At 50.3% G+C, this 43,531-nt stretch carries 42 protein-coding genes and 4 tRNA genes (1 of these 46 running past the window's edge); 12 read left to right on the top strand and 34 right to left on the bottom strand.

The window, feature by feature from the left end; all coding sequences use genetic code 11:
- The 4 genes from ACR0QV_RS05605 to ACR0QV_RS05590 all read right to left on the bottom strand — a co-directional run.
- The coding region (locus ACR0QV_RS05605; RefSeq protein ID WP_432635275.1) for an elongation factor Tu at nucleotides 1–909 on the bottom strand (909 nt) is incomplete at its 3' end.
- A gap of 55 nt (nucleotides 910–964) precedes the next feature.
- Nucleotides 965–1,037, bottom strand: a tRNA-Thr gene (locus ACR0QV_RS05600).
- Nucleotides 1,038–1,080: 43 nt separating this feature from the next.
- A tRNA-Thr gene (locus tag ACR0QV_RS05595) sits at nucleotides 1,081–1,153 on the bottom strand.
- Nucleotides 1,154–1,191: 38 nt separating this feature from the next.
- Nucleotides 1,192–1,262: transfer RNA gene (locus ACR0QV_RS05590), tRNA-Gly, on the bottom strand.
- Between the two features lie 342 nt (nucleotides 1,263–1,604).
- Here ACR0QV_RS05590 and ACR0QV_RS05585 point away from each other — a divergent pair.
- Nucleotides 1,605–1,676, top strand: a tRNA-Cys gene (locus tag ACR0QV_RS05585).
- Nucleotides 1,677–2,221: 545 nt separating this feature from the next.
- Here the strand turns inward: ACR0QV_RS05585 and ACR0QV_RS05580 are convergent.
- The 6 genes from ACR0QV_RS05580 to sppA form a co-directional block, all read right to left on the bottom strand.
- Complete coding sequence (locus tag ACR0QV_RS05580) at nucleotides 2,222–5,425, bottom strand: efflux RND transporter permease subunit (protein WP_432635273.1); 3,204 nt, start codon at nucleotides 5,423–5,425, stop codon at nucleotides 2,222–2,224.
- A 6-nt stretch (nucleotides 5,426–5,431) separates the two neighbouring features.
- Complete coding sequence (locus tag ACR0QV_RS05575; RefSeq protein ID WP_428053278.1) at nucleotides 5,432–6,340, bottom strand: efflux RND transporter periplasmic adaptor subunit; 909 nt, start codon at nucleotides 6,338–6,340, stop codon at nucleotides 5,432–5,434.
- On the bottom strand, nucleotides 6,324–7,700 hold the full coding sequence (locus ACR0QV_RS05570; RefSeq protein WP_432635271.1) for a TolC family protein: 1,377 nt from the start codon (nucleotides 7,698–7,700) through the stop codon (nucleotides 6,324–6,326). The genes ACR0QV_RS05575 and ACR0QV_RS05570 overlap by 17 nt, the downstream gene beginning before the upstream one ends.
- Nucleotides 7,701–7,705: 5 nt before the next feature.
- Nucleotides 7,706–8,362, bottom strand: coding sequence for a TetR/AcrR family transcriptional regulator (locus tag ACR0QV_RS05565; RefSeq protein ID WP_432635269.1), 657 nt, complete (start codon nucleotides 8,360–8,362; stop codon nucleotides 7,706–7,708).
- A gap of 151 nt (nucleotides 8,363–8,513) precedes the next feature.
- Nucleotides 8,514–9,077, bottom strand: coding sequence for a hypothetical protein (locus tag ACR0QV_RS05560; protein ID WP_432635267.1), 564 nt, complete (start codon nucleotides 9,075–9,077; stop codon nucleotides 8,514–8,516).
- A 1-nt stretch (nucleotide 9,078) separates the two neighbouring features.
- Entirely contained in the window at nucleotides 9,079–10,209 is a 1,131-nt protein-coding gene (gene sppA, locus ACR0QV_RS05555; protein ID WP_432635265.1) for a signal peptide peptidase SppA, read from the bottom strand.
- A 98-nt stretch (nucleotides 10,210–10,307) separates the two neighbouring features.
- On the opposite strand from sppA, the gene dapA reads away from it, so the two are divergent.
- The 4 genes from dapA to ACR0QV_RS05535 are packed head-to-tail and all read left to right on the top strand — an operon-like array spanning nucleotide 10,308 to nucleotide 14,165.
- On the top strand, nucleotides 10,308–11,195 hold the full coding sequence (gene dapA, locus ACR0QV_RS05550; RefSeq protein ID WP_432635263.1) for a 4-hydroxy-tetrahydrodipicolinate synthase: 888 nt from the start codon (nucleotides 10,308–10,310) through the stop codon (nucleotides 11,193–11,195).
- Nucleotides 11,196–11,203: 8 nt separating this feature from the next.
- Nucleotides 11,204–12,082, top strand: coding sequence for an aspartate-semialdehyde dehydrogenase (locus ACR0QV_RS05545; RefSeq protein ID WP_432635261.1), 879 nt, complete (start codon nucleotides 11,204–11,206; stop codon nucleotides 12,080–12,082).
- Nucleotides 12,079–12,753, top strand: coding sequence for a 4-hydroxy-tetrahydrodipicolinate reductase (locus ACR0QV_RS05540; protein ID WP_432635259.1), 675 nt, complete (start codon nucleotides 12,079–12,081; stop codon nucleotides 12,751–12,753). The genes ACR0QV_RS05545 and ACR0QV_RS05540 overlap by 4 nt, the downstream gene beginning before the upstream one ends.
- Nucleotides 12,750–14,165, top strand: a complete 1,416-nt coding sequence (locus ACR0QV_RS05535) for a UDP-N-acetylmuramate--L-alanine ligase (protein ID WP_432635257.1) — start codon at nucleotides 12,750–12,752, stop codon at nucleotides 14,163–14,165. Before ACR0QV_RS05540 ends, ACR0QV_RS05535 begins: the two co-directional genes overlap by 4 nt.
- Nucleotides 14,166–14,237: 72 nt before the next feature.
- On the opposite strand, the gene pth is transcribed toward ACR0QV_RS05535, so the two are convergent.
- The 9 genes from pth to hrcA form a co-directional block, all read right to left on the bottom strand.
- On the bottom strand, nucleotides 14,238–14,798 hold the full coding sequence (pth, locus tag ACR0QV_RS05530; RefSeq protein WP_432635255.1) for an aminoacyl-tRNA hydrolase: 561 nt from the start codon (nucleotides 14,796–14,798) through the stop codon (nucleotides 14,238–14,240).
- Between the two features lie 3 nt (nucleotides 14,799–14,801).
- Entirely contained in the window at nucleotides 14,802–15,497 is a 696-nt protein-coding gene (locus tag ACR0QV_RS05525; protein ID WP_432635253.1) for a 50S ribosomal protein L25, read from the bottom strand.
- Nucleotides 15,498–15,524: 27 nt separating this feature from the next.
- A complete protein-coding gene (locus ACR0QV_RS05520; protein ID WP_428053267.1) occupies nucleotides 15,525–16,469 on the bottom strand; it encodes a ribose-phosphate diphosphokinase in 945 nt (314 codons plus the stop codon).
- On the bottom strand, nucleotides 16,462–17,865 hold the full coding sequence (glmU, locus tag ACR0QV_RS05515; protein ID WP_432635251.1) for a bifunctional UDP-N-acetylglucosamine diphosphorylase/glucosamine-1-phosphate N-acetyltransferase GlmU: 1,404 nt from the start codon (nucleotides 17,863–17,865) through the stop codon (nucleotides 16,462–16,464). Before glmU ends, ACR0QV_RS05520 begins: the two co-directional genes overlap by 8 nt.
- Nucleotides 17,866–18,018: 153 nt before the next feature.
- Complete coding sequence (mtaB, locus tag ACR0QV_RS05510) at nucleotides 18,019–19,248, bottom strand: tRNA (N(6)-L-threonylcarbamoyladenosine(37)-C(2))-methylthiotransferase MtaB (RefSeq protein WP_432635249.1); 1,230 nt, start codon at nucleotides 19,246–19,248, stop codon at nucleotides 18,019–18,021.
- On the bottom strand, nucleotides 19,245–19,940 hold the full coding sequence (locus ACR0QV_RS05505) for an RsmE family RNA methyltransferase (RefSeq protein WP_432635247.1): 696 nt from the start codon (nucleotides 19,938–19,940) through the stop codon (nucleotides 19,245–19,247). Before ACR0QV_RS05505 ends, mtaB begins: the two co-directional genes overlap by 4 nt.
- A gap of 64 nt (nucleotides 19,941–20,004) precedes the next feature.
- Entirely contained in the window at nucleotides 20,005–21,882 is a 1,878-nt protein-coding gene (gene dnaK, locus ACR0QV_RS05500; protein WP_432635245.1) for a molecular chaperone DnaK, read from the bottom strand.
- A 58-nt stretch (nucleotides 21,883–21,940) separates the two neighbouring features.
- Nucleotides 21,941–22,504: a nucleotide exchange factor GrpE gene (locus tag ACR0QV_RS05495; RefSeq protein WP_432635243.1), complete on the bottom strand. Its 564-nt coding sequence runs from the start codon at nucleotides 22,502–22,504 to the stop codon at nucleotides 21,941–21,943.
- Nucleotides 22,497–23,594, bottom strand: a complete 1,098-nt coding sequence (gene hrcA, locus ACR0QV_RS05490; RefSeq protein WP_432635241.1) for a heat-inducible transcriptional repressor HrcA — start codon at nucleotides 23,592–23,594, stop codon at nucleotides 22,497–22,499. The genes ACR0QV_RS05495 and hrcA overlap by 8 nt, the downstream gene beginning before the upstream one ends.
- Before the next feature lie 259 nt (nucleotides 23,595–23,853).
- Here hrcA and ACR0QV_RS05485 point away from each other — a divergent pair, with 259 nt between their 5' ends.
- The 3 genes from ACR0QV_RS05485 (at nucleotide 23,854) to ACR0QV_RS05475 (ending at nucleotide 26,484) form a co-directional block, all read left to right on the top strand.
- A complete protein-coding gene (locus tag ACR0QV_RS05485) occupies nucleotides 23,854–24,660 on the top strand; it encodes a TatD family hydrolase (RefSeq protein ID WP_432635239.1) in 807 nt (268 codons plus the stop codon).
- A 28-nt stretch (nucleotides 24,661–24,688) separates the two neighbouring features.
- Complete coding sequence (locus ACR0QV_RS05480; RefSeq protein WP_432635237.1) at nucleotides 24,689–25,333, top strand: hypothetical protein; 645 nt, start codon at nucleotides 24,689–24,691, stop codon at nucleotides 25,331–25,333.
- Nucleotides 25,334–25,758: 425 nt separating this feature from the next.
- Nucleotides 25,759–26,484, top strand: coding sequence for a type IV pilin protein (locus ACR0QV_RS05475; RefSeq protein ID WP_432635235.1), 726 nt, complete (start codon nucleotides 25,759–25,761; stop codon nucleotides 26,482–26,484).
- On the opposite strand, the gene ligA is transcribed toward ACR0QV_RS05475, so the two are convergent.
- Together ligA and nusB are read right to left on the bottom strand one after the other, a co-directional pair.
- A complete protein-coding gene (ligA, locus tag ACR0QV_RS05470; protein WP_432635233.1) occupies nucleotides 26,485–28,464 on the bottom strand; it encodes an NAD-dependent DNA ligase LigA in 1,980 nt (659 codons plus the stop codon). It lies immediately after the preceding gene.
- 5 nt (nucleotides 28,465–28,469) lie between these two features.
- Complete coding sequence (nusB, locus tag ACR0QV_RS05465; protein WP_428053255.1) at nucleotides 28,470–28,880, bottom strand: transcription antitermination factor NusB; 411 nt, start codon at nucleotides 28,878–28,880, stop codon at nucleotides 28,470–28,472.
- A gap of 113 nt (nucleotides 28,881–28,993) precedes the next feature.
- On the opposite strand from nusB, the gene ACR0QV_RS05460 reads away from it, so the two are divergent.
- The 4 genes from ACR0QV_RS05460 (at nucleotide 28,994) to rplT (ending at nucleotide 30,692) form a co-directional block, all read left to right on the top strand.
- Entirely contained in the window at nucleotides 28,994–29,401 is a 408-nt protein-coding gene (locus tag ACR0QV_RS05460; protein ID WP_432635231.1) for a hypothetical protein, read from the top strand.
- 83 nt (nucleotides 29,402–29,484) lie between these two features.
- Nucleotides 29,485–30,024, top strand: a complete 540-nt coding sequence (gene infC, locus ACR0QV_RS05455) for a translation initiation factor IF-3 (RefSeq protein ID WP_177746687.1) — start codon at nucleotides 29,485–29,487, stop codon at nucleotides 30,022–30,024.
- 103 nt (nucleotides 30,025–30,127) lie between these two features.
- On the top strand, nucleotides 30,128–30,334 hold the full coding sequence (locus ACR0QV_RS05450) for a 50S ribosomal protein L35 (protein WP_177746685.1): 207 nt from the start codon (nucleotides 30,128–30,130) through the stop codon (nucleotides 30,332–30,334).
- Between the two features lie 10 nt (nucleotides 30,335–30,344).
- Nucleotides 30,345–30,692, top strand: coding sequence for a 50S ribosomal protein L20 (gene rplT / locus ACR0QV_RS05445; RefSeq protein WP_177746683.1), 348 nt, complete (start codon nucleotides 30,345–30,347; stop codon nucleotides 30,690–30,692).
- A gap of 146 nt (nucleotides 30,693–30,838) precedes the next feature.
- Here rplT and atpC read toward each other — a convergent pair whose 3' ends face one another.
- The 13 genes from atpC to gyrB form a co-directional block, all read right to left on the bottom strand.
- On the bottom strand, nucleotides 30,839–31,249 hold the full coding sequence (gene atpC, locus ACR0QV_RS05440) for an ATP synthase F1 subunit epsilon (RefSeq protein ID WP_428053253.1): 411 nt from the start codon (nucleotides 31,247–31,249) through the stop codon (nucleotides 30,839–30,841).
- Between the two features lie 3 nt (nucleotides 31,250–31,252).
- Nucleotides 31,253–32,671, bottom strand: a complete 1,419-nt coding sequence (gene atpD / locus ACR0QV_RS05435) for a F0F1 ATP synthase subunit beta (protein WP_428037854.1) — start codon at nucleotides 32,669–32,671, stop codon at nucleotides 31,253–31,255.
- Between the two features lie 21 nt (nucleotides 32,672–32,692).
- The gene (atpG, locus tag ACR0QV_RS05430; RefSeq protein WP_432635227.1) at nucleotides 32,693–33,598 is read right to left on the bottom strand and encodes an ATP synthase F1 subunit gamma; all 906 of its coding nucleotides are present in this window, start codon (nucleotides 33,596–33,598) and stop codon (nucleotides 32,693–32,695) included.
- A 9-nt stretch (nucleotides 33,599–33,607) separates the two neighbouring features.
- On the bottom strand, nucleotides 33,608–34,543 hold the full coding sequence (rfaD, locus tag ACR0QV_RS05425) for an ADP-glyceromanno-heptose 6-epimerase (RefSeq protein WP_432635225.1): 936 nt from the start codon (nucleotides 34,541–34,543) through the stop codon (nucleotides 33,608–33,610).
- Complete coding sequence (gene atpA / locus ACR0QV_RS05420) at nucleotides 34,544–36,079, bottom strand: F0F1 ATP synthase subunit alpha (protein ID WP_428060059.1); 1,536 nt, start codon at nucleotides 36,077–36,079, stop codon at nucleotides 34,544–34,546.
- Between the two features lie 13 nt (nucleotides 36,080–36,092).
- Nucleotides 36,093–36,620: an ATP synthase F1 subunit delta gene (atpH, locus tag ACR0QV_RS05415; protein ID WP_432635223.1), complete on the bottom strand. Its 528-nt coding sequence runs from the start codon at nucleotides 36,618–36,620 to the stop codon at nucleotides 36,093–36,095.
- A 1-nt stretch (nucleotide 36,621) separates the two neighbouring features.
- Complete coding sequence (gene atpF, locus ACR0QV_RS05410; RefSeq protein ID WP_432635221.1) at nucleotides 36,622–37,116, bottom strand: F0F1 ATP synthase subunit B; 495 nt, start codon at nucleotides 37,114–37,116, stop codon at nucleotides 36,622–36,624.
- A gap of 18 nt (nucleotides 37,117–37,134) precedes the next feature.
- A complete protein-coding gene (gene atpE / locus ACR0QV_RS05405; protein ID WP_432635219.1) occupies nucleotides 37,135–37,365 on the bottom strand; it encodes an ATP synthase F0 subunit C in 231 nt (76 codons plus the stop codon).
- 44 nt (nucleotides 37,366–37,409) lie between these two features.
- On the bottom strand, nucleotides 37,410–38,171 hold the full coding sequence (atpB, locus tag ACR0QV_RS05400; protein WP_428060055.1) for a F0F1 ATP synthase subunit A: 762 nt from the start codon (nucleotides 38,169–38,171) through the stop codon (nucleotides 37,410–37,412).
- Entirely contained in the window at nucleotides 38,158–38,415 is a 258-nt protein-coding gene (locus ACR0QV_RS05395; protein WP_432635217.1) for an AtpZ/AtpI family protein, read from the bottom strand. Before ACR0QV_RS05395 ends, atpB begins: the two co-directional genes overlap by 14 nt.
- Nucleotides 38,416–38,625: 210 nt before the next feature.
- Nucleotides 38,626–40,089 carry an alpha-amylase family glycosyl hydrolase gene (locus ACR0QV_RS05390; RefSeq protein ID WP_432635215.1) on the bottom strand — a complete coding sequence of 488 codons (1,464 nt, stop codon included), beginning with the start codon at nucleotides 40,087–40,089 and terminating at the stop codon, nucleotides 38,626–38,628.
- Between the two features lie 529 nt (nucleotides 40,090–40,618).
- Nucleotides 40,619–43,132, bottom strand: coding sequence for a DNA gyrase subunit A (gene gyrA / locus ACR0QV_RS05385; RefSeq protein ID WP_432635213.1), 2,514 nt, complete (start codon nucleotides 43,130–43,132; stop codon nucleotides 40,619–40,621).
- A 55-nt stretch (nucleotides 43,133–43,187) separates the two neighbouring features.
- Nucleotides 43,188–43,531 carry the final stretch of a DNA topoisomerase (ATP-hydrolyzing) subunit B gene (gene gyrB / locus ACR0QV_RS05380; RefSeq protein ID WP_428060049.1) on the bottom strand. 2,131 nt of this gene lie beyond the right edge of the window, so the window shows 344 of its 2,475 coding nt (coding positions 2,132–2,475); the start codon falls outside the window, past its right edge — the gene reads right to left on this strand; the stop codon is at nucleotides 43,188–43,190.

Genomic DNA, 43,531 nt, shown 5'->3' with positions numbered 1-43,531 from the left:
TACCGTCTTAGGAGCAGCCAATACTTGACCTCTTTCCACTTGGTTCTTGTCAATACCGCGCAACAAAATACCTACGTTGTCGCCAGCGATACCTTCGTCCAAGAGTTTGCGGAACATTTCAATACCGGTCGCTACCGTGTTCAAAGTGTCGCGGAAACCGATGATTTCCAACGGATCACCCACGTGTACCTTACCGCGTTCAATTCTACCGGTCGCTACCGTACCGCGGCCAGTAATAGAGAATACGTCTTCCACAGCCATCAAGAACGGTTTATCCGTATCGCGTTTCGGTTCAGGAATCCAACTATCCAAAGCGTCCATCAAGCGGTGGATAGAGGGTTCACCCAATTCGCTCTGGTCGCCTTCAATGGCTTTCAAAGCGGAACCGCGCACGATCGGCGTATTATCGCGGTCAAATTCATATTTGCCCAGCAAGTCGCGGATTTCTTCTTCTACCAAATCCAACATTTCCGGGTCATCTACCAAATCTACTTTGTTCAAGAACACGACCAATTTCGGTACGTTTACCTGTTTGGCCAACAATACGTGTTCGCGGGTCTGCGGCATCGGGCCGTCAACAGCGGATACCACCAAGATAGCGCCGTCCATCTGCGCCGCACCCGTGATCATATTCTTAATATAGTCAGCGTGGCCGGGGCAGTCAATGTGAGCGTAGTGTCTCTTGTCCGTTTCGTATTCTACGTGAGATACCGCTACCGTTACGATTTTGGAAGCGTCGCGCACTACACCGCCCTTCGCAATATCGCTGTAAGCCATCGCTTTGGCTTTGCCTTCTTTGGACAATACTTTCGTAATTGCCGTCGTGAGCGTCGTCTTACCGTGGTCCACGTGTCCAATCGTACCCACGTTCACGTGCGGTTTGCTGCGGGAAAATTTTTCCTTTGCCATTGTGTTTAGTTCTCCTGTTGTTAATTTTTACTGCTTTGTTTAGTTTGTCAAAACAAGCTGGGAGTGGGAATCGAACCCACGACCTTCTCCTTACCATGGAGATGCTCTACCGACTGAGCTACCCCAGCATTACGTCCTCGCCCGAATTTGGGCGGTACTGCCAAATCTATAAGCTGGGAGTGGGAATCGAACCCACGACCTTCTCCTTACCATGGAGATGCTCTACCGACTGAGCTACCCCAGCATTTTATGCTGGCCTTTGCAGGCTTTTTATCCTTGCCAAGCGGGCGATGGGAATCGAACCCACGTATCAAGCTTGGAAGGCTAGTGTTCTACCATTGCACTACGCCCGCGCAAGGCATTACTTTATTATATCAAAAAATATACAATTACAAAAGGGTTTTAGTCAAAAACCCCGCGAAAAACGGCCCCCAATCGGGAGCCTTTGTTTTATTATACAAAAAAGAAATATATTTAGCAATAGAAAAACCCGGCCGCTCGGGCCGGGCTAAAAAACGGTGGGAGGCCTTGTCCCCTACAAGAGGCGTACCCAAAAACGGGCGATAGTGGCACTCCCATATGGCTAGTATAGCGGGGAAGCGTAAAAAATCAAGGCCCAATTTTATACTTTTTTATTTTTACTTCCTAAATTTAAAATTTTTTGCTATAATAATTAGGTCTTACCGATTTGTTACGGTGCGGTGGCCAAGTGGTAAGGCGTGAGTCTGCAAAACTCATATTCGCGGGTTCGATTCCCGCCCGCACCTTATGATTTGAACCCTGCGTTTAAAGATAACGCAGGGTTATTTTTTGCCAAAAAATAGTTTTCTTTTTTATTCTTACTTTTTTCATCGGAAAAAAGTAACAAAAAACTCGCCGCCCAACACGTTATAAAAAGCAGAGCGGAACGGATATTTTGATAACTCGCCCTACCGGGCTCAAACAAATCAAAATATTATCCTGTTCCACTCGCTTTTTATCAGCAATGTAAGGGCGGCCTAAACAGCAAAAATATCAAGGGCTTTTCACTTTCTCCACACTAAACAAATAGAACTTCTTCCAAAATGTTTGCCAAATAAAACTTCAATTTTTGGTCGTTTTTTGCGGGTCTTAGCCCGACTATAAAAGGCGTATAAGGCGGAGAAGTATTTTTACTTGTTTGAGCGTAGCGAGTTGTAAAAATACCCGCCGTTACTGCCTTTTATGGGCACTGACCCGCTGGTCTTTTTGGTTCTTTTTCTCCCACGAGAAAAAGAATAAAAAGCCCCCGCTTAGGGTTAGTAAGCGGGGGTTGGCTGTTTTCCTGTAAGGATTAATCTTCTTCCGGCACTTCGGGCAAAATTTCTGCTTTGCTCTTATCTTCCGGATAAGGAATCCCCTTAAAAGTATAGTTGAACCAATCGCCCAGTTCGTCCATTAAAATATAGGTAACCGGGGTCATCAACAGCGTAACGAGCAGCGAGAGCGCCTGCCCACCCACGATAACAATCGCCAAACTGCGGCGCTGGTCGGCGCCTTCGCCGTTGGAGAAAATCATCGGGGCCACACCCATAATCAAGGTGAGCGTCGTCATCAAGATCGGGCGCAAGCGCACGCGGTTGGCCTGCAAGATAGCGTCCGTACGGCCATAGCCGCGGGCGCGCAGTTGGTTGGTGTAATCGGTCTGCAAAATAGCGTTCTTACTGACTACGCCGATTAACATAAAGATACCCAACAAACTGTATAAGTTAAGCGACTGCCCCGTTAAGAACAGGGACAGCACCGCAAACGGCAGCGTAAGCGGCAAGGAAACAATAATCGCCACCGGGTGCGTATAACTTTCAAACTGCGCGGCCAAAATCATATATTTAAAGAAGAACGCCAAGACGAACGCTAGTAAGAACGAAGAGAACATCTTAGTCATTTCTTCGGACATACCCGTTACACCGCCCGAATATTCCGCGCCTGCGTTCAAGCGGTGGAAGATATCGTTCATAATCGCCAAGGCGGAACGCGTATCAATACCGTTCAGGTTGGCCTGCACGGTTACTTGGCGCTGGCGGTTCTGGCGGTCAATTTGGCTGGGGCCCGTGCCTTCTTCAATATAGGCAACGCTATCCAAACGCTGAATCGTATCTTTGCCATTAATTTTGCCGGGAACCATCAAAGCGGAAATGGCTTCTTTGGTGTCGCGGTATTCTTCGGCCACGCGGATACGCACGTCATACAGATCGTCGCCTTCCTTGTATTTGGTAATATCGTCTTCGCCGCCTACCATTGTGCGCAACGCGGAAGCGATGGACGAAATCTTAACGCCCAAGTTCTGCGCTTTTTCGCGGTTAATGACTACGCGGTATTCCGGCTTGGACAAGTCCAGCGAAGTATCCACGTCAATAAAGCGCGGGTCCTTGGACAACTGCTGTACCATTGCCTGGCTGTATTCGCTCAACTTATTGATATCCGGGCCGGAGATAACGAATTCCAATTCGTACGAGCCGGAGGACGGCGTTTCGCTGACTACATAAGAGTTGCTCTTCAACCCTTTGTATTTCTTCATCATTTCGCGGATAGCGTTCAAATATTCCTTGGTCGTTACGCCGCCGCGTTCTTTGCGTCCGTCCAATTCCACGCGGATATACCCCTTGTTGGAAGGGTTAGAGGACACGAAACTGCTGGAAGATACACCCGCCGCAACCAAGGTATCTTTCACGTGTGGCAAGCGGCGGATATCCTTTTCAATTTGCTTTAAGATATCCTGCGTATCGGTGTAACTGGTGCCCACCGGGGCTTCAATGCTGACCTGTACTTTACCGCTGTCGTCCGTAGGCATAAACTCGCCGCCCACGCGTGCCAACATCGGCACCAACAACACCAAGCACAAGCACGCCAAGGAAACCATAATTTTGCGGTGGTGGATAGACCAATCCAAAAGCGGGATATACCAATCCACTAATTTTTTATTTACACCGTCAACAAAGTTATCCAGTTTCGTTTTCTTTTCCTGCTTTAACATCTTGGCGCAGAGCATAGGCGTCAGCGTCAAGGCCACCACACCAGAGAGCGCGATAGCAAATACTACCGTCATACCGTAACTGCTTACCACGCGGCCTACGATGCCGTCCATATACGCAAGCGGCAAGAAGATTACCAAAATAGACAGCGTCGTCGCTACTACGGTAGAGGTGATTTCGTGCGAACCGTCCACAGCCGCCACTTTCGGGCTTTTGCCGTACTTTTCCATATGGCGGAAGATGTTTTCCAACATTACGATAGCGTCGTCAATTACGATACCTACGGCTACCAGTAAGCCCAAGAGCGTCATCGTATCAATCGTAAACCCGGCCATATTCATAAAGATGAACGAACCGATAATAGAAATCGGCATAGCCAAGAACGAAATGAACGTAGAGCGCAAAGAGCCCATAAAGAAGAACACCATAATACCGGCTAAAATACCGCCCAGAACAATGTGTTCCAACACGCTGTGTACGGAAGCGCGGATGTTGCCGGACTGGTCCATCATTAAGGAAATGGAAATATCCGCCGGGAGCGTGGGTTTAATTTTTTCCAATTTATCTTTTACACCCTGCACGACGGCCAAGGTGTTGGTGCCGGACTGCTTGGTGATTTCCAAGGTTACGGCACGGCGTTTGTTTAAGAACGTGGATTCGCGTTCGTATTCGCCGGAGTCTTCGGCATAGCCGATATCGGCAATTTTAATGGAAGCACCGTTGCGGTTGGCAATAAAAATATCGTTAAAGGACGGCACATCCGGGATACGGCCCAAAATACGCAGCGTAAATTCCTGGTGCTGCTGTTCCACGCGGCCGCCCGGGATTTCTACGTTCTGGTCGGCCAACGCGGCGGAAACGTCGCTAATAGGCAAGTTCAAAGAAAACAGTTTAAGCGGGTTTACCGTAATATGGATTTCGCGTTCGCGACCCCCTACAATGTTCACGGCACCTACGCCACGGATGTTTTCAATGTTTTCTTTTACCTTCTTTTTAGCAATTTCCGTCAGTTCTACAATGTCGCGGTCGCCGGATACAACTACGTTTAATACGGCAATGGAGTCCATATCCAACTTTTGCACCACGGGGGCTTCGGTTCCGTCCGGAAGGTCGTTTTTAATGAGTTCCACTTTATCGCGCACTTCCTGGGCGGCCACGTCGCCGTCTTTATCCATTAAGAACTTAATGCTTACCAAAGAGGCGCCTTCCATACTCTGGGATTTGATTTCATCAATCCCTTCCACCTGGTTGACGGATTCTTCAATAATCTTGGTAACGGAAGTTTCAATTTCTTCCGGGCTGGCACCGGCCAAGGTGGTCTGCACCAGCACATACGGTACGTCCACGTTCGGGAACATACCTACGCCCATACTGGAATAGGACATTAACCCGATGACCACAATAGCCAAGCACATCATAATAGTGGCTACTGGGCGGCGGATGAAGACGGCGGTAAAACCGCCTTTCTTCATTTTCTCCTTTTCCAGCGTTTTGGACGCTTGTAAATTGTCGTTGTTTTCAGCCATACTTAATTATTTTTCCAATTCAATTTTGCTGCCGTCTTTCAACCCATAGGTAAACGTAAGCACCTGTTCACCCACGGAAAGGCCTTCGCTCACTTCCAAGTGGTTGCTATTGATAAAGCCCGTCTTTACGTTTCTGCGTACGGCGGTTTTGCCGTCAGCGGACGGAACAAACACGTACGTTTCGTTCGTTTCTTCGTCCGTGTAAACGCTCTGTTTGGAAACAGAAACGGCGTTCGCTTTTTCGGACAACGTAATATCCACTTTGGCAAACATACCCGATTTCAACAAGCCTTTGGTGTTATCGGCGTAAAATTCCACGGCTACCGCGCGGCTGGTGGAATCCACCACCGGGCTGATAATCGTCAGTTTGGCTTCAAATTCTTTGCCAGGCAACGCATCCACGCGCAAGGTGGCGGGTTGGCCTTTGTAAATTTCGCCAATGTAGCGTTCCGGGATATCCACCGCTACGCGCACTTTTTCCTGGTTTACCACCAAGGCAATCGGCGTAGAAACCGTTACGTTGGCACCCGGGTCCAAATACACGCGGCCGACTACACCCGTAATGGTGGACGGCACAACCACCGGCTCATACACGGCGCCGACTTCGTCGCGCTCAATTAAAGAAACCGTCTGGTTCTTTTTGACCGAGTCGCCTTCGCGCAAAACGTTTTTAAGCAATTTGCCGTTCACACGCGGGAAGAGCGTTGCTTCTTCCAACGCCTTGATACTGCCGGACATTAACAGTTCGTGTTTCAAGGTGCGTTTTTGCACGGTTTCTTGTTTCACCAAGAAAACATCCTTAGCCACACCGTCTAACGGGCCGGACGTTTTGGGTTTAAAAATGACCACCAAGGCCAAAATAAAAGCCAGGGCCACTACCCCCCATATAATTCTTCTTTTAGTTCTTCTTTTCATACAAATTTACCTCTACACCTACGGCGAATTTCAAATCGGAAAGGGCAATCGCCCCGTCATACACGGCCTGCACATATTGCAAGTCGGAATCGTTCACGTTGGAAATAGCGTCATTTACTTCCAACTGGCTCGTAAGACCCGCGCGGTAACGCTTCATTTGCGAGTTCAAGTTTTCCCGAGCCTGTTCCACTACGCCTTTGGTGGCCTCAATGCGGGAGCGGGCTTCTTCCAAATTCAGCCACGCTTCTTTTACTTGGATGCGTACATTTTTCATTTTGTTTTGGTACGCCGCCACCGCCTGTTCGTAGGCAAGTTCCTTTTGTGCCACTTGCGAGGATACTTTAAACCCCTCAAACAGCGGAATACTCAGCGTTACGCCAGCGGAACTCGTCCAATAATAGTCTTTTTTGTGCTGAGGAAAACCGTTTTCGGTTACACCGTTATAGGTATAGTTGCCGTTTAACGCAAGCACCGGCATATGGCCCGCACGCGCAATTTTAATGTTGTAATGCGCCGCGTCCACAGCCAATTTGGAGAGTTTTAATTCCGGGCGCTTTTCCATCGCCAAGTTATATAACTCATCCAAGGACGGCGTTTGAGGCAACTCTAAATCCTTTTGCGTCCAGGTTAAATAAATGCGGTCTTCCGGGTCGCGGTTTAGAATTTGGCGCAAATACAGGTTGCCCAGTTCAAAGTTCTTTTTGGCCTGCAAGACCGTAGGTTCAATGTTTTCCACCTTTACCTTTTGGGTCAGCACGTCCAAACTGCTGGCAAGGCCCTGTTTGTATTTGGCTTGGGCTTCGTCCAGGTGCTGTTTGGCAATATCCAAATATTCCTCTTGCACGCGGATTAAAGCGGCGGCATAAATAATGTCGTAGCAAAAGCCCACAACCTGCTTGGTAACGGTATCTTGCACGTGGCGCAAGTTAAAAAGCCCTTGTTCCGCGCCTACTTTGGCCAAATTGACCGAGTTGCGGATTTGCCCACCCGACCACAGCACATAAGAGGCGTTTAAGCCGGCTTGGTAAGTATTATTCTGGCCGATTTCAATGCTTTGGTCGCCCATAATAATCTTGCCCTTTTTAAGCGCACGGCTATACGAACCGTCCAAAGACAAAGAAGGATAGTAACTAGAACGCGACTGCGAGAGTTGCTCTTCGTAGATTTCCTTCGTCTTTTGCGCATCAATGATTTGGTAACTGTCCGAGAGCGCCATCCGAATCGCGTCGGAAATGGTGATTTTCTCCCCCCCTACCTCTTCACGTTCGGCAAACAAACTGTTTGCCGCTTTGCCCGGAGCAGCCCCCAGGCACGCAGGCGCATATGCTGCCATAAGCGCGAGTATTACCCATTTTTTCATATGTTTTATTTTGTTTCCTTATAGTATGCTTGAATACCAAGTAAAATGATTTTTACCAACCGTTCTATGGTGTCTTTATTAAAAGCACCCCCGCGGTAGGCAGCAGGATTGATATGCTGCGTTAAATACGCGCTAAACATAATCTCCGCCGAAATGCCCGACACCAAGCGGACAATATCCGCCACACTGCCAGCCGGGAGTTTGCCCTTTTGCTCTTCCCGCGTTAAGGTTTCAGCCAATATATCCTGCACGCAAGGCTTTTCCTTAGGCGGGAGTTGTTCGGAATCCACATCCAAGGTATAAGAAATCATCTGCAAGACAAACTTGGAGTGAATCGGGTCCTTGGCAAAAAAATCCAAGTGGGATTTTAACCCTTCGTTTAATATTTCCGCCGGGCCGCTGGCGTGCTCGGACACACGGTCCAACAGTTTGCTGAACAGTTGCTCGTGGTCCTCTATAATGCTGAGGCACAAATCTTCTTTATTTTTAAAGTAATAATAAAGCACAGGCTTGGTTACGTTTACCTTTTCGGCAATTTCGCGCATAGACACTTTGTCTAAACCCTTTTCCGCCATTAGGTGGAACGCCGCCTGTTTAATGGCCGCACGCATACGGTTTTCCCGTTCGGATTTATCTGTTTTTTCGGTTTCTTGTTTTTTCATATGCTTAAAATAATTTTACTTACCGGTCGGTAATATTTTACCAAATATTGCTAATCCCTGTACATATGCAAACACAGGCAAGGCCTAAAATATTTCATATAAAATAACAATGCCCCGGCAAAAACCGGGGAGGACGCAACAAATATCCTTTTTAAAACAGCAGGGCAACGCCCCACACAAAAAACACGCCGAGCAAAACCACCGCCACCAACGCGGGGACAAAGCCGAACAGCCAAGCCGTCAACGCTTGGGCCGCGCTGACTCCGCACAGGCGCATTAATGAGCGCGTTAAATAGCCCAGTTGAAGCCCCAATACCAAAAGCAGGGCAAACGGCGCGAGCAAGCCCAGCCCGGCGCCGGGCCAAGCGGCGGAAATCAGGGCAAAAGCCACGAGTAAGCCTTTAATAAATCCGGCAGAACCAACCAGCACAAACAACTCGGCAGGAGAGGATTTGATATGTTTAAAATCCAAAAATAACCCGCACAGGGACGCAATAAAATAACCCGCTGTCAGTTCGGCAATAAACACCACAAATAATTTTAACAGCAAGGCCACCGGGCTAATGCCGTCGCCAATGTTAAAGAACAACACCCAACCTAACGTGGCCGCAAAATAACCCATACACGCGCGGGAAAGAGAGCGCTCCGCAGCCAGTTGCGTAATCGCGCCGGAGGGGTCGTCCATATACTTAAAATACGATTTAAGTAAATTCATATTAGTTCACCCACAAATAGGATACGCTCGGTGTCGCCAGCGTTTGCAACTGTTTGGCAAGTGTTTGGTTTTCCATAGACGAACCGAACGAGAAAATCAGTTCCCGCAATCCATCCGGGCGGGAAGCAATCACCTTAGGGTCTTTTATCCCGGCCAGTTCGCCCGCCAACAAACGGGCCTCTTCCTCGCCGCCCAATTTATCCACAAAGCCCAATTTATACGCACGCTGGCCTGTAAATACGCGCCCGTCGGTATATTCGGCCAAATCTTCGGGTTTTACATTGGGCCGTCCTGCTTTTACGGCCGCAAAAAACTGCGTATAAGTATCGTTTACCATATCCTGCAAAATGGCTTTTTCGGCATCACTCATCGGGCGGAAAGCGGACCCCATATCCTTATATTTACCGGAAGTAATCGGGGTAACTTTTACGCCGATTTTATCAAACAAACCTTCTACATTGCTCGTTTGCATAATCACTCCCACCGAACCGGTAATCGTGCCGGGCTCCGCCACGATTTTATCCGCCGCCATAGCAATATAAAAGCCGCCGCTTGCCGCCACATCCCGGAACAAGGCTACAACTTTCTTTTTCTCTTTGGCTTTTAAAATTTCGCTGTAAATATTTTGAACGGAAGCCACCGTTCCGCCGGGAGAATTGATATCCAGCACAATGGCTTGGACGTTTTCATCGCGCCCCGCTTCGCGGATTTTTTTAGCGATAGACGATGCCCCTGACGGACGGGAAAACGCAGAGGAATTATTATCCTGCGCAATCACACCGCGGACCTTAATCCAGGCAATTCCCTTTTCCCCTTTGGACCGTACAAATGCCGCCGCCAGTTTGGAAGTGTTATCCTCCTTCTCGGCCGTTTTGGCAGGAGCACATTTAGCCACAGGCCTAACCGTTAAATACACCCCGCATACCGCAGAAACGGCAAAAACGGCCAGCAACAGCGCGGCCCAAATGCCGTGTACGGCGTGTTTGTCTGCGGGCTTTTTTTCGTTAGGGTCTTGCGGGAGCGGAAACTCCGTGAAGGCCGTTTTTTCGTTTTCTAACAACTTCTTTTCCCACTCTTCTTTGGGAAGGCTGATATCCGTATTGGTTTGGTTTGTTTTATCGTTTTCTGGCATAAAATATCCTTTCATTAAAATTGTTACTTAATTATACAAATTAAATTGCTAAAATATGGGCAGTTCTTCTTGCGCGCAAAACATATTCAGGAGGAGTTATGTTTACCGGAGTTTACACCGCACTTGCCACCCCTTTTACGAAGCAGGGCCAAGTGGATTATCCCGTTTTAGAGCGTTTAATTCAGGCGCAACTGGCCGCCCGGATAGAAGGCTTTGTATTGTTAGGCACTACCGCCGAAGCCGCTACTTTGTCAGCCGAGGAAAAGACCGAAATCTTACGTTTTTGCACCCCTCGCATAAAAGGCCGCGCCAAAATAATTATCGGCACAGGCACGAACGATACCATTTCTACTTTACAAAACACCCGTGCCGCACTTGCGTTTGACCCGGACGGGGTTTTAATCGTTACGCCGTATTACAATAAACCCAATCCAAACGGGCTGGTTGCCCATTATAAACAAGCGGCGGCTTTGGGAGTGCCGGTTATTTTATACCATATTCCCGGAAGAACAGGTTTAAAACTTTCTGCCGAAACATTGGACAGATTACTAAATGAAGTGCCGCAAATTGCAGGGGTAAAAGAATCCGACTATGATATGGCACACGTTACCGATACCGCCGTAAAATATAGCAGCAAGTTAAGTTATCTGTGTGGAAACGACGATTTATTCCCGCAGTATTTGGCCCTTAACGCCGCGGGCATTATCAGCGCGGCGGCCAATGTGTTTGCGCCCGCCTTTGTACAAATTTACAAACGCTTCCAAGCGGGCCAGTCCAAGGAAGCCTTTGCCCTGTTTGCGCAACTGTACCCGCTTATCAAGGCCTGCTATTTGGAAACGAACCCCACCTGCGTAAAGTATATGCTTTCCAAAATCGGGTTCGGTACGGAAGCGGTACGCTTGCCGCTGGGGGAAATTTCCGCCGAAAACAAGCAAAAAATAGACCGTTTGTTGCAAGCGGCTGACAAAAATTTATTTATTAAATAAGGATTTTTATGAAAACCGTTGGAATCATCGGCATTAACGGGATGGTAGGGCAGAAGATGCTCGCCGAACTCAAAAAGATTAAAACACCCTTTGCACTTAAAACCTTTGGGCGCACGGACGAAATCACGCCCCTGGACATTGCTATTTTGTGTACGGATAACCCGGTTAGCAAAGAACTGGCCCCCAAAATTAAGGACCGCGTAAAATATACGGTGGATATGTCGTCCGAGTTCCGTATGACGCCGGGCGTGCCGCTTGTCATCCCGGAAATTAACCCGCAGGACATTACGGCAAACACCCGCTTAATCGCAAGCCCCAACTGCACGACTACCGGGCTTGTGATGAGTTTGGCCCCGCTTAAACCGTTTTATCAGTTTGAAGAAGTCTTTTTTTGCTCCTATCAGGCCATTAGCGGCGGGGGCAAAAAACTGTTGGACGATTTCCACACCCCGGGCTCGTATTATGCCAACAACTGCGTGCCGCTTATCGGCTCCGTGCAACCCAACGGGCACACGTCCGAGGAATTAAAGGGCTTGTACGAAGCGCGTAAGATTTTGGGCTTACCCACTTTAAAGGTGTATTGCCACACGGTGCGCGTGTCCGTAGAGAACTCCCACTCGCTGGGTGTTACCGTCAAGGCCAAGGAACCCTTTGACCTCGCCCAAGTAAAAAAATGGTGGAACGCATTTCCCAATTTAGCATATAGCGAAAGCGTTATTACGCCCAAGGAAGCCAGCGGCCAGGAAACCACCTACATTTGCCGCTTGCGCCAAGATGTAGAGGAGCTCAACGTAATCCACTATTTTATAACCTTTGATAATTTATTAAAGGGGGCCGCGATGAACGGCCGCCAAATTACAGAACTATTATTGGAGCGTTTTGTATGAAGAAAGTTTTATTAAACGGAGCGGAAGGCAAAATGGGCAAGGCCATTGCCCGCCTGATTGAAGCCAACCCCCAATGGGGGCTAACCGTAGCCATAAAACGCGAAAGCGGGCAAAAGGTCCTCGGCGATTTTGACATCGTAATAGACTTTTCCACCCCGCAAGGCGCGCAGGAAGCCTTTACGATTGCGCACAAGCACCGCCGCCCCTTTTTAACGGGTACAACCAACTTGCCGGAAACCTTTTTGTTCCAAATGCAGGCAGAGGAAAAAATACCCGTTTTTTACGCGCCAAACGTCAGTTTAAGCGTGTATTTCTTTACGGAACTGGTGCGGATGGCAGGCAAGATGTTCCCGCAATATGCGGCCGCCTTGCACGAAATACACCATATCCACAAAAAGGATGCCCCCAGCGGCACCGCAAAAACCTTGGCCGATACGATTGGCCTGCCCTACTCCGCCGTTACTTACGAACGGATTGGCGAAACGGTTGGCACGCACACGGCTAAGTTTGTTTCCCCTTTTGATGAAATTACGCTCACGCACACGGCCAAAAACCGGGACTTGTTCGCCGCGTCTGCTATACAGGTTGCCCTGTGGCTGATGAAGCGCGAGAGCGGATTTTACACAATGTCGGACTATGCAAAATTTAAATTGAAGGAAAAACGCAAATGAAAATTCACTTCGTAGGTATTGGCGGCGTAGGGATGAGCGCTTTGGCGCAACTGCACGCAATGGGTAAGGACCAGGTAACCGGGTCCGACCGTTTAATCAGCAAAGGTTATACCGATATGGCCCTGTGGGGATATCTTAAAAAGTTGGGCATCCAACTCTTCCCGCAGGACGGCAGCGGCATTGACCACAAAACCGACTTGGTTATTTTATCTTCGGCTATTGAGGATTCCAACCCCGAACTTATCAAGGCCAAGGCCTTGGGCATCCCCACAATGCACCGCTCGGAACTGCTGGCCAAGCACGTGGCCGAACACCGCACGATTGCCGTCTCCGGCACCAGCGGCAAAAGCACCACTACCGCTATGGTCTATGATATTTTGGCCTTTGCGGGGTTAAGCCCGTCCGTCATCACGGGGGCGTCTATTTTGTCCTTGCAAAAGGAACAGGGCGTCTTCGGCAACGTCTATAAAGGCGAGAGCGATATTTTGATTATTGAGGCCGACGAAAGCGACGGTTCTATTGTTAAATACCACCCCCACTTGGGCCTGTGCCTCAATTTGCAAAAGGACCACAAGGAAATCAACATTTTACAGGGGTATTTTAAAGAGTTTATCTCCCACTGCAAAACCGCCATTATTAACGCCGAGGAAGAAAACCTGCGCGTGCTGGCCCCGCAAGCCAAGACCTTCGGGCTTTCTATGGGCGATGTGCACCCGAGTGAAATTAAGGTGGACGGCTTCGGCTCCGACTTTACAATTCAAGGGCAGCCCTTCCGCCTGCATATCCCGGGCCTGCACAACGTGTGCAACGCCACCGCCGCCGTGGCCGCGGCCCTGCAAATGGGCGTAGATTTGGAAACCTGCGCCAAGGCGTTAAACAAATTCGCCGGGATTGCCCGCCGCTTTGCAAGCGTGGGCAGTTACAACAAAATTGAAGTAGTGGACGATTTCGCCCACAACCCGCACAAACTGGCCGCCACCATTGAAGCGGCGCACCTGCGCGGCAAGCGCGTATTGGCCTTTTACCAGCCCCACGCCTTTACCTCTATCAAAATGCTGGCGGCGGACTTTGTGGATAGTTTCGCCAAGCACATCGGCCCCAACGACCACCTGTGGCTGACCGAGGTATATTATCCGGGCGGAACGGTGCCGCAGGGCGTTTCCTGCCGGACGATTTTTGAGGGCTTAAAGGCGCGCGGCACTAACGTAAGTTACGACGACTGCCGCGAACGCATTTTGCAGGAAATGGCAGGCGCGGCCCAACCGGGCGATATTTTGCTGGTGTTAGGCGCGCGCGACCCCACCCTGACGGACTTTGCCCGCAAGTTGTTGGCCTCTTTAAAGGAGCGTCAGCCCGCGGCCCCGTGCAAGTCCTGTATGTTGGGCAACTGCTGTATGGCCTACACCAAATAACCTTGCCGTAATATAAGAACCGCCCCGAAGTAGAAATGCTCCGGGGCGGTTTTTTATCTAAACAAATCTAATTTAATTAAAGCGGTTCATCGCTTTTTCTATACCGTCTTTAAAAAATATTTCCAGCGCATCCACCGCGTGGTTTAACGCTTCTTCCAATAAAGGCGCATCCGCCTTGGGAAAATTAGACAGCACAAAATTGGCCAAATCAAATTTTTCGGGCTTTGGCCCAATGCCCACGCGCAGACGGGCAATCTCCTGCGTGCCCAACTGCTCAATCACGCTCTTCATACCCTTCTGTCCGCCCGCAGAGCCGTTTTTGCGGATACGCAATTTGCCCACATTGAGCGACACATCGTCAAAGCAGACCAGGCAATTTTGCGGCGGAATTTTGTAGAACCGGGCCAGGCTGGATACAGCCCGACCCGATTCGTTCATATAAGTGGATGGTTTGAGGAGAAAGACCTCGCACCCGGCCACGGAGACCTTGGCATACACTCCCAGATTCTGCCAGGCTTTCCACTCGGCGCCCCATTGGCGTGCGGCGTGGTCCAACACCATAAATCCGGCGTTGTGCCGCGTATGCTCGTATTGGGTTCCAGGGTTGCCCAGCCCGGCCAGGAGGTATTGCATAGGTTATTTCTTCGCAGCGTCCTTGGCGGGGGCGGCGGCAGCGTTCTTGGTGAGGTTGCCTTCTTCGTCCTTTTTGCCCTTGGTAGAAGAACTTTCCGGCTGTGCAGCAGCGGCATCGGCCGCCACAGGAGCAGGGGCTTCTTCTTCTTTCGGAATCATCAAGTGCACGACCGGGGCTTCCGGATCGGTCAACAGTTCAACGCCTTCCGGCAATTTTACTTCGCCCGCAACAATACCCTTGTTGATGGTCATAGGCGTAATATCAAGCACGATTTCGTGCGGGATAGCGCTTACCAAGGCGCGGACTTCAATTTCGCGCATAATGTGTTCAATGATAGCGCCATAGTTGGCCACATCGGCGGGCGTACCTTCCAGTTTGAGCGGAACGATAACGTCCATTTTGTCCTTCATACTAACGCGCTGAAAATCGGCGTGAATCGGGTTGTCGGTTACGGCGTGGTATTGGATTTCTTTTACCAAGGCGAGTTCATTGTCTTTGCCCAAGGCGATTTCTACCAGCGTGTTTTTACCGGCTTTTACGATTTTATCCAAATCTTTTACGGTTACGGTTACGCTAACAGGTTCTTTATGACCGCCGTAGATTACGGCCGGTACTTTCTTTTCGGCTCTGATTTTAGAAAGAGCCCCTTTGACGCCGATACCTTCGCGGGATTCGGCAGCAATATTTACTTTTTCCATTTGTTTCCTCCAAAGTATTTACAAAATTTAGTTAAACATATCGCTGATAGAGCGGCCATCGTGGTTGCGTTTAATGGCGTCCGCCAGCAAGTACGAAACGGACAATACGTCCACTTTCGGGCCCAGGTCGCGGATAGGCAACGAATCGGAAATGATTAACTTTTTAATGTCGGACTTGTTAATCTTTTCCATAGCGTTGCGGGAGAGCAACCCGTGCGTGCAGACGGCGTAAATTTCACGCGCGCCGCGTTCTTTGATTTTTTGGGCTACGGTGGTCAGCGTGCCGGCCGTATCCACGATATCGTCAAAAATAATCGCCACTTTGTCCTTTACGTCGCCGATGACGTTATACACCACGGCTTCGTTCGGTTTCGGGCGGCGTTTATCAATAATTACCAACCCCGCGTCCATACGGGCCGCAAACTTGCGGGCGCGTTCCACGCCGCCCACATCGGGGGAGATAACCACGATATCTTTTTTATCAAAATCTTTAAAATAGTCCAAAAATACTTTGCGGGCGCGCAGGTGGTCCACCGGGATATCAAAGAACCCCTGAATTTGGCCTGCGTGCAAATCCACCGTCATAATGCGGTCCGCCCCGGCCTTGGTAATTAAATTGGAAGCCAGTTTGGCCGTAATCGGCACGCGCGGCGAAGCCTTGCGGTCCGCGCGGGCATAACCGAAGTACGGGATTACCGCGGTAATTTTCCCCGCGCTGGCGCGCTTGAACGCGTCAATCATAATGAGGAGTTCCATCAAGTTTTCGTTGACGGGCGGGCAGGTGGGCTGAATAATATAGCAGTCGTGCGCGCGCACGCTTTCCAAAATCTGCACGTCAATTTCGCCGTCGGCGAAACGTTCCACGCGCAACTTTCCCATCTCCATATTCAGGTGATTGCAAATCTTTTGGGCTAGGGCAATGTTGGAATTGCCGGAGAAGATTCTCAAATCGCCGTTTACGCTTTTAGTCATTTTTTTTGATACCTTTGTTTTCTAGAACAACCTGGCGCGAGCGGGCAATAGCCAAGGATTCCGCCGGAACCTCTTTGGTTATGGTTGAACCCGCGCCGATTTTTGTATATTCGTGCACCGTTACCGGCGCCACAAAATTCACGTTGGAGCCCACAAAAGCGTGGTCCCCGATGACGGTTTGATGTTTATTTTTACCGTCGTAATTGCAGGTAATGGTTCCCGCACCAATGTTCACACCCGCGCCCATTTGGGTATCGCCGATGTAACTTAAATGGTTGACCTTGGAACCTTCCCCAATAACAGATTTTTTAATTTCCGAAAAATTGCCAACCTTTGCGCCCTTCTTTAAAACAGATTTCGGGCGCAAGTGGGCATACGGCCCCAACTGGCAGTCTTCGGCCACTTCGGACTCTTCAATATACGTTCCCATTTTCAGGGTTACGTTGTCGCCGATAATGGAATCTTTAATATAAACGTTGCCCTCAATCGTGCAGTTTTTGCCGATAACCGTTTTGCCGCAAATATAGCAGCCGGGGCAAATAAACGTATCCACGCCGATTTTTACGCCCGGGTCAATAAATACCTCGTGCGGGCGGACCAGCGTTACGCCTTCGTCCATTAACTCTTGGGCGACGCGGTCGCGCATAATCTGCTCGGCTTCGGCCAGTTGCGCCTTGCTGTTTACGCCAAGCGCTTCGCGGTAATCCGTCCCGGCAAAGACCAAGACGGGCTTTTGCATCGCTTTAATCAAGGCCAGGGTGTCGGTTAAATAGTATTCCTGCTTCGGCCCTTGGGGCGTTAATTGGATAAGCGCGGCTTGCAGGGCCTTGGAATTAAAAACATACATACCGCTGTTAATTTCGGTAATCTTTTTGGTGTCTTCGTCCGCGTCGGCTTCCTCTACGATTTTTTCAAAGGAGGCATCCTCCGCGCGGATAATGCGCCCGTACCCCGTGGGGTTCGGCACATTTACGCCCAAAACCAAGGCCCCCATTTCGCCGCCTTCAAATACATCGGCCATATGGGCAAGCGTTTTGGCTTTTAAGAGCGGCGTATCGCCGTTTAACACCATTACGGTTTCAAATTTTTGCAAGAGAGGTACGGCGGCTTTTACAGCGGAAGCGGAGCCGGATAAATCCGTTTGCGGGATAAACACCACCGGGGCGGTAATGCCCCACGCGGTAAGCCCGGCCTTAACGGCGGCAACCACTTCATCGGCCCCGTGGCCGACCACAATACCAATAGCGGCGGGACCCAATTCCTGGGCCGCCTTTAAAATATGTGCAAGTATCGGGATTCCGCAAACCAAGTGAAGCGGTTTGGGAAGAGGAGATTTCATCCGGGTGCCCTTTCCGGCCGCCAAGATGAGTACACACAGATTTTTTTTGGCTACCATTTTGTTTAACTCTTGCCTAAAAAGAATCTAACTTGTTTAAAAACAAATTATATATATATTATATCAAAATCCAGCCACCAGTCCAAGCGCGGTATTTTAATATAATCCTGCCTTAGGCCCGGGCATTACTTTATTTTACCATTTTAACCGGGACTATTGGAGCCGCCCAAAGCACAGAGAACCTTCGGCGCGGGTGATTTGCACGCGCACAAGACCGTGGACGGGGGTTGACGTTTCCAGCACGACGGGCTGAAAGTTGGACGTAATGCCGTGCGGGCGGCCGTCCTTATGCTCCTCTACAAACACCTCTTGCTCCGTGCCCACCAAAGAGGCGGCAAAGGCGGCGCGCAATTCTTTATCCAGCGCGCGCAAGGCATCCGAACGGCGTTTGATTTCCCCGTGCGGCAGTTGCTTCAAGGCCGCCGCGGGCGTACCCGGGCGCGGGGAATAACTAAAAACGTGGAGTCCCGCCAACTTTACCTGTTTAATAAAGGCGTAAGTGGCTTCAAAATCCGCTTCCGTTTCGGTGGGATATCCGGCAATAACGTCTGCAAAAATGCCCATTTGCGGTACGCGGGCGCGCAACTCCTGCACCTTGGCCGCATAGGCGGCGGTGTCGTAATGGCGGTTCATATCTTTTAGCACTTTATCGCACCCGGCCTGCAAAGGCAAGTGGAAATAATTGCAAAAGCGGGAGGGGTATTCGTGCATCATTTCTATCACGCCATCCGTAACCGTTTGCAGTTCAATAGACGAAAACCTCACGCGGAAACGGCCCTTCATTTGGGCAATATGGCGGCAAAGTCCGGCCAAATCAGCCCCCGTTTGCGGGCATTTGTAATTGCCAATGTTAATACCCGTTAAAACCACTTCGGCAAAGCCCTTCTTTCCCAAGGTGTCAATTTCTTTGAGTACATCATTTAAGGGTTTGGAGCGTTTTACGGGCCGGGCATACGGCACAATACAATAGGAGCAGAAGCAGTCGCACCCGTCTTGGATTTTGATAAACGCGCGGCTGTGGCCCTCGTGGCCGGAAACCGTCCAGCACACATCGTCTGTATGAAAGAGCACTTTGCCCAAATCGTACTTGCCCACAATTTCCGCCTGCGGGAAATTCTTATGCACTTCGTCCGCGTGCGCGGCGGCATAGCACCCCGTCAGAACGAGGCGCGTATGCGGGTTGCGGCGCAAGATTTGGCGGATTTGCTTTTCCACGTCCTTATCGGCCTGGTGCGTAACCGTACAGGTATTGAGGACGCAAATATCGGCGGTTTCAAAGGAGTCCGCAGGGGTAGCCCCGGAGTTTAAAAATTGTTCCAAAATGGCTTGGCTCTCCACTTGGTTTACACGGCAGCCAAAGGTTTTAATAAAAAAAGTGGTCATAAGAGTTTAGCGGCTACCGCAATGCAGGCCGTTTCTGCGCGTAAGATGTTTACCCCCAGCGTAACCGGGAGTACATTGTATTGGGCGGCTACGACGATTTCCTCATCCGTCCACCCGCCGGCAGGCCCCACAAACACGCGCAAGCGCTTGGGGTTGCCCAATTTTTCAAGCCCCCATTGCAGAGTGTGCGTTTCCTCGGCCTCGTAAGCGATTAAAGAGGGAATATCCTGCACCAAAGCCGCCGGGAACTTAACGGGCGGCAGAATTTCGGGCACAAAGGGCGTGTCGCATTGTTTGCAGGCGGCAATCATAATTTGATGCCAGCGGTCGTTTTTGCCGTCCCACTTTTTGAGCACATCGTACTCACTGCGCTCCGTCATAATCGGGCGGAAGGCGGCCACGCCTAATTGCGTGCCCTTATCCAGCACCTCTTCCAAACCCGTGCGGGAATTGGGCGCAAAGCAAAGTTCCAGTTCCAAGGGCACGCGGCGAACCTCACACGGTTTTAACAGCGTTCCGCGGATAAACTTTTTTTGTACGCGGTCTATTCGGGCCATAAACTGCTTGCCCGTTCCGTCAAAAACGCGGATTTCGTCGCCCTCTTTATGACGGGCGACGGCAGACGCGTGGTGTGCTTCGGCGTCGGTTAAAAAAAATTCGGTTTCTTTAATATCGGCAAAATACTGCGGCATAGGGATATTTTACCAAAAAAGGGGAACCTTTCGGGTTCCCCTTTTTAGCGGTTATACTGCTAGATTATTTATCAACGACTTCCGCTTCTACTACGTCGTCTTTTCCGCCGTTGTTGGCGGCACCGGCTTGCGCACCGGCATTGGCGCCCGCTTGGGCTCCGGCCTGTTGGGCCTGGGCACCGGCGTTAGCCTGCTGCGATTTGTACATCGCTTCGCCGAGTTTCTGGCTGGCTTGCAAGGCCGCATCGGTGGCCGCTTTCATCTTGGCGGCATCTTCGCCCTTCAAGGCATCGCGCAAGTCATTTAAAGCGCGGTCAATGGCCAAGCGGTCTTCCTGGGACACTTTATCACCGTATTCCTTCAAGGCCTTTTCGGTCTGATAGAGCACGCTGTCGCCCTGGTTTTTGGCTTCAATGACTTCTTTGTGCTTTTTATCTTCGTCCGCGAATTTCTCCGCATCTTTGACGAATTTTTCCACTTCGGCATCGCTGAGTTTGTTCGGCGAACTGATAGTAATATGCTGTTCCTTGTTGGTACCCAAGTCTTTGGCGGATACGTTCAAGATACCGTTGGCATCAATATCAAACGTAACTTCAATCTGCGGCACGCCACGGGGAGCTGGCGGAATACCGTCCAAGTCAAACTTGCCCAGCGGTACGTTGTCTTTGGCCATCGGGCGTTCACCCTGCAAGACATTAATGGTTACGGCCGGCTGGTTGTCGCTGGCGGTAGAGAAGATTTGCGTCTTGCGCACCGGGATCGTAGTGTTGCGTTCAATCAAGCGAGTGCATACACCACCCAAGGTTTCCAAACCCAAGGACAAGGGCGTAACATCCAACAAGAGGACGTCTTTCACATCGCCCGTCAAAATACCGGCTTGTACAGCCGCACCGATCGCCACGCACTCCATCGGGTCAATACCGCGTTCAATCTTTTTGCCCACGAGGTCTTCCACATATTTCTGCACAATCGGCATACGGGTCGGACCACCGACCAAGATGATGCGGTCAATTTGGGAGGCGGACAATTTGGCGTCGCTCAAAGCCTGTTCCACAGACTTACCGCAGCGTTTAACGATTTCGTCCACCAAACTTTCCAGTTTAGCGCGGGAGAGCGTCAAAGCGAGGTGTTTGGGGCCCGTCGCATCGGCAGAGATGTAAGGCAAGTTGATGTCCGTTTCCATAGTGGTGGACAATTCAATCTTGGCTTTTTCGGCCGCGTCTTTCAAGCGTTGTTGCGCTTGGATATCTTTGGACAAATCAATACCCGTTTGTTTGCGGAATTCGTCTTCCATCCATTTAATAATGGCGTTATCCATATCCGTACCGCCCAAATGCGTATCGCCGGAGGTGGAAAGCACGTCAAAAGTACCTTCTTTACCCATTTCCATAATGGTTACATCCAGCGTACCGCCGCCCAAGTCAAACACCATTACTTTTTGCTCTTTACCGGCCTTATCAATACCAAAGGCCAAGGCGGCAGCCGTCGGTTCGTTTACAAGGCGCACTACATCCAAGCCCGCGATGCGGCCCGCATCTTTGGTGGCCTGGCGTTGGTTATCGTTAAAGTACGCAGGCACCGTGATAACGGCCTTTTCCACAGGTTCGCCCAAGAAGGCTTCGGCGTCTTTTTTAACTTTCTGCAATACAAACGCGGACAACTGTTGCGGCGTAAATTCCTGGCCGCGCAAATTAAATTTATAGTTTTCCCCCATTTTGCGTTTGAACGCGGTTACGGTGCCATCCGGGTTGGCGATGGCCTGGCGGCGGGCAGGTTCACCCACAAGGCGCTGACCGTCCTTCGTAAACGCTACATAAGACGGAAACGCTTTACCGCCGATAGAACTACCTTCGGCAGACGGAATAATCGTACCTCTGCCACCTTCCATTACCGCAGCGGCGGTGTTAGAAGTACCCAAGTCAATACCAATAATCTTAGCCATATATGTGTTTCTCCTTACAAATTTTATTAATTAAATTGTTTTCAAACGGGCCTGCGGATTAATCTTCCGCGTGCTGGCCGACAATCACCCGCGCCGGGCGCAGGACTTTGCCGTCCATCGTAAAACCCATTTGCACTTCCTGCAACACGAGACCGTCTTGGTCCCCGGAGGAAGGAATCATCGCCACCACTTCCTGCGTGGCGGGGTCGTAAGGTTTATCAAGCACGTCCATATGCTCAATGCCTTCGGCCTTAAATGCTTTTTCCATTTCGCCAAACACCATTTTCAGGCCCGTTTTAACGGCTTTTAGTTCGGCGGACATTTGACCTTCTTCTTCCTTTTTGTCCATCTCCACTAACTGGCGCAACAACACTTCGTACGAAGGGAGCAACTTCTCGGCAAATTCCTTTTTACCATACGCCAAGAAGGATGCTTTTTCGCGCTCGGTGCGTTTGCGGAAGTTTTCAAAATCTGCGCTTAAACGCACAAATCTGTCGTAATAGTCAGGCTTTTGTTCTGCGGCGGGAGTTTCCTGCGCGGCTTCGGCGTTGCAAGGCTGTTCTTGCTGCGGAACTTCTTTTTTCATTTCAGCGTGTTCATTATGTTTTTCGTGCTTACTCATAATCGTCTTCCCCGGAGGGCAGTGCCGTCCAACTCTTCATAGACGCTTCCAACAAACTGCCAATAAAGTTTACCAATGACATCACCCGTGTATATTCCATATGTTTCGGCCCGATGATGCCCAGCATACCCACCGTTTTGTCCCCCACGCGGCAAGCGGTAGAAACGATACTTAAATTTTTAAGTTCTTTCAGTTCGTTCTCGCTGCCGATACTGACATTTAATTTTTGTTTGGATTTCTCCATATCCGTCATTTTCTCGCTAAGTAACGAGGAAAAGCGTTCGCGCTCTTCTACTACGCGCATCATTTGTTTCAAATCTTCGTAATCGTCTTCGGTCGTGTTTTCCAACAGCCGGCCGATGCCTTCCACATACAACTCGTCCGCTCCCGTTTGGGGGCGTTCAATATCCTTTAATACCTGTGTGGCCAAATCGGCTACGCCTGCAATTTCCGGGTGGCCGCTGTGGATATGCTGCCAAAGCACCTTGCGCGCTTCGGCCAAGGTCCGCCCCGCAATCTCACCGTTGATAAAGCGGCTGAGTACACGCAAGCGGGCAGGCTCTATTACATATGCCGTGCGAACCGGCCAATGGCGTACGGCCCCGGACTGGGTAACCAAAACGGCTAACATCATACCGGGCGCCAACGGAATAAAATCAAGCCGCTGGATACGCTGGTCGTCCACGTGGGCGGTATATACAAACCCCGCCGCGCCGGAGAGCATCGCCAAGAGGCGCGAAGTCTGCACCAGCATATTGTCCACTTCGTTTACGCGCTCATCATATTGTTCTTCAATGCGTTGGCGTTCGCGGGCGGCCATTTGCTGTACGCTGGCCAGGTAGTCCACATAATAGCGGTAGGCTTTATCCGTAGGAATACGTCCGCCGGAAGTATGAGGCTGGTAAAGATACCCTTCTTCTTCCAGTTCCTTCATAATGTTACGAATCGTTGCGCTGGATACATCTTGCAGTGCACCGTCCGCAATCATTTGCGAACCGACCGGGCGGCGGGTTTCCACAAACTGCTGGACCACCCACCTTAAAATCTTTTCTTTACGCGCTTTGGCAATTTCCGGTTTTAAAATTCTCATACGCTTAAACTTCCCGGGTTCTGGGAGTGTGTTTCGTTTTTATTTTAGCACTCTTTGAACCTCTCTGCTATTATTATAGGTAAAATATTCTTTTTTGTCAACCCCCTTTTTTGAGTGCTAATTTTGAACAGTTATTTTTGTGTTTTCTCCTATACAAATACCAAGTTTTGTTTTTATTTCACAAGTGTTTTTTTGGATTAGTAGTTTGATTTTTGCGCGTTTGCTGACGGACACCCGCCAGAAAAGTTACAATAATAGTATGCAATTTATTGATTCACACGCCCATTTGAACGACCCGGCCTTTGACCCGGACCGGGAAGAATTAATTTCCAAACTCCCCGCCGCGCAAATAGCGGCAAGCGTGGAAATCGGCTGCGCGCCAGACGAGTGGCAGCCCGCGCTGGACCTGGCCAAAAAGCACCCGGGCTTTATCCCGGCTGTATTGGGGGTTCACCCGGAATACGCCATAAAAACCGCGCCTGCGGATTTACAGACCTTGGCCCAACTGCTTACGCACAAGGATTGCGTGGCGGTGGGGGAAATCGGCCTGGATTACACCTGCCTAGATATTTCCGATCAGGAACTGCAACAAAAAATGTTCTCGCAAATGCTGGAACTGGCCAACCAAGCGGAAAAGCCGCTTGTACTGCACATCCGCCGCGAGGGCGACGACTATGCGGCCTATGAGGATGCCTTTTACGCCTTAAAGCACGAGTGGAAGCAAAAATCGTCCACCGCGCACCCGGGCGTATTACATTGTTTTTGCGCGCGTTATGAAGAAGCCCAAAAAGCGCTTGATATGGGCCTATTATTAGGTATTAACGGATGCTTTACCTATAAAAAGAACGAGTACATCCGCGAGGCCGTCAAAAAGGCGGGCGCGGACAAAATCATTTTGGAAACGGACTGCCCGTATTTATCCCCCCAAGGCAAACGCGGACAGCGCAACGACCCGTCCAACATCCCGCTGATTGCCCAATATACGGCTGATTATTTGGATATCCCGCCGGAAGAACTGGCCGAAATTACCACCCGCAATACAAAAGCCTTGTACGGGCTACTGTAATTTGTTATATTTTGGGAACAGAGGATTTATGAACAAATACACGTTACTGCCGTTAATTGCCGCGGCCCTTGTGGCAGGTTGCACCACCAAGGAGCAAGACGAGCAAATCAGAACCTTTTGGATGATGCAATCCTTGGAAGTAATGAACAAGGTAGCCACCCCGGCCAATATGGAAAAACTTTCCAAGTTAGCCGCAAAATCAGCCAATTTGGGTGCTAGAGAAACGCCGCATATGGATTGGCCTGAAAATTTTGAAGGCCCTACCCCGGCTATCCCGGCGCAACCCGCACCCCAAGCCACGGCTCCTGTCCGCCGCGCAACTCCGGCCCCGCAATTTATGGATGTAACCATAGATACGGACGAACTGCCCGGCAAGGCCCCGCAGGAAGAACGCGCCAAAATGAAGCGCGCCTTTGGTGCGGTGCAAATAAACAACCAGGCCACCTTGGCCTCTATTGAAAACAGTTTTAATGCTTCCGTAAAGCACAAAGCCTTTTTGATTACCACGCAAACGGAAAAAGATTTGAAGGCCGCCGCCGCTAAAAGCGCGAACTTTCAAGCCTACTTTGCTGAACAAAAAAGGCTGTTGGCCCTGCAAGACCAAAAACTGACGCAACTGATGAAGCAGAACACCGCCAATTTAAAGCGCGTGCGCCGCTCCTCTACGCGCTAGCCACGCTACGGCCGCCCCATAGTGGGCCGCCGCTCAATGTGCGGGAGGGCGATTGATTGAGTACCTCTCTTTCTGTATGGGCGCCCTCTTATATAACAACGGACAAAAGGGCTCAAAGTTGTTATAATACTTTTGTTGCAAAACGGGCCTAATCGCCCGATACAATTTTTTCTGTTTTTGGAACCGTATGTAGAATACGGTGCGCTGCTTGGATACAAGTGGCATAACTCGACTCCAAAAGCAGTCGTTTTAGGCACAACACTTCCGAACTGATCCTTCGGAGGTGCTGTGCCGAGTGCTTTCTGCCATATTTTTATATGGCAGAAGGCCGCGGCTGTCATTATTTGGGTTAAGTCGAGTTAGCTCAAAGATGACAGCCGTTTTTTATGCGCTGTTTTCTCCAAAAGCAGAACAAGGAGAAAATAATGAAGAAAGATTTTACCTCTATTTTGTCTTTCCCGAGGGTATGTCGGCCCTCAGGGGTCTGGGATCTGTTTTTATTAAAAAAGGAAAACGACAGATTCCCGACTACGGCACTCGGGAATGACAGCAAGAACAACTACAACAACAGATCCCGGATAAAAACCTTCCGGGATGACGGCAAAAGAAAAAGCTATCCTGAATGTGCGGCCCGCAGGGTTTCAGGATCTACCGCTTGGGTTGTTAGCCTTGGCTTTACCCTTATTGAACTTTTAGTTGTCGTTCTTATTATTGGTATTTTGGCGGCGGTGGCAGTTCCGCAATACCAAAAGGCCGTTGCAAAGGCACGGCGCGCGGAAGTAAAAGTAGCCGTCCGGCGGATGTTAGACGAATATAAGTTATGTGAGTTGGAACAAGCCGAAAATTGTAAAACAGAAGTAGAATCCGCCAGCGAAATCCCTAATACTTTATTAGCCCGGACCTTTGGCGAACAAAATGTATATTGGGATGGCGATGTTGAAACGGCTCGGGTAGGAAAATGGGAAATACGTTTTTCCAGCGGTCCCTTACAATTATGGACAGACGGCTACGGAATAGAGTGCGGCGGCGGAATAGGCCAAGGCGAAGAACTGATCGCCGAGTGCTATTGCGATTCTTACCCCGTGCGGGGCGGTTGTAGCCGGGTGGGACTGCCTGAGAACTATGGCCCCTTTAACTTATTTGAAAACTAACTACTTCCCCAACAGTTTTAGGAATTCTTCTTCGGAGAGCACGGGAACGCCCAGTTCCTGTGCTTTTTTTAGTTTGGTGCCCGCGGCTTCCCCGGCCACCACATAGGCCGTCTTTTTGGAGACGCTCCCGCTGGCCTTTCCGCCGTATTCCTTAGCCAAGCGTTCGGCCTCGGTGCGGGTCATCGTTTTAAGTTCGCCCGTAAATACAAGCGTCTTGCCGTCCAAAACATTGCCCGAGAGTTCCTTTTTAGGTTGGGTAAAGTTCAGCCCGGCGGCGCGCAACTTTTCAATTTGGTCCAGCGCGCTTTGGCTATGAAAAAAATCGTAAATGCTCTGCGAAACCGTCTCCCCCACGTCCGGCACGGCCTGCAATTCGGTTAAAGACGCATTTTTCAAAGCGTCCAAGGTGCGGAATCTGTCCGCCAAAATTTCAGCCGTTTTGGCTCCCACAAACGCAATACCTAAGGCAAAAAGCAGGCGGGATAAAGGCTTTTGCTTGCTGGCTTCTATGGAGTCCAACAGGTTTTGGGCCTTTTTGTCTTTAAAGTTTTCCAAATTGAGCAGGTGCAGAAAAGTCAGCCCGTAGATATCGGCAAAATCGGTTACATACTGGCTTTCCAGCAGTTTATCCATTACCACATCGCCTAATCCCTCAATATCCATTGCCCCGCGCGAAGCAAAGTGCAGTAAGCGCGCGCGCAACTGGGCCGGGCAAGAGGGGTTCACGCAATAATAGCCCACCTCGTCTGGTTCCTTATAGACGGGTTCCCCGCACGAGGGGCATTTGGCGGGCGGCAGTACCTCTTGCGTGCCTAATTGTTCCACCACCTTTACCATTTTGGGGATAACTTCCCCCGCGCGCTCAATAATCACGCGGTCGCCCACGCGCACGCCCAAGCGTTTGATTTCGTCAAAATTGTGTAAGGTGGTATTGGAGATAATCACGCCCGCGCACGGAACGGGTTCCAATTCGGCCACCGGGGTAATCACGCCGCTTCTGCCCACGGAAAAGATAATGTTTTTTACCGTCGTTGTGGCTTGCGGGGCCGGGTATTTAAAGGCAATCGCCCAGCGCGGGCTTTTGGCCGTTACGCCCAGAACGCGTTGGTCTTCAAAGCGGTTTACCTTTACCACAAGTCCGTCCACATCAAAGGGAAGTTGGTGGCGGGACTCGTTAAACTGGTTGTAAAAACGGATAACGTCGCTGATAAGCGTGGTTTTGGTGCGCACGGGACAAACGGAAAAGCCCCAGGATTTGCACAAATCAATAAACCCGCTGAAACTGTCCGCCGCTATGTTGCCCGTACCAAAGGAGTGGGCAAAAAATTTAAGGGGCCGCTGGGCCGTAATCAGCGGATCCTTTTGGCGCAGAGACCCGGCGGCGGCGTTGCGGGTATTGGCAAAAATGTTGTCGCCTTTTAGTTGTTGGCGTTCGTTGAGGGCGGCCAAATCCTTTTTGTCCAAATACACCTCGCCGCGCACTTCCAAAAGTTCGGCGGGGGCATTTGCTATCTTTTGCGGGATACTTTTAATGGTGCGGACGTTGGACGTAATGTCCTCGCCCACTTTGCCGTCCCCGCGGCTGGCGGCGGTAATCAAAATGCCGTTTTCGTACGTGAGCGAGCAGGAAACGCCGTCTATTTTTCCCTCTACCACCATTTCAAAATCGTTACGCTGTAAAATCTTTTCCGCGCGGGCGTACCACTCCCGTATTTCGTCCGGAGAATAGGAGTTATCCAAGGACATCATCGGCACGGCGTGCTTGACGGGCGTAAACAGATTGCCCGCCTGCCCGCCCACGCGCTGGGTGGGAGAGTTTTTGGTGCGGTACTGCGGATATTGGTCTTCTAAATCTTTAAGTTGCTTGTAAAGTTCGTCGTACTGGGTATCGGACAAGACAGGATTGTCCAAGTTATAGTACAAGTTATTGTGATAATTGATCAGTTTTTTAAGCCGCTCAATCTCTTCTTTCGGGTGCATAACTTTTATTTGCGTTCTTTTTTCAGTTGGTCCAGCAAGCCGTTAATGAATTTGCTGGAATTTTCGGTGGAATACTTTTTGGCCAGTTCAATGGCTTCGTCCATAATCGCGGCCAAGGGCGTGCGTTCGGGGCTGAAAACCATTTCGTAAGTGGCCATACGCAAAATAGAGCGGTCCACCGCCGACATACGGGCAATGGTCCAGTTTTTGGCGTAAGAGGAAACGAGTTTATCAATTTCAGGCAAGTGCTCCGTGGTGCCGGTAACCAATTCTTCGCAGAACGGGTAGCAATCGCCCAGTTCGTGCTTGAAATCCGCCGCGTAACGCAAGATATTGTTTTCGTCGGCCGATTTGGAACTGTCGGCGTAGTAAAGCGATTGTAGGGCACACTCACGGGCCATTCTTCTGTTGCTCATAGTTTCCACCTGTATAAAGCGTACAAATTTTAAATAAAAGTTTATATTTATTTTAGCAAATTTACGTCGTCCTTGCAGGGCCGCCGCGCGCGGGTTTGTGGTAAAATATAAGTATGAACAGAAAAGTCCTTTTTACAATGCTTTTAGCGGGCACATTGGGTGCGTGTGCTGCCAACGGACCGCTGGCAGGGGCAGACCGGGATAATCACGGTTGCATCCCCTCTGCGGGCACCACTTGGAGCCAAGTAAAGCAAGCGTGCGTACAGCCTTGGGAAGCGGGCATCCGCTTAAACCAAGCCGCGCAAACGGACGGCGCGCAATTTGCGGCGTACGTCATTTTATCGGCGGACGGCACGCAGGCCGAGGTGTTCACCAAAGACGGCAACTATGTGTTGGACCGCTCCCTTACGCCGGACGGCCCCCAATGGAGCGGCAAAAAGATGCTGCTTAAACGCCTTCCCGCCGCGTGGGAACTGTACGAAAACGGCGCCCTTACTTACCGGGCGGAACAGGCGCAATAATTTTGACACCCTGTATAGTAAGTTTGTATAATAAAAATGTTCCCGTATGGGGACAATTTTTGCAAAAAGAAAACAAATAGATAATGGCCAGATTTGATAACAGAAGAGAATACAAAAAAGATCTCTACCGCAGAAACCAGAACATCCGCGTACCCGAAGTGCGCGTGATTAATTCCGACGGAAGTATGGTCGGCATTTTGCCGGTGGCGCAAGCCATCGCCCTGGCTAAGGAACAAGAGTTGGACTTAGTGGAAATTTCCCCCAACGCCCAACCTCCTGTCTGTAAGATACTTGATTACAACCGGTATGTGTACGAACAGGGTAAAAAAGCCGCGGAAGCCAAAAAGAAACAAGCCAAAGTAACCTTGAAAGAGTTACGCATTAAATCGCGCATTGCCGCGCACGATTTGGACGTAAAAATCCGCCAAATTGAAGAATTTTTGCGTAAAAAGGATATGGTGCGTTTTGTAGTGGTATTCCACGGGCGCGAAAACCAGCACAAAGACATTGGCATCCAGATTTTGAACGATACGGCCAAACGCTTGGCCGAAATCGCCAATGTGGACGGCGGCTTGCAGCAGTTGGGCAACCGTATGTCTATGACGTTTGTGCCCAAAAACTAAACAGATTTTTAGGTCCTTTTTAGTGTACTGCGTGCGGGGCTTGACCGGCTCCCGGCGCAGGTCGTTCTGAAAAAGGGCTAATTAAACAGAGGTAATATTAACAATGCCTAAATTGAAAAACCATAGCGGTGGTAAAAAACGCTTCAGAAAAACCGCCACGGGTAAATTTACCCACAGAAAAGCCGGCAGAAAACACTTGCTTACGCCTGTTTCTGCCTCCCGGAAGCACGAAATGAGAAAGACCGGCGTCATTACGCCTGAGTCCAACAAAGGGAAGATTTTGGAAAAATATCTCCCGATGGCCAAATAAGAGGTAGAAAATGAGAATTAAATTCAGCGTCGCGAGACACGCGAGAAAGAAAAAAGTATTGAAAAGAGCCAGCGGCTATTACGGAGATAAATCCCGCCGCTTGCGTATGGCCACCCAGCAGCTGGATCACTCCGGCGTGCACGCTTATGTGGACCGCAAAGACAAAAAAACCACTTACCGCCAGATGTGGATTACCCGCATCAACGCCGCGGTGAGAGAAGAAGGTTTGTCTTACTCCAAATTCATCAGCGGCTTGGCCAAAGCCAACATTACGCTTAACCGCAAAATGTTGTCTGAAATGGCGATTAAAGACCCCGTGTCCTTCAAGAAATTGGTGGACGTGGTAAAAGCCGCCTAAGAGCGTTCTTGCAGCAAGTAAAGCCCGTACCGCTTATGTGGTGCGGGCTTTTTTATGGCTTTTTGCAACCAAACACCCTTTTAAAGGCATAAAAATACCCCGCCGGGAGATATTTCCAGCGGGGTATATAAGATACTTAAATACTGCTAAATATGCCGCTTTTTGACCTTCATACGCGCAATGGCCTGTTTTAATTCCATTTCCGCGAGTTCAAAATCAATATCGGCATCTTTGCCGGAGAGCGACTCCTTGGCCTTTTTAATCTTCTGCTTTTCGGCCTCTTCGTCAATCTCGTCCGCCAACGCGGCACTTTCGGCAAATACATTTACCACATCGTTGAGCACTTCCACAAACCCGCCCAATGCGGCAAACTCTTCTTCCTTCCCGTCCTTTTTATAACGCAGGGAACCCATACCCAACTGCACAATCGTTTTGACGTGCCCGGGCAGGATACCCATTTCCCCCAGCAAAGCGGGCAGAACAACCATATCCACTTCCAGGTTGGAAATAAGCGGTTTTTCCGGCGTAATCAGGTTAAGGGTCAGTTTTTTAGCCATAAATTACTCTTTGTCTTTTACTTTTTCGTAATTGGCCAACACATCCTCTATGCCGCCGCACATATAGAAGCACGATTCCGGGATATGGTCGTATTCGCCGTCCACAATGCCCTTAAAGGCTTTAATGGTATCGGCCAATTTGACGTATTTGCCCGGGTGCCCCGTAAACTGTTCGGCCACGGAGAACGGCTGAGACAAGAACTTTTGGATTCTTCTGGCGCGGGCCACGGTCTTTTTGTCCTCGTCGCCGAGTTCATCCATACCCAAAATAGCGATGATATCCTGCAAGTCTTTGTATTTCTGCAAGATTTTGCGCACGCTTTGGGAGACGTTATAATGTTCGGCGCCGATAATGCGCGGGTCCAAAATGCGGGACGTGGATTCCAAGGGGTCCACGGCCGGGTAAATACCCAAACTGGCAATTTGGCGCGACAATACGGACGTAGAATCCAAGTGTGTAAACGTAGCCGCCACACCGGGGTCGGTCAAGTCGTCGGCGGGCACATATACGGCCTGAATAGACGTAATAGCGCCCTTCTTGGTGGAAGTAATACGTTCCTGCAAGTTACCGATTTCGGTGTTTAACGTCGGCTGATAACCTACCGCGGAGGGCATACGGCCCAACAGCGCGGACACTTCGGAGTTCGCGAGCACAAAGCGGAAGATGTTATCCAAGAACAACAGCACGTCTTGGCCTTTTACGTCGCGGAAGTATTCCGCCTGCGTAAGAGCGGTCAAGGCTACTTTGGCACGGGCACCTGGCGGTTCGTTCATTTGGCCGTAAACCAATACGGTTTTGTCCAGTACGGTACTGCCGTCCGAAAGTTTGGATTCGCTCATTTCCAGCATCAAATCGTTACCTTCGCGGCTTCTTTCCCCCACACCGCCGAATACAGAACTGCCGTGGTGTTCGCGCGCCACGTTGTTAATCAGTTCCATAATAAGTACGGTCTTGCCTACGCCGGCGCCGCCGAACAAACCTACTTTACCCCCCTTCATATACGGGGCAATCAGGTCAATAACTTTAATACCGGTTTCAAAAATTTCCGGGGTCGGGTTTTGGTCTTCCAAGGTCGGCGGGTCGCGGTGAATAGGCATATTCATAGCGGCCTTGATATCGCCCTTGTGGTCCTGCGCCTTGCCCAGCACGTTCATCAAACGGCCCAAGCACGCTTCCCCCACCGGCACGGACAGAGGCCCTTCGGTATCCACGGCTTTGGCGCCGCGTTGGAGACCGTCGGTGCTTTCCAAAGATACGCAGCGCACAATCCCGTCGCCCATTTGCTGGGCAACTTCGGCCACAATCTTTTTTCCGCCGTCCATTTCTATTTCAATGGCGTTCTCAATGGCGGGCAGGTGGTCTTGTTCAAACTGCACGTCCACAGCCGCGCCAATGATTTGAATTACTTTTCCAGTCTTCATATGGTTTCCTGTATTGTAGAATTAACTGTTCAGGGCTTCGGCCCCGTTCACAATATCCAAAATTTCGTTCGTAATGCTGGCCTGGCGCACTTTGTTGAGTTTTACGCCCAACGCGGCTACCAGTTCCCCGGCGTTTTTGCTGGCGGCGTCCATTGCGTTCATCGTGGCGGCCAAGTTGGCGGCCTGCGATTCCAACAGCATACGGTACATATTGGCCTTTACCAAGCGGGGCACCAAGAGTTTAAAAATTTCCAGCATACCCGGTTCAAATAAAAAGTCGCTTTCGTCCTTTTTGTTTTCCGTGGCTTCAAAGTGGAAGGGCAATAACTTCTGCTCTACCAAGTTTTGGCTGGCCAGGGATTTAAAGTCGTTGTAAATCAGCGTTACGGAGCCGAGGTTTTGCTCAAAATACGTTTTGAGCACCGCTTCGCCCAACAGTTCGGCGTGCGCGTAAGACACCTTGGGAAAGATACCTACGCTTTCATATACCAAATGCAGGTTCGGCATTTTTAAACGCGCCAGAAAATCGCGCCCTTTTTTACCCACGGCAAAGACGAAAATTTCCTTGTCTTGGTTTTCCTTTAAAAAGTGCAGCGCGCTGCGCAGAATAACGGCGTTAAACGAGCCCGCCAGTCCTTTATCACCCGTAATGACGAGGAGCCCGACCTTCTTCGGGTTCCCCGTCTTGTTGATAAAAAAGCGTCCGGCCCAACTTTCTGCCACGTCATCCGGCTGTGGCATAGCCAAGATATCCTGCTTTAAATCGTCCACCATTTGGTACATCTTTTTGGCGAACGGACGGGCGGCGGTCATCGCGTCCTGCGCGCGACGGATGCGGGCGTTGGAGATCATCTTCATCGTCTGCATAATCTGCTGCGTGGATTTGATGGCTTTAATATTTTGCCGTATGTCCCTTAACGATTCCATAGCGGTTCCTTATTTGTTGCGGCCTTCCAAAATGGACACATAATCCGCAATACCCGCTTCCAGCGAGTAATCCGGCTCGTAGCCCAGTTTTTCTTTGGATTTGGTAATGTCCGCCTGGGTCTTTAACTGGAAGAACGGATACGGATTGTCAGTGTATTCGGGTTCCAGGTTGGTGCCCAGTTCTTTGTTTAAGCATTTGATGATGTCGTTATAATCGCGCGGAATACCCGTGGCGGCGTTGTAAACGCCCGTTTCTTTGCCGTTGTTCAAGGCACAGAGGTTGATTTTAACGATATCCTTTACATATACAAAGTCGCGCATTTGCTCGCCGTATTTAAACACGCGCGGGCGTTTGCCGGCCTTCATTTGGTTGTACAACTGATAGACCATACTGGCCATTTTGCCTTTAAAATATTCGCCGGGACCATACACGTTAAAATAACGCAAGCCGATAATCTTCATATCGTTGTTGTCGTCGGCAAATTGGCGGGCCACGTTATCCATAATGGCCTTGGAGAAGCCATAGACGTTTTCCGGGTGCGTGGGCTGCGTTTCCACATTGGGGACGGGCCCGTTGCCGTAAGTGGCCGCGGAAGAGGCATAAATAACCTTTTTAATTTCGTTATCCGCCGCAAAAGCGAGTAAGTTTTTGAACGCTTCCACGTTTTGTTCCATCATCGCCTTTTGGTCCATTACCGTGGTGTCGGTAATAGCCGCTTCGTGGAAGATGGCATCAAAATACATATCGGTCGGCATATATTCAAACAAGTCAGCCGTAATAACGTCGCCTTTAAAACCGATTAAGTTTTTGAAATGTCCGTTCTTGGAAAAATCGTCCAAGACGGTTACTTCGTGTCCCTGGGCTTCCAGCGTTTTGGCAATGTTGCTGCCGATAAAGCCGGCACCGCCGGTAACCAGGTATTTTTTCTTGGTTTTAGCGTCCATTTATTTCTCCTGTTGCGAGGGTTTAAAAACCGTTTTAAACGCGTCCAACGCACTGACCATTTTTTCTTCCACTTCCTTGGTCAGTTCCACAGAGGCATTGAGCGTATCCAGCACGTCCGGGCGTTCGGCGCGGGCATAGGCGAGGAGTTGTTTTTCGTATTCCAACACGTCGCTTACTTCCACCGTGTCCAAATAGCCGTGCGTACCTGCATAGAGCACCAGCACTTCTTCGCCTACCTTCATAGGAGAATACTGGTTCTGTTTGAGCAGTTCCGTCATACGTTTACCGCGGGCGATTTGGCGCTGGGATTCTTTATCCAGTTCGGAACCGAATTGGGCAAAGCCCTCCAATTCCTGGTACTGGGACAAGTCAATACGAAGCGTACCGGCCACCTTGCGCATCGTTTTGCGCTGGGCCGAGCCACCCACACGGGATACGGACAAACCTACGTTAATAGCCGGCTTGATACCGCTTAAAAACAGACTGCTTTCCAGGTAAATCTGACCATCGGTAATAGAAATTACGTTGGTCGGAATATACGCGGAAACGTCGTTGGCCTGCGTTTCAATAATCGGCAAAGCGGTAATGGAGCCGCCGCCGTTTTCTTTGGAAAGTTTGCACGCGCGTTCCAACAAGCGGGAGTGCAAGTAAAATACATCGCCGGGGTAGGCTTCGCGGCCTGGCGGACGGCGAAGCAGCAAGGACATCTGGCGGTATGCCTGCGCGTGTTTAGACAAATCGTCATACACGATAAGCACATCTTTGCCCTGCCACATAAAGTATTCGCCGATAGCGCAACCCGCGTACGGGGCGATGTACAAAAGGGAAGCCGGGTCCGAAGCGGTGGCGGAGACTACAATCGTATAGTCCATAGCGCCGAAGTCGGTCAAGGTTTTGACCACTTGGGCCACCGTGCTCTGCTTTTGGCCTACGGCCACATAAATGCAGATACAGCGTTCGGAAGCGGGAATATTCTTTTGGTTGATGATAGCGTCCACCGCGATAGCGGTTTTACCCGTTTGGCGGTCGCCGATGATGAGTTCGCGCTGGCCTTTACCAATCGGCACCATCGCGTCAATGGCTTTGATACCGGTTTGGAGCGGCTGTTTGACGGGCTGGCGGTCAATAATACCGGGGGCTACAATGTCCAACGGCATATTTTTGTCGGTCTTTACCGCGCCCTTGCCGTCCAACGCGTTGCCGAGCGGGTCCACCACGCGGCCAATCATATCCGCGCCTACGGGGATGCTGATAACTTCGCCGGTGCGTTTAACGGTACCGCCTTCGTGAACCAAGTGGTCCGGCCCCATCAGCACGCAGCCGACGTTGTCGTATTCCAGGTTCAGCGCCATACCTTTCACTCCGTTACCGAAGTCCACCAATTCCGATGCTTTTACGTTGTTTAACCCGTGTACACGGGCGATACCGTCCCCTACTTGGATAACGGTACCCACTTCGTTGACATCGGCGGACGCGTCAAAGTGTTCAATCTTTTCTTTAATGATATTGGTTATTTCTTCTGGTCTGATTGCCATATAATTACCATTGTTACTGTGCGAGTTCCGCCTGCAACTTGGCTAAACGCCCTTGCAGACTGCCGTCTATCAGTTCCCCCCGGCACCAAATTTGGAGTCCGCCCAAGAGGGCCGGGTTGGTTTTAAAAATCGCTTTTACCTCTCCGCCGTAACGCGCGGAAAGGGCTTCTTCGGTTTGGCGTTGCTGGGCCTCACTGAGTGCGCGGGCGGAAATAACCTCCGCGCGCAAAATGCCCAGCCGTTCATCCAACAGTTCCCCCACGCGGCGGACGACGGCGTCCAACAGCGCGTAGCGTTTCGCGTCCAGCAGCACTTCCACAAACGAAGCCGCCTCCGGCAACGCTTTAAGCGCTTCCTTAACGGTTTGTTTTTTAGCATCCGTGGAAATGCGCGGGCTGGACATATACGTCTGCACGCCCGCCAACGCTTCGGCGGCCACTTGCAAAGATTTCGCCCGCTGGGCGGCCTCTTCGTTCGTGGCGCTTAACGCATTGTAGGCGGCGGCGTAGCGCTGCACCGCAATTCTGTCTGAACTGTTCATATTACTTCGCCTTTACTTCCGCCAGCACGCGGTCCACCACGGCTTTGGCAGAGTCTTCGTTCAACTGCTGTTCAATTACCTTGGAAGCAGCCAACACGCTCACGCGGGCAATTTCGCCGCGTACATCCGAAAGCGCTTTGTTCTTTTCGGCTTCAATTTGCGCTTTGGCCTGTTCTACCAGGCGCTCGGACTGCTCTTTGGCCGCAGCCAAGAGTTGTTCTTTTTGCGTTTCGCCCATTTTTACGGCTTCGGCCATTTTTTTAGCGGCTTCGTCCGCGATTTGGGACAATTTTTCGTCCAATTCGCGTTTGACTTTTTCCGCGGCCTCGCGCGCTTGTTGGGCTTGCAGTTTGTCCTGCGCTATTTGCTGTTCGCGCGATTCCAACGCACCAATGATGCGGTTCCACGCAAACTTTTTAAGCAAATAGACGAGCAGCAAAAAATTGCAAACCGTCAAAGCGAGTACGCCGTAATCAGGCTTCAATAAATCTTCCATAGATTACTCTTTTTAAGTTTATTTCATTACCATCGTGAGCAAGCAGATAACCAAGCCCAACATAGCGGCGCCTTCCAACAACGCGGCGATGATGATCATCGTGGTGCGAAGGTCGGAACCGGCTTCCGGCTGGCGGGCGGTGCCTTCCAAAGCGGCGGCGCCGATTTTACCCAAACCGAGCCCCGCGCCAATGACGGTAAGTCCCGCGCCGATACCGGCGGCAATATATTTAAGTGCTACGAGTTCCATAAGTTCTTCTCCTTTGGGGTAATCCCCTTGATAGATTTTTCAAATTAATGCGTATGTATGACCGAGCCCGCAAAAATTGCCGTCAGCAGCGTAAACACATACGCCTGCAAAAACGCTACCAACAGTTCCAGACACGTCATAAAAATTTCCAGGCACATCGCCGGCAACAGCGCACCCGCGCCCGCCGCAATGTGCATTTGCCCGACAATAAAAATAATCAAAAGCAAGCAAATCAGCACCATATGGCCCGATAGCATATTGGCAAACAAACGGATAGCCAACACGCACACCTTGATAATCAAACTGACGACTTCCAGCGGGAAGATAAGCGGCACCAGCCAGCCGGGCGTACCCGAAGGCACAAACCCCTTTAAGAACCCGATAATGCCGTGGAATTTAAGTCCGCTGTACAAGATAAGCCCGCCCGAGCACAACGCCAAGGCGGCCGTAACGGAAATGTTAGAAGTGGCGGTCTTCATTTCGGGAATCATACCCGCCAAGTTTACAAACAAGATAAACAAAAACAGCGTGCAGAAATACGGCAGAAAGCCCTTGCCCTCTTTACCCATATTGGGCAAGACCATACCGTCGCGGATGAACAGCACATATTCTTCCGCCAGCGCCGTAAGCAGGCGCCCGGAACGGCTTTGGCGCGCGCGGGCAATCCAGCACAACGCACAGAACAACAATACGCTTACCGCCAAAATTGTAACGCTATGCGTGGTAAGCGGAATACGGAAACCACCCAGGGCTACGCCCCAATCGTGGTCCAAAATATGATGAGAAATTATTTCAGCTACGTCCATCTTTTTTATCTGCCTTTTTTAAAGTTGCGGCGTCCTTTTGCATCTGTTTGGCCGAACGCAAAATTTGGTAAAAGCCCAATGCAAACCCGGCTATTACGCCCCCGATTAAAAACCACGGGCTTGTGTGTAATTTTTCGTCCAGCCTGTACCCCACATAAGCGCCCAAAATTTCCGACACGGCAAACTCCAAACCTAACGTCGTAATTTGCAAATGGTCCTGTTTGGTAAAAGGTCCCAGCGCCATAGGTATCCCCCGGTTTATTTACCGGGCGGTAAGTACACTTAATATTATAAAACAATTTGGGCAAAAAATCTACCTTTTTAAGTCGTACAACCGCCGCTTATTAGTATTGTATTAAATTTAGCAACCCCGCGCACTTTTTTAGCGCAAATAATATAAAAAACCCGCGTCCGACTGCCCGCGGGTTTTTTATATACAAATTTTGCTTTTGCCTTACACGGTGTAAGTAAAGATTTTGCTTTCGTAGGGCTTTAAATCCACCACATACCCTTGGGAAAGCATTTCCGGCGTAACGGTCAGTTTTTCGCCTGTGAACTCCTCGGTTACTTGGCTGTTGGGGCCGTAAACGCCCTTCATATGCAGGCGGCCTTTGGCAGGTGCGCCGCTGTAATTAATAATAACCATTTTGCCCGTATTCATTTGTTTCCACTGCCAGGACAAAATATTACGGTAACTGTCATTGCCCATTTCGGCCGGGGTTACATCGCGCAAGGACCATTGGCCCCCGTGGAACGCCGGGGCGGAAGCAATATGCAACAGGCGCATATAATACGCCTTTACCTCGGCATTTTCCGTGAAAGTATCGTTTACATACTGGATAGGCATACGCGCCGGGCGGCCCAAAATTTGGAAATAATGGAACATCCGCGCGCCGGGCAATGTAGCAATAATCGTGCTGGCCGCCAAGGATTTTTCCTTACCGAAGGCCTTTAAACTTTCCTCTTCGTCGTGGTTGGCGATAAAGCGGATAGAGCGCATTTGAAACAAATGTTCCGCGCCCAAATGGCCTTTAATGTCCTCGGCGTTGGAAAAGCGCAAGCGGTCATAAAGCACTTTATCGTACGTATAATCAAAGCCCATTTCCTGGATATCCCACTCCAAGCCCCAATACACTTCGGCGATGAAGGTAAATTCCGGGTGTTTTTCGCGCACGCTGTCCAACGCTTGGCGCCAAAATTCCTCTTTGGGCAAATCGCTACCGATAAATTCCCACCAAGTATCACGCTGGACTTTATTTAACTGCAACATTGCCATATCACAGCGCACGCCGTCGCACATATCGGCCACGCGCAGTAAATTTTGCAACATAAATTCCCGCGTTTTGGGGTTAAAATAGTTCAGTTGCGCCGTATCGGTCCACGGAGCAAAATACGGGTCGCGCCCGTGTGCAATATACACGCCGTCCGGATTTTTGAAGAACCAATCCGGGTGCGATTTGGGCGCATTTTTACCGGTATTAATATACAAATCGGGTTGTGCGGTAACCGTCGGGCTATCAATAGCCGTATGGTTGCCTACAAAGTCCAACAACAGGCAGATGCCCCGGCTGTTTAATTTGCCGCGCAATTCGCGCAACGCCGCGTCCCCGCCCAAAGTGTCATCCACGGTGTACTCATATACGGCGTACGGCGAAGCCGTGATATCCTCCGGCTTGAAATCCGGCTTTATCGCCCGGATTTGCGCTTGGATATCCTTATGCTCACGCGCAATTTTTTCTGCCGCCGGGCTTAACTTCCATACCCCCATCAGCCACACGGCGTCAAAGCCCGCTTCCTTGATTCTGTCCCAATGTTCATCCGGGATTGTCGCCAAGGTTACAGGCCGGCCCAACTGCGTTTCCAGGCGTCTTAACCAGGAACGCGTATTTATTTCTAAAATATGCGGATTTGTCCTCATAGTAGATTTTCCCCTATTCTTTTTATACCACTTTCGCGCCTTCTTGTAAACCCTGCGGGCGGCAACTCTATACGCTAGGTAACGATTAGTTGAGCCACACTATTACTGAAATGTCGCGCTCTGACGAAACGGCACCCTGCGGGCGGCTGCTCTATGCCCTAGGTAGCGATTACTTGGGCAACACTGTACTTGTAATGTCGCGCTCTAATGGAACAGCCTTGCGGGGTCCTACGGACCGCACGCTGCGCGCCGCCACTCTATGCGCTGGGTAACGATTAATGGAGCCACATTATTTCTGCAAAGTCGCACTCTGACGAAACGGCCCAGCAGTTGTTGGTTTTATCCATTGTAATTGCCGTCATTCCCGAGGGTCGTAGTCGGGAATCTGTTGTTATTAAAAAAGGCCTTTTTTATTCTGGATTCCCCCTCGTACGAGGGCCCAAAATAACCGTCAATTTTACGCTAATAACGCAAAAACCCCGGCGGGTTATATCACCCACCGGGGTTTTTAATCTAATCCGTTAGCGGCTTATTTTTCGTCCGATTCGGCTTCTTCCTCGTCTTTGACGACGGGAGCGATACGGGCAATTTTGTCGCCTTCGTCCATTTTGGCCAGCGTAACCCCTTGGGAGTTGCGGCTGACGGAACGGATATCGGCACAGCGAACGCGGATGGTCATACCCTTTTCGGTTACAATCATCAAGTCTTTCGTTTCGTCCACCAGTTTAATGCCCACTACCGAGCCGTTGCGCGCGCTGGTTTTAATGGTAATTACACCCATACCGCCACGGTTCTGGCGTTTGTATTCGCTAAATTCCGTGCGTTTACCAAAACCGTTTTCGCAGACGGAGAGCACATCGGGCTGCGGTTCGTCGTTGGGGGCCTGTTCCATACCCACCACTACGTCGCCGGCGCCTAAGTTAATGGCGCGCACACCCTTGGCCGGGCGGCCCATACAGCGCACTTGGTTTTCGTCAAAGCGGATGGATTTGCCGTTCTTGGTGGCAATCAAAATATCCGATTTGCCGTGCGTGGTCTGTACGCCGACGAGCACATCGCCTTCTTCCAATCCGATGGCAATAATGCCGGAGCGGCGGATGTTGGCAAATTCGCCCAAGGCCACACGCTTAATGGTGCCCAAGCGGGTGCACATCGTCAGGTACGTATTTTCGCAATGTTCTTTGTCAAACGTTTCAATGGCGGTGGCGGCGGTTACTTTTTCCTCGCCCGTCAGTTGCAACAGGTTGACAATTGCCTTACCCTTGGACATACGGTTGCCTTCGGGGATTTCAAAGGCGCGTAACGCAAATACGCGGCCGCGGTTGGTGAACAGCAAAATAGTAGAGTGCGAAGACGTTACAAACAGGTGTTCCATAAAGTCTTCCTCTTTCGTCTTGCTGCCGATAATGCCCTTTCCGCCGCGGTTCTGGCTCTTGTACGTAGAGAGCGGGATGCGTTTGGCGTAGCCGTCGTTGGAAATGGTGATGACTACATCTTCCTTCTCAATCAAATCTTCCATAGAGAAGTCCGTCATATCCGGGCCGATCTCGGTGCGGCGCGGGTCGTTGTAGTCTTTCTTTAACTGCGTAAGTTCTTCTACGATGATATCCAAAATGCGTTGCGGGTTGCCCAAAATATCCTGCAATTCCGCAATCAGTTTAAGCAAGTCCTTGCGTTCGTTTTCAATCGCGAGCGCGGACAGTTGCGTCAACTGGTGTAAGCGCATATCCAAAATGGCCTGCGCCTGCACTTCGGACAAGTTAAAGCGCTGCATTAACGTAAATTTGGCTTCGGTCGGGTCCTTGGCTTTGCGGATAATGGCAACAACTTCGTCCATATTGGCAATAGCCACGAGTAAACCGTTCAAAATGTGTTCACGTCTTTGCGCTTTATTTAAATCAAATTTCGTGCGGTTGGTAATAACCTCTTGGCGGTGCTTTACATAGGCCTTCATTACTTCTTTGAGCGAAAGCACGCGCGGGCGGCCGTCCACAATCGCCAACATATTCACCGGGAAGGAGGTTTGCAACTGGGTATGCTTAAAGAGGTGGTTTAACACCACTTGGGCGTTGCCGTCGCGTTTTACCTCAATTACCAGGCGCATACCGCGTCTGTCCGACTCGTCGCGGATATCGGAAATATCGGTAACTTTTTTATCGCGCACGAGGGCAACAATGCTCTCAATAAGCGCGGTTTTGTTTACCTGATACGGGATAGCCGTTACAATAATGGCTTCGCGGCCGTTTTTGCGCTCTTCAATTTCGGTGCTGGCCTGCACTTTTACGCTGCCGTGGCCCGTTTCAAAATATTCATAAATACCCTTCGTACCGCGGATGATAGCACCCGTGGGGAAGTCCGGCCCCTTGATAATCTTCATCATTTCCTTGGTGGAAATGTCGGGGTTGTGGATGTAAGCAATAATACCGTCGCAGACTTCGCCCAAGTTGTGCGTAGGAATATTGGTAGCCATACCTACGGCGATACCGGCGGAACCGTTTACGAGCAAGGCCGGGAGTTTGGCCGGCAAGACGGAGGGTTCCATTAAGGAGCCGTCGTAGTTGGAAATCATTTTGACGGTGTCTTTGTCCAAGTCGCCCAGCATTTCTTCGGAAATGCGTTGCAAGCGGCACTCGGTGTAACGCATAGCGGCGGCGGAATCGCCGTCAATAGAACCGAAGTTGCCCTGACCGTCAATCAAAGGTTTGCGCAATGAAAAGTCCTGCACCATACGCACGAGCGTATCATATACGGCGGTGTCGCCGTGCGGGTGATATTTACCGAGTACATCACCCACCACACGGGCAGATTTCTTATAGGCCTTATTGTATTTGAGGCCCATTTCGTTCATAGAGTATAACACACGGCGGTGTACCGGCTTCAAACCATCACGCACATCGGGCAACGCGCGGCCTACGATTACGCTCATAGCGTAATCAATGTAGTAAGAACGCATTTCGCCCGCGATATCGCGCTGCTGAATATTGCCGAACAAGTCCACATTGGTATTTTGGGCTTGGGGCTGGTTGTTCATTTCTTCGCTCATTTAAAAATATCTCCTGTTACGGATTAAATCTGTGGGGCGTTAAACGCCCCGTATATTAAATATCCAAGTTCTTTACTTCCAAGGCGTGCGATTGGATGAAGTCGCGGCGTGGCTCCACCTTGTCGCCCATCAACATCGTAAACGCCTGTTCGGTATCGGCGGCGTCGTTGATTTTTACCTGGATAAGTTTGCGTTTGGCCGGGTCCATAGTGGTTTCCCACAACTGTTCGGGGTTCATTTCACCCAAACCTTTGTAGCGCTGAATCGTAGCGCCGGAGGAAGCGGCTTCCTTTACCGCGTGCAAGAGTTCCGCCAAACTATATACCAAGGCATCGGTCTTGCCGTTGTTTACTTTAAACAGCGGATTGATACGTTCTTTTTCATTTTCAATCACCGGGT

This window comes from Candidatus Avelusimicrobium sp. (assembly GCF_050873505.1).
Taxonomy (GTDB): domain Bacteria; phylum Elusimicrobiota; class Elusimicrobia; order Elusimicrobiales; family Elusimicrobiaceae; genus Avelusimicrobium.
This window is presented reverse-complemented; position numbering and strand designations above follow the sequence as displayed.

Excerpts from the sequence above, each read along its gene's own strand:
- ACR0QV_RS05485 (WP_432635239.1), top strand. The coding sequence starts at position 23,854 with ATGCAATTTATTGATTCACACGCCCATTTGAACGACCCGGCCTTTGAC.
- ACR0QV_RS05480 (WP_432635237.1), top strand. The coding sequence starts at position 24,689 with ATGAACAAATACACGTTACTGCCGTTAATTGCCGCGGCCCTTGTGGCA.
- ACR0QV_RS05390 (WP_432635215.1), bottom strand. The coding sequence starts at position 40,089 with ATGAGGACAAATCCGCATATTTTAGAAATAAATACGCGTTCCTGGTTA.
- ACR0QV_RS05525 (WP_432635253.1), bottom strand. The coding sequence starts at position 15,497 with ATGGAAAAAGTAAATATTGCTGCCGAATCCCGCGAAGGTATCGGCGTC.
- sppA (WP_432635265.1), bottom strand. The coding sequence starts at position 10,209 with ATGCCAGAAAACGATAAAACAAACCAAACCAATACGGATATCAGCCTT.
- ACR0QV_RS05535 (WP_432635257.1), top strand. The coding sequence starts at position 12,750 with ATGAAAATTCACTTCGTAGGTATTGGCGGCGTAGGGATGAGCGCTTTG.
- atpB (WP_428060055.1), bottom strand. The coding sequence starts at position 38,171 with ATGGACGTAGCTGAAATAATTTCTCATCATATTTTGGACCACGATTGG.
- ACR0QV_RS05540 (WP_432635259.1), top strand. The coding sequence starts at position 12,079 with ATGAAGAAAGTTTTATTAAACGGAGCGGAAGGCAAAATGGGCAAGGCC.
- ACR0QV_RS05565 (WP_432635269.1), bottom strand. The coding sequence starts at position 8,362 with ATGAAAAAACAAGAAACCGAAAAAACAGATAAATCCGAACGGGAAAAC.
- ACR0QV_RS05560 (WP_432635267.1), bottom strand. The coding sequence starts at position 9,077 with ATGAATTTACTTAAATCGTATTTTAAGTATATGGACGACCCCTCCGGC.
- ACR0QV_RS05580 (WP_432635273.1), bottom strand. The coding sequence starts at position 5,425 with ATGGCTGAAAACAACGACAATTTACAAGCGTCCAAAACGCTGGAAAAG.
- atpC (WP_428053253.1), bottom strand. The coding sequence starts at position 31,249 with ATGGCTAAAAAACTGACCCTTAACCTGATTACGCCGGAAAAACCGCTT.
- ACR0QV_RS05545 (WP_432635261.1), top strand. The coding sequence starts at position 11,204 with ATGAAAACCGTTGGAATCATCGGCATTAACGGGATGGTAGGGCAGAAG.
- ACR0QV_RS05495 (WP_432635243.1), bottom strand. The coding sequence starts at position 22,504 with ATGAGTAAGCACGAAAAACATAATGAACACGCTGAAATGAAAAAAGAA.
- ACR0QV_RS05450 (WP_177746685.1), top strand. The coding sequence starts at position 30,128 with ATGCCTAAATTGAAAAACCATAGCGGTGGTAAAAAACGCTTCAGAAAA.
- rplT (WP_177746683.1), top strand. The coding sequence starts at position 30,345 with ATGAGAATTAAATTCAGCGTCGCGAGACACGCGAGAAAGAAAAAAGTA.
- gyrA (WP_432635213.1), bottom strand. The coding sequence starts at position 43,132 with ATGAGCGAAGAAATGAACAACCAGCCCCAAGCCCAAAATACCAATGTG.
- ACR0QV_RS05475 (WP_432635235.1), top strand. The coding sequence starts at position 25,759 with ATGAAGAAAGATTTTACCTCTATTTTGTCTTTCCCGAGGGTATGTCGG.
- ACR0QV_RS05575 (WP_428053278.1), bottom strand. The coding sequence starts at position 6,340 with ATGAAAAGAAGAACTAAAAGAAGAATTATATGGGGGGTAGTGGCCCTG.
- atpH (WP_432635223.1), bottom strand. The coding sequence starts at position 36,620 with ATGAACAGTTCAGACAGAATTGCGGTGCAGCGCTACGCCGCCGCCTAC.
- atpF (WP_432635221.1), bottom strand. The coding sequence starts at position 37,116 with ATGGAAGATTTATTGAAGCCTGATTACGGCGTACTCGCTTTGACGGTT.
- ACR0QV_RS05570 (WP_432635271.1), bottom strand. The coding sequence starts at position 7,700 with ATGAAAAAATGGGTAATACTCGCGCTTATGGCAGCATATGCGCCTGCG.
- pth (WP_432635255.1), bottom strand. The coding sequence starts at position 14,798 with ATGCAATACCTCCTGGCCGGGCTGGGCAACCCTGGAACCCAATACGAG.
- mtaB (WP_432635249.1), bottom strand. The coding sequence starts at position 19,248 with ATGACCACTTTTTTTATTAAAACCTTTGGCTGCCGTGTAAACCAAGTG.
- atpD (WP_428037854.1), bottom strand. The coding sequence starts at position 32,671 with ATGAAGACTGGAAAAGTAATTCAAATCATTGGCGCGGCTGTGGACGTG.
- ACR0QV_RS05395 (WP_432635217.1), bottom strand. The coding sequence starts at position 38,415 with ATGGCGCTGGGACCTTTTACCAAACAGGACCATTTGCAAATTACGACG.
- hrcA (WP_432635241.1), bottom strand. The coding sequence starts at position 23,594 with ATGAGAATTTTAAAACCGGAAATTGCCAAAGCGCGTAAAGAAAAGATT.
- atpE (WP_432635219.1), bottom strand. The coding sequence starts at position 37,365 with ATGGAACTCGTAGCACTTAAATATATTGCCGCCGGTATCGGCGCGGGA.
- rfaD (WP_432635225.1), bottom strand. The coding sequence starts at position 34,543 with ATGGACGCTAAAACCAAGAAAAAATACCTGGTTACCGGCGGTGCCGGC.
- atpG (WP_432635227.1), bottom strand. The coding sequence starts at position 33,598 with ATGGAATCGTTAAGGGACATACGGCAAAATATTAAAGCCATCAAATCC.
- infC (WP_177746687.1), top strand. The coding sequence starts at position 29,485 with ATGGCCAGATTTGATAACAGAAGAGAATACAAAAAAGATCTCTACCGC.
- dnaK (WP_432635245.1), bottom strand. The coding sequence starts at position 21,882 with ATGGCTAAGATTATTGGTATTGACTTGGGTACTTCTAACACCGCCGCT.
- nusB (WP_428053255.1), bottom strand. The coding sequence starts at position 28,880 with ATGAGCAACAGAAGAATGGCCCGTGAGTGTGCCCTACAATCGCTTTAC.
- ligA (WP_432635233.1), bottom strand. The coding sequence starts at position 28,464 with ATGCACCCGAAAGAAGAGATTGAGCGGCTTAAAAAACTGATCAATTAT.
- glmU (WP_432635251.1), bottom strand. The coding sequence starts at position 17,865 with ATGGTAGCCAAAAAAAATCTGTGTGTACTCATCTTGGCGGCCGGAAAG.
- dapA (WP_432635263.1), top strand. The coding sequence starts at position 10,308 with ATGTTTACCGGAGTTTACACCGCACTTGCCACCCCTTTTACGAAGCAG.
- atpA (WP_428060059.1), bottom strand. The coding sequence starts at position 36,079 with ATGGCAATCAGACCAGAAGAAATAACCAATATCATTAAAGAAAAGATT.
- ACR0QV_RS05460 (WP_432635231.1), top strand. The coding sequence starts at position 28,994 with ATGAACAGAAAAGTCCTTTTTACAATGCTTTTAGCGGGCACATTGGGT.
- ACR0QV_RS05520 (WP_428053267.1), bottom strand. The coding sequence starts at position 16,469 with ATGACTAAAAGCGTAAACGGCGATTTGAGAATCTTCTCCGGCAATTCC.
- ACR0QV_RS05505 (WP_432635247.1), bottom strand. The coding sequence starts at position 19,940 with ATGCCGCAGTATTTTGCCGATATTAAAGAAACCGAATTTTTTTTAACC.